General features: G+C 69.3%; 52 protein-coding genes (1 of these 52 cut by a window edge). 19 read left to right on the forward strand and 33 right to left on the reverse strand.

The annotated features are described in order from the left end of the window. Positions 1–725 precede the first annotated feature (725 nt). The 5 genes from IVW53_06220 to IVW53_06240 all read right to left on the reverse strand — a co-directional run bounded on the left by IVW53_06220 (position 726) and on the right by IVW53_06240 (position 5,585). Positions 726–1,763, reverse strand: coding sequence for a virulence RhuM family protein (locus IVW53_06220; GenBank protein ID MBF6605162.1), 1,038 nt, complete (start codon positions 1,761–1,763; stop codon positions 726–728). Positions 1,764–1,988: 225 nt separating this feature from the next. Beyond that, positions 1,989–3,290, reverse strand: coding sequence for a restriction endonuclease subunit S (locus tag IVW53_06225; GenBank protein ID MBF6605163.1), 1,302 nt, complete (start codon positions 3,288–3,290; stop codon positions 1,989–1,991). Between the two features lie 60 nt (positions 3,291–3,350). Continuing rightward, entirely contained in the window at positions 3,351–3,740 is a 390-nt protein-coding gene (locus tag IVW53_06230; protein MBF6605164.1) for a DUF86 domain-containing protein, read from the reverse strand. Continuing rightward, a complete protein-coding gene (locus IVW53_06235; protein ID MBF6605165.1) occupies positions 3,737–4,027 on the reverse strand; it encodes a nucleotidyltransferase family protein in 291 nt (96 codons plus the stop codon). The genes IVW53_06230 and IVW53_06235 overlap by 4 nt, the downstream gene beginning before the upstream one ends. Next, positions 4,017–5,585 carry an SAM-dependent DNA methyltransferase gene (locus tag IVW53_06240; GenBank protein ID MBF6605166.1) on the reverse strand — a complete coding sequence of 523 codons (1,569 nt, stop codon included), beginning with the start codon at positions 5,583–5,585 and terminating at the stop codon, positions 4,017–4,019. The genes IVW53_06235 and IVW53_06240 overlap by 11 nt, the downstream gene beginning before the upstream one ends. A 533-nt stretch (positions 5,586–6,118) precedes the next feature. On the opposite strand from IVW53_06240, the gene IVW53_06245 reads away from it, so the two are divergent. Then, positions 6,119–7,756, forward strand: coding sequence for a hypothetical protein (locus tag IVW53_06245; GenBank protein ID MBF6605167.1), 1,638 nt, complete (start codon positions 6,119–6,121; stop codon positions 7,754–7,756). Between the two features lie 381 nt (positions 7,757–8,137). On the opposite strand, the gene IVW53_06250 is transcribed toward IVW53_06245, so the two are convergent. The 5 genes from IVW53_06250 to IVW53_06270 form a co-directional block, all read right to left on the reverse strand. Beyond that, entirely contained in the window at positions 8,138–10,759 is a 2,622-nt protein-coding gene (locus IVW53_06250; protein MBF6605168.1) for an AAA family ATPase, read from the reverse strand. Continuing rightward, a complete protein-coding gene (locus IVW53_06255; GenBank protein MBF6605169.1) occupies positions 10,756–11,856 on the reverse strand; it encodes a metallophosphoesterase in 1,101 nt (366 codons plus the stop codon). The genes IVW53_06250 and IVW53_06255 overlap by 4 nt, the downstream gene beginning before the upstream one ends. A 265-nt stretch (positions 11,857–12,121) precedes the next feature. After that, positions 12,122–13,825: an NERD domain-containing protein/DEAD/DEAH box helicase gene (locus tag IVW53_06260; GenBank protein ID MBF6605170.1), complete on the reverse strand. Its 1,704-nt coding sequence runs from the start codon at positions 13,823–13,825 to the stop codon at positions 12,122–12,124. A gap of 72 nt (positions 13,826–13,897) precedes the next feature. Next, positions 13,898–14,368 carry a hypothetical protein gene (locus IVW53_06265; GenBank protein MBF6605171.1) on the reverse strand — a complete coding sequence of 157 codons (471 nt, stop codon included), beginning with the start codon at positions 14,366–14,368 and terminating at the stop codon, positions 13,898–13,900. 71 nt (positions 14,369–14,439) lie between these two features. Then, a complete protein-coding gene (locus IVW53_06270) occupies positions 14,440–14,697 on the reverse strand; it encodes a hypothetical protein (GenBank protein MBF6605172.1) in 258 nt (85 codons plus the stop codon). Between the two features lie 199 nt (positions 14,698–14,896). On the opposite strand from IVW53_06270, the gene IVW53_06275 reads away from it, so the two are divergent. After that, the gene (locus IVW53_06275; protein ID MBF6605173.1) at positions 14,897–15,169 is read left to right on the forward strand and encodes a type II toxin-antitoxin system VapB family antitoxin; all 273 of its coding nucleotides are present in this window, start codon (positions 14,897–14,899) and stop codon (positions 15,167–15,169) included. Positions 15,170–15,266: 97 nt separating this feature from the next. Beyond that, positions 15,267–15,674, forward strand: a complete 408-nt coding sequence (locus IVW53_06280; GenBank protein MBF6605174.1) for a PIN domain-containing protein — start codon at positions 15,267–15,269, stop codon at positions 15,672–15,674. Between the two features lie 98 nt (positions 15,675–15,772). On the opposite strand, the gene IVW53_06285 is transcribed toward IVW53_06280, so the two are convergent. Next, complete coding sequence (locus IVW53_06285) at positions 15,773–16,102, reverse strand: DUF2283 domain-containing protein (GenBank protein MBF6605175.1); 330 nt, start codon at positions 16,100–16,102, stop codon at positions 15,773–15,775. A gap of 324 nt (positions 16,103–16,426) precedes the next feature. On the opposite strand from IVW53_06285, the gene IVW53_06290 reads away from it, so the two are divergent. The 7 genes from IVW53_06290 (at position 16,427) to IVW53_06320 (ending at position 20,093) form a co-directional block, all read left to right on the forward strand. Beyond that, the gene (locus IVW53_06290) at positions 16,427–17,524 is read left to right on the forward strand and encodes a Fic family protein (GenBank protein ID MBF6605176.1); all 1,098 of its coding nucleotides are present in this window, start codon (positions 16,427–16,429) and stop codon (positions 17,522–17,524) included. 117 nt (positions 17,525–17,641) lie between these two features. Further along, positions 17,642–17,902 (forward strand): hypothetical protein, encoded by a 261-nt coding sequence (locus tag IVW53_06295; protein MBF6605177.1) that lies wholly within the window; start codon positions 17,642–17,644, stop codon positions 17,900–17,902. A 7-nt stretch (positions 17,903–17,909) separates the two neighbouring features. Beyond that, positions 17,910–18,386, forward strand: a complete 477-nt coding sequence (locus tag IVW53_06300) for a PIN domain-containing protein (GenBank protein ID MBF6605178.1) — start codon at positions 17,910–17,912, stop codon at positions 18,384–18,386. Between the two features lie 79 nt (positions 18,387–18,465). Next, positions 18,466–18,849, forward strand: a complete 384-nt coding sequence (locus tag IVW53_06305; GenBank protein ID MBF6605179.1) for a hypothetical protein — start codon at positions 18,466–18,468, stop codon at positions 18,847–18,849. Then, positions 18,827–19,372 (forward strand): Fic family protein, encoded by a 546-nt coding sequence (locus tag IVW53_06310; protein ID MBF6605180.1) that lies wholly within the window; start codon positions 18,827–18,829, stop codon positions 19,370–19,372. Before IVW53_06305 ends, IVW53_06310 begins: the two co-directional genes overlap by 23 nt. Positions 19,373–19,485: 113 nt before the next feature. Next, positions 19,486–19,698 (forward strand): CopG family transcriptional regulator, encoded by a 213-nt coding sequence (locus IVW53_06315; GenBank protein MBF6605181.1) that lies wholly within the window; start codon positions 19,486–19,488, stop codon positions 19,696–19,698. Further along, positions 19,695–20,093 carry a PIN domain-containing protein gene (locus IVW53_06320; GenBank protein ID MBF6605182.1) on the forward strand — a complete coding sequence of 133 codons (399 nt, stop codon included), beginning with the start codon at positions 19,695–19,697 and terminating at the stop codon, positions 20,091–20,093. Before IVW53_06315 ends, IVW53_06320 begins: the two co-directional genes overlap by 4 nt. Before the next feature lie 123 nt (positions 20,094–20,216). On the opposite strand, the gene IVW53_06325 is transcribed toward IVW53_06320, so the two are convergent. Further along, positions 20,217–20,984 (reverse strand): methyltransferase, encoded by a 768-nt coding sequence (locus tag IVW53_06325; protein ID MBF6605183.1) that lies wholly within the window; start codon positions 20,982–20,984, stop codon positions 20,217–20,219. Positions 20,985–21,540: 556 nt separating this feature from the next. Between IVW53_06325 and IVW53_06330 the strand changes: the two genes are divergently transcribed. Next, positions 21,541–22,305 carry a glucose 1-dehydrogenase gene (locus tag IVW53_06330; protein MBF6605184.1) on the forward strand — a complete coding sequence of 255 codons (765 nt, stop codon included), beginning with the start codon at positions 21,541–21,543 and terminating at the stop codon, positions 22,303–22,305. Positions 22,306–22,341: 36 nt separating this feature from the next. Here IVW53_06330 and ftsH read toward each other — a convergent pair whose 3' ends face one another. Together ftsH and IVW53_06340 are read right to left on the reverse strand one after the other, a co-directional pair. Beyond that, on the reverse strand, positions 22,342–24,444 hold the full coding sequence (gene ftsH, locus IVW53_06335) for an ATP-dependent zinc metalloprotease FtsH (GenBank protein MBF6605185.1): 2,103 nt from the start codon (positions 24,442–24,444) through the stop codon (positions 22,342–22,344). Next, complete coding sequence (locus IVW53_06340) at positions 24,441–25,385, reverse strand: hypothetical protein (GenBank protein ID MBF6605186.1); 945 nt, start codon at positions 25,383–25,385, stop codon at positions 24,441–24,443. The genes ftsH and IVW53_06340 overlap by 4 nt, the downstream gene beginning before the upstream one ends. 30 nt (positions 25,386–25,415) lie before the next feature. Here IVW53_06340 and IVW53_06345 point away from each other — a divergent pair, with 30 nt between their 5' ends. The 3 genes from IVW53_06345 (at position 25,416) to IVW53_06355 (ending at position 30,311) form a co-directional block, all read left to right on the forward strand. Then, positions 25,416–26,336, forward strand: coding sequence for a class I SAM-dependent methyltransferase (locus tag IVW53_06345; protein MBF6605187.1), 921 nt, complete (start codon positions 25,416–25,418; stop codon positions 26,334–26,336). Between the two features lie 283 nt (positions 26,337–26,619). Further along, positions 26,620–29,073, forward strand: coding sequence for a tetratricopeptide repeat protein (locus IVW53_06350; protein ID MBF6605188.1), 2,454 nt, complete (start codon positions 26,620–26,622; stop codon positions 29,071–29,073). 152 nt (positions 29,074–29,225) lie between these two features. Next, positions 29,226–30,311: a GGDEF domain-containing protein gene (locus IVW53_06355; GenBank protein ID MBF6605189.1), complete on the forward strand. Its 1,086-nt coding sequence runs from the start codon at positions 29,226–29,228 to the stop codon at positions 30,309–30,311. Here the strand turns inward: IVW53_06355 and IVW53_06360 are convergent. The 9 genes from IVW53_06360 to IVW53_06400 all read right to left on the reverse strand — a co-directional run bounded on the left by IVW53_06360 (position 30,283) and on the right by IVW53_06400 (position 41,075). Beyond that, positions 30,283–31,563: an adenylate/guanylate cyclase domain-containing protein gene (locus IVW53_06360; GenBank protein MBF6605190.1), complete on the reverse strand. Its 1,281-nt coding sequence runs from the start codon at positions 31,561–31,563 to the stop codon at positions 30,283–30,285. The two genes, IVW53_06355 and IVW53_06360, sit on opposite strands and share 29 nt — an antisense overlap. 82 nt (positions 31,564–31,645) lie before the next feature. Continuing rightward, positions 31,646–32,797 (reverse strand): ROK family transcriptional regulator, encoded by a 1,152-nt coding sequence (locus IVW53_06365; GenBank protein MBF6605191.1) that lies wholly within the window; start codon positions 32,795–32,797, stop codon positions 31,646–31,648. Between the two features lie 50 nt (positions 32,798–32,847). Next, positions 32,848–34,008: a M20/M25/M40 family metallo-hydrolase gene (locus IVW53_06370; GenBank protein MBF6605192.1), complete on the reverse strand. Its 1,161-nt coding sequence runs from the start codon at positions 34,006–34,008 to the stop codon at positions 32,848–32,850. Between the two features lie 11 nt (positions 34,009–34,019). Beyond that, a complete protein-coding gene (locus IVW53_06375) occupies positions 34,020–35,045 on the reverse strand; it encodes an ATP-binding cassette domain-containing protein (protein MBF6605193.1) in 1,026 nt (341 codons plus the stop codon). A gap of 7 nt (positions 35,046–35,052) precedes the next feature. Then, a complete protein-coding gene (locus tag IVW53_06380; protein MBF6605194.1) occupies positions 35,053–36,042 on the reverse strand; it encodes an ABC transporter ATP-binding protein in 990 nt (329 codons plus the stop codon). Next, positions 36,042–36,923: an ABC transporter permease gene (locus IVW53_06385; protein MBF6605195.1), complete on the reverse strand. Its 882-nt coding sequence runs from the start codon at positions 36,921–36,923 to the stop codon at positions 36,042–36,044. The genes IVW53_06380 and IVW53_06385 overlap by 1 nt, the downstream gene beginning before the upstream one ends. Further along, complete coding sequence (locus tag IVW53_06390; protein ID MBF6605196.1) at positions 36,923–37,897, reverse strand: ABC transporter permease; 975 nt, start codon at positions 37,895–37,897, stop codon at positions 36,923–36,925. The genes IVW53_06385 and IVW53_06390 overlap by 1 nt, the downstream gene beginning before the upstream one ends. Before the next feature lie 25 nt (positions 37,898–37,922). Continuing rightward, the gene (locus IVW53_06395) at positions 37,923–39,632 is read right to left on the reverse strand and encodes an ABC transporter substrate-binding protein (GenBank protein ID MBF6605197.1); all 1,710 of its coding nucleotides are present in this window, start codon (positions 39,630–39,632) and stop codon (positions 37,923–37,925) included. Positions 39,633–39,737: 105 nt separating this feature from the next. Beyond that, positions 39,738–41,075 carry a glutamate-1-semialdehyde 2,1-aminomutase gene (locus tag IVW53_06400; GenBank protein MBF6605198.1) on the reverse strand — a complete coding sequence of 446 codons (1,338 nt, stop codon included), beginning with the start codon at positions 41,073–41,075 and terminating at the stop codon, positions 39,738–39,740. Positions 41,076–41,272: 197 nt separating this feature from the next. Here IVW53_06400 and IVW53_06405 point away from each other — a divergent pair, with 197 nt between their 5' ends. Continuing rightward, positions 41,273–42,637 (forward strand): MBL fold metallo-hydrolase, encoded by a 1,365-nt coding sequence (locus IVW53_06405; protein MBF6605199.1) that lies wholly within the window; start codon positions 41,273–41,275, stop codon positions 42,635–42,637. Next, entirely contained in the window at positions 42,637–43,986 is a 1,350-nt protein-coding gene (locus IVW53_06410; protein MBF6605200.1) for an MFS transporter, read from the forward strand. Before IVW53_06405 ends, IVW53_06410 begins: the two co-directional genes overlap by 1 nt. On the opposite strand, the gene IVW53_06415 is transcribed toward IVW53_06410, so the two are convergent. The 9 genes from IVW53_06415 to IVW53_06455 form a co-directional block, all read right to left on the reverse strand. Then, positions 43,896–44,432 carry a sulfurtransferase gene (locus IVW53_06415; protein MBF6605201.1) on the reverse strand — a complete coding sequence of 179 codons (537 nt, stop codon included), beginning with the start codon at positions 44,430–44,432 and terminating at the stop codon, positions 43,896–43,898. The genes IVW53_06410 and IVW53_06415 overlap by 91 nt on opposite strands. A 304-nt stretch (positions 44,433–44,736) precedes the next feature. Beyond that, positions 44,737–45,255 (reverse strand): NADH-quinone oxidoreductase subunit B family protein, encoded by a 519-nt coding sequence (locus tag IVW53_06420; GenBank protein ID MBF6605202.1) that lies wholly within the window; start codon positions 45,253–45,255, stop codon positions 44,737–44,739. After that, a complete protein-coding gene (locus tag IVW53_06425; GenBank protein MBF6605203.1) occupies positions 45,237–45,581 on the reverse strand; it encodes a 4Fe-4S binding protein in 345 nt (114 codons plus the stop codon). Before IVW53_06425 ends, IVW53_06420 begins: the two co-directional genes overlap by 19 nt. A gap of 1 nt (position 45,582) precedes the next feature. Then, complete coding sequence (locus IVW53_06430; protein ID MBF6605204.1) at positions 45,583–47,094, reverse strand: NADH-quinone oxidoreductase subunit C; 1,512 nt, start codon at positions 47,092–47,094, stop codon at positions 45,583–45,585. A 10-nt stretch (positions 47,095–47,104) separates the two neighbouring features. Further along, positions 47,105–48,592 (reverse strand): hypothetical protein, encoded by a 1,488-nt coding sequence (locus IVW53_06435; GenBank protein ID MBF6605205.1) that lies wholly within the window; start codon positions 48,590–48,592, stop codon positions 47,105–47,107. After that, the gene (locus IVW53_06440) at positions 48,589–49,254 is read right to left on the reverse strand and encodes a hypothetical protein (protein ID MBF6605206.1); all 666 of its coding nucleotides are present in this window, start codon (positions 49,252–49,254) and stop codon (positions 48,589–48,591) included. The genes IVW53_06435 and IVW53_06440 overlap by 4 nt, the downstream gene beginning before the upstream one ends. Beyond that, positions 49,251–50,213: an NADH-quinone oxidoreductase subunit H gene (locus IVW53_06445; GenBank protein MBF6605207.1), complete on the reverse strand. Its 963-nt coding sequence runs from the start codon at positions 50,211–50,213 to the stop codon at positions 49,251–49,253. Before IVW53_06445 ends, IVW53_06440 begins: the two co-directional genes overlap by 4 nt. Continuing rightward, positions 50,210–52,231, reverse strand: coding sequence for a hydrogenase 4 subunit B (locus IVW53_06450; GenBank protein ID MBF6605208.1), 2,022 nt, complete (start codon positions 52,229–52,231; stop codon positions 50,210–50,212). Before IVW53_06450 ends, IVW53_06445 begins: the two co-directional genes overlap by 4 nt. A 203-nt stretch (positions 52,232–52,434) precedes the next feature. Continuing rightward, on the reverse strand, positions 52,435–52,782 hold the full coding sequence (locus IVW53_06455; protein MBF6605209.1) for a hypothetical protein: 348 nt from the start codon (positions 52,780–52,782) through the stop codon (positions 52,435–52,437). A gap of 328 nt (positions 52,783–53,110) precedes the next feature. Here IVW53_06455 and IVW53_06460 point away from each other — a divergent pair, with 328 nt between their 5' ends. After that, positions 53,111–53,485: a winged helix-turn-helix transcriptional regulator gene (locus tag IVW53_06460; protein ID MBF6605210.1), complete on the forward strand. Its 375-nt coding sequence runs from the start codon at positions 53,111–53,113 to the stop codon at positions 53,483–53,485. A gap of 124 nt (positions 53,486–53,609) precedes the next feature. Here the strand turns inward: IVW53_06460 and IVW53_06465 are convergent, their stop codons facing one another. Then, positions 53,610–53,924 carry a hypothetical protein gene (locus IVW53_06465; GenBank protein MBF6605211.1) on the reverse strand — a complete coding sequence of 105 codons (315 nt, stop codon included), beginning with the start codon at positions 53,922–53,924 and terminating at the stop codon, positions 53,610–53,612. Between the two features lie 251 nt (positions 53,925–54,175). Here IVW53_06465 and IVW53_06470 point away from each other — a divergent pair, with 251 nt between their 5' ends. Further along, positions 54,176–55,297: an extracellular solute-binding protein gene (locus tag IVW53_06470; GenBank protein ID MBF6605212.1), complete on the forward strand. Its 1,122-nt coding sequence runs from the start codon at positions 54,176–54,178 to the stop codon at positions 55,295–55,297. Next, positions 55,294–56,917, forward strand: partial view of an iron ABC transporter permease gene (locus IVW53_06475; protein MBF6605213.1) — the 5' portion only. The gene runs 197 nt beyond the window's last position; only the first 1,624 of its 1,821 coding nucleotides appear in the window; it begins with the start codon at positions 55,294–55,296; its stop codon lies beyond the right edge, outside the window. Before IVW53_06470 ends, IVW53_06475 begins: the two co-directional genes overlap by 4 nt.

Here is a 56,917-nt window from a genome sequence, read left to right on the forward strand (position 1 = left end):
AAACGACTGATCGGATTGGAGCGAAACGGGTGATCGGATTGGAGCGAAATCCGCAGCCAATGATCGCTCCCGCCTGGGAGTCCATGACTTCAGTGCCACGACGACGCCGGGTTGGAAGCCGAGCCAGCGTATGGAACGCGGCGCCTCTCGTCCCGTGCAGGCTCAGGAGCCCCTTGTGCACGAGGTCTCGGAGGATCGGGCACTCGAGGCCGGCCTCGAGTGAACCGTCCGTCATTAGCCAGTTCAGACGGGAACTGCTATAGGAAGCGCATCACTGACTGGCTAATGATGCTGCCAATCGCCGTGGGGGGGTCAAGCTGTCCGCCGACAGCTGTGTCGTCCGCCGACAGCTGTCCGCCGCGGCGCTCCAGCTTCATGTGGACCGCTCGCGGGAGTCCATCGTCGATGACACCGAGGCGAGTTGTCGTGCTTGAGCTGCCGACGAACCTGCCGTGCGCCCTCCGGCCGAATCACCGAGTAATCCTCGGTGGTTGCCTCCTCGCCTCGCCACCATCGCGAGGCGGAGGCGAACCGAACTGGTGCATTTTCTGCACGAGTTGGCCACCGTGTTCGGGCTTCCGTGGCTGTCGGGATCGACGATGCGACCTGATGATCGCGACGCGGACGGCGGCCCCTCCCGATGTTCACTACCCCGGGCATCTTCACTGCCGCAGTGAAGAACGACATTCGAGTGAAGATGCCCGGGCCTCGCCCACCAGTCCCGATCACCCCTTCCGGCTCCGCTTGCCCTGCGGCATCCGGCGGCTCTCGATCTCCTTGACCGCCTGAACCGACTCGTCGAAGTCCTGCTCGACGGGTGACGGAAGCGACGCGCGATCTACCGAGAAGCGTTCGTATTCGGACTCCGCCCGTGCCACTGCGACGTCGTGCGACACCTCGCCGGCGTGCTCGAGGATGTCCCGCTCGCCGAGGCGCAGGAAGTCGTCGAGCTTGGTGATCCAGTCGGCCATGTGCATGGGCCGCCGGCCGAGCGCCTGCAACTCTGCGAACTCGAGATAGGCGCTCACGATCCGGTTCAGCGCGTCGAGTTCATCCGCTGCGAGGTAGTTCTTGGCGACGGTGACGTCGGTCTTTCGGGGAACGGCGCCGGCCCAGGTCGACAAGCCCATGTTCGGCTTGCCGGCGTCAGCGCGGGCGGCGATGACCTCCGCGGCGGTATGGCCGTGCGCCGCCCAGTGCATCTTGTTCTGGACCGTGGCGAAGAAGCGCTGCGAGGCTTCGGCGCTGGGGTCGTAGTCGATGCTCGTGGCATAGATCTGGAGCACCTTGCGCCAGAAGACCTTCTCCGACGAGCGGATGTCGCGGATGCGCGCGAGCAGCTCGTCGAAGTAGTCCGGAACGCCCGGCCCGGGCGGGTTCTTGAGGCGCGCGTCGTCCATCGTGAAGCCCTTGACGACGTATTCATGCAGGCGCTGTGTCGCCCAAACGCGGAACTGCGTGCCGCGTTGGGACTTCACGCGATAGCCGACCGAAATGATCACGTCGAGATCGAAGTACTCGACCTGGTAGGTCTTCCCGTCGGGACCAGTTGTTGCAAAACGTGCAACAACTGCTTCACGCCTGAGTTCGCCCTCAGCGAAGACGTTCTTGATGTGCCGCGAGATCACCGACTTGTGGCGCTGGAAGAGCTCGGCTATCTGCCCGAGGGACAGCCATGCGGTCTCCCCAACGAAGCGCACCTCGACTCGCCCGCGCCCATCCTCGGTCTGGTAGAGCAGGAACTCGGATTCATGCGGGATCATTCTCCGGGAATCGCTCACCGGCGAGTTCCCGCCTGCGCGCGTTGACGAGCACGGAATCGCCGCGAGGTCATGGCTCCCTCCTCCTCAACCATGTCCACACTCAGCGGGGTCCACGAGCTTGGCGATCCTCGCAGTCCGGTTCCGGACACTCGCGTCCGGTGAAGGCATCGCTGTCGGCCGGGATCGGGATCGAAATGCTGTTGCCGAGGCGCCGGAAGGTGTCCACTAGGCGACCTCGGTGATCCGTTCGGCGTCCTTCACCCGCAGCGCGCCGGATATGAGTCTGGGCAGGAGCGCGTCACGAAGGGCGGCGAGTGCGCGTGACTGCGCCTTGCTCGCAACGATCCTGTCGTTCATGACCTGGCAAGTTCGGTTGAACGCGCCAACGACCGCGTGGGTAGGAACGACGACTGCGAAGCGATCGATGTCGTACTTCCCAAGGTGGATGACGGTGGTCGCAGTCTCGGTCGCCTCTACCCGGCGCAGGGGCTCGGTAAGGCTGGAGTGGACGAAGGCGGCCGAGTATCCGGGCTTGGGGACGGCAACGCAGACACGCTGATTGAGCCACGCCTGAGCTCCTCCCCAAAGGTGAGCGCGAAATTCCCCGTCCATTCCGACCACGATGTCTCCCGGCCGCACCAGATGACCCTTCGGGTGAACCTCTTGGGTCCACACCGCGGGAGTCTCAGTAGTCAAGTCGCGAATTCGAATTAGCGGAACCCCGATGTGCTCAGTGTTGAACTTCGCCGAAGCGAATGGCGCACCGTAAACAAAGTCGGCGATGTCGTAGATGGGGCCTGCTCTCCACTCAGCTGGAATTTCGCCCAGCTCCGAGTCCTCGAACGAATCCGGGAACAGATCGGCGAGGTGGGGCGGCAGGCCAGGGTCGCGGCCTTCGGACTTGGCGCGGACGGGGTCGAAGTCGACGAACCAGGACTTGAAGAGGGCTCGCGCGATCGCCTCCAGGGTCTCGGTCATCCGGCGGTTCAGCTCGATCTTGTCGTCCAGGGTGCCGAGGATGTGGGCGATTGCACGCTGCTCGGCGATGGGCGGAAGCGGAACGGGCGTCGCGCGCAGGATGCCGAGGTTGGTGTGCGGCACGCCAGTCTGGATCGAGTTTCGACGAATGTAATCCTGCTGCTCGATGTCGCGGAACACGTAGTAGAAGAAGAGCGGGTCGGCAAGCTCACGGTTGACCGTGAGCTTCATCTGGCTTTGAGACACGAGGTAGCGGTCGAAAGGGGCATCCGGAACGAGGCAGACTTGGCCAAGTGTGCCGCGCTGGGTGAACACGATGTCTCCGGCCCGAGCGGTGTTCGCCGCAAGCGACGCGGCCTTCTCCGGGGTGACGAACGCGCAGTCGCCGGCCACCCAGCGACCCCCCATGTTCTGGCCCCGGATTACAGGGACGCCATGGTCCACGTAATCGCGTGAGACGAGGTCCGATCCGAACGGACCGCCCACCAAAGCGTTTCGCCCGGCAGACGCGATGTCGGCGACGGTCACTTCCTGCCAGTCAGCCGCCATACCCGAGCTCCCTCAGGTTGGCGGTGATGGCGTCGTCCGGACGCCGCACCTTGGCCGCTCTCATCGATCCTGCTCTGGCGCGTCCTCTTCGCCGGCGAGCTCGCGTTCCAGCTGATCGAGCGGCGGCAGGAGGGCGGCGATCGCTTCGCAGAGATTCGGCAACTCCCGTTCCACGATCGTCCAGACACGCTCGGGATCAACTCCCTCGTACTGGTGGATGAGGACGTCGCGTAATCCGGCAAGGGCTCGCCAGGGTATCTCCGGATGGGCGGTTCGGTAGCTGTCATCAAGGCGCTTGGCCGCTTCGCCGATGATCTCGAAGTTCCGCATCACGGCGTCCTGGACCATCCCGTCACGCATGAAGCGGCCCTTCCCGTCCGCCGTGAACAGCTCGATCTTCTGGACGCACTCAAGGATGTGAGCGAGGTAGACGCGTGGGTCCTTCGTCACAGCGGGCGCGCCTCCTTCAGGATCCGGCGGCGCAGTAGCCAGTAGATGCCGCCATCCGTCACGACGTCCACCTTGCGTCCGAGGAGTGCTTCGAGGTCGAGGATGAGCCCGGCCTGCTCCAGCCCGCTCCGACCAGGCTCCATATCGACGAGCAGGTCGATGTCACTTTCCTCGCCAGCTTCGCCGCGCGCCACGGAGCCGAACACGCGAACGTTGTGCGCGCCGTGTTCAGCGGCAACACGGAGGATTTCCTCGCGCTTGCTCTTCACGAGTTGCTCAGTCGTCATATCCCAGCGCCTTCAGGTTTCGCCGTATCGTATCGTCCAGCCGGGCGGCCTCCGCCCGCTGCTCCCCCAGCGTCGCGGTCAGGCGGCTCATCTTCTCGTCGAAGGGCTCGGCGTCCTCCTCGACATCCGCCGCACCGACATAGCGGCCGGGCGTGAGCACATGGCCGTGCTTGCGAATCTCGTCGATCGTCGTCGCCCGACAGAAGCCGGGCACGTCGGCATACTCGCCCGCGCCCTCATCGCCGCGCCAGGCGTGATAGGTGCCGGCGATGGTCGCGACGTCGGCGTCGGTGAGCTCGCGGTGCGTCCGATCGACCAGGGTGCCCATCTTGCGGGCGTCGATGAAGAGGGTCTCGCCGCGGCGGTCGCGGAAACGGCCGTTGCGCCGATCGCGGGCGAGGAACCACAGGCAGACCGGGATCTGGGTCGAGTAGAAGAGCTGGCCCGGCAGGGCCACCATGGCGTCGACGAGGTCCGCCTCGATGATCGCTCGGCGGATCTCGCCCTCGCCCGACTGGTTCGTCGACATCGAGCCGTTGGCGAGGACGAAGCCGGCGATCCCGGTCGGCGCCAGATGGCTGATGAACTGCTGGACCCAGGCGAAGTTGGCGTTGCCCGCCGGTGGGGTGCCATAGGCCCAGCGCCGATCGTCGCGGAGGAGCTCGCCCCGCCAGTCGCTGTCGTTGAACGGCGGATTGGCCAGGACCCAGTCAGCCTTGAGGTCGGGGTGGCGATCGTTGTGGAACGTGTCGCCGTGGGCGATCTGGGCGTCGATGCCGCGGATCGCGAGGTTCATCTTGGCGAGGCGCCAGGTCGTGTAGTTCGACTCCTGGCCATAAATGCTGATGTCGCCGAGCTGGCCCTGGTGGGCCTCGATGAACTTCTCGGAACTGACGAACATCCCGCCCGAGCCGCAGCACGGGTCGTAGACGCGGCCTTTGTACGGCGCGAGCATCTCGACGAGGATCCGGACGACGTGGGAGGGCGTGTAGAACTGGCCGCCCTTCTTGCCCTCGGCGCTCGCGAACTGGGCGAGGAAGTACTCGTAGACCCGACCGAGCGTGTCCTTCGCCCGATCCGCGGGAGCACCGAGGGCGATGTCGCTGACGAGGTTGATGAGCTGGCCGAGGCGTGCCTTGTCGAGGCCGGGCCGGGCGTAGTCCTTGGGTAGCACGCCCTTGAGCGTCGGGTTGTCCCGCTCGATCGCGGTCATCGCGTCGTCGACGAGCGTGCCGATCGTGGGCTGCGGGGCGCTGGCCCGCAGGTGCGACCAGCGGGCTTCCTTGGGCACCCAGAAGATGCTCGCGGCACGGTACTCGTCGGCGTCTTCTGGGTCGGCGCCCGCAGCTCGGTCGGCCTCGAGCTCGGCGACGAGCTCGGCGTGCTTGGCCTCGAATGCGTCGCTGATGTACTTGAGGAAGATCAGCCCCAGGACGACGTGCTTGTACTCGGCGGCGTCCATGTTGTTGCGGAGGGCGTCGGCCGTCTGCCAGAGCTTCGCCTCGAAGCCGCCGTTGGCACCGGCGTCGCTTTTCGCTCGCGCGGTTCTCGCCACGATCCCTCCCACTGCGGCTTAAGACGCCCATGCGAGTGTACCCACCACCACCACCGCTGCTCGGGTCACTCGTAACCGCGATCATCGGAGGGGGCGCGTCCGACTTGGCGAGCCCGATCCTCAGGCGGTCAGGCCGGTGTAGGACCACGATCTCGCCCTCGTACGGGCCGTAAGCGCGATCGTCGAGATCCGCGGCTCGGATGGATACGGGAGGAAGAGGACTCGGCTTGAGGACGCACTCGCGATGTTCGGGCGACTGGAGTTGCTGCTGCGAGACTCGCCGGTCGACCGCGAGGCTTCGACGAACAGGCTTGTGTGTCTCCGCGACACCATAGCTGTCATGGAGCTCGCTCTAGAGTCACACTGTAGGGCAGATAAATCATCCAAGGTCGCGATTCGGAAATCGAAGGTGGCAGCGATGGGCCCGAGGCTACGCCCGGAGGACCGCCGAGGCCAGTCGGGCGGGACTGGTGCGCACAGGCGCCGGCGCGTCTGATCCGGCGCAAGCCGTCGTTGCTCCGTAGGAGGTGGGGGCGGTGAGGGACGTCTACGCGGCGTCGTTCTTGCTTGGTGGTCCCGACGCGAAACCCAACCCTGAGGTGGTCGCGACGGCGGCGGGCGTGGTGCTCCGGTGGGTTGCCAAGAAGTACGACCAGGATCCATCAGGCGACTGGCCCGCCGGAGCGCTGGAGGTCGGCGCGGATAGCGTCGTGTGGCGTTCGGACCTGGTGCGGACGGGTGAAGGTCGGCTCTGGAGCCTCGACTGGCAGCAGAACGAACCCGGAACCGGGATCGTGTGGCAGTCCCGGTGCCAGGTTGGCGCGGATGCCTCCGGCGCTCGGTTCACTGTCCGGATTGCGATCAACTCCGTCGATGCGCGCCTCGCTCCGGTCCGATACGAGGTCGGGCGCCCGAACGTCATCCCGATGCTCGCCCAGTCGCCCGGGATCCACCTCGACGGCCGGCGGATGGGTCCCCTTCCCGCGCGAGCGAGCCTCGGCGGAATTTCCGATCTCGTCGACCTGCTCCTCGATCCCCGGCGGCGGCTTCCAGTGATCGTGCTCACTCCGGCGGGCGAGACTGGCCGCGGGCTCGTCGACCCGCGAGAGGTTGCATACCGGCTCATCGGTGTCGCCCACGTGGTGGAGATCGTCGACCGGGACGCGACGTTCGGCCTTACCGATCGGCTCGGCCCTCTGCTCTCGGTGTACGGCGGTGCCGTTCGCACCTACTGGCCGGGCTTCACGCTCGACTCGAACCCAATGGCGCATCCCCTCTGGCTTCCCGGGAGGATCGAGGTAGTCGAGAACTCCGACGCCGGCGTCGCCAAGAGGCTCGAGCGTCAGCTCGCGAGCGTCGCTGTCATGCGGGTCCAAGCCGACCCCCTCGAGGCCGAACTCCGGATCGCCAAGGACGCCGAGCTCCTCGATCGCGTGACGAACCTGCAGGCAGAGCTTGAGCGCATGCTGTCAGCCCCGGGGGAGCCTGATACGGAATGGCTTACGGAGCTCCAGGGTGCGTATGACACCGCTTTGGGCCTGCAGGGCCAAGTGGTGACACTGCAGCACGAGAATGAGGACCTGCGCCGCGACAACGAGCAGCTCCGACGTTCGTTCGTTGAGTACACGCAATCGTTCGACGTCGATGCCGCTTCTGAGTCGGCCGCGGTCCCCGAGGATGTCACCAGCAGCAGCGAAGCCATCGCACTGGCCCGGAAACACTTCGCTAACTTGGCCATCCCGGAGTCGGCAGCCGTGTCTCTGGCCGAACTCGACGCCGCGAACGAGAACTCGGGCTGGGCCCGTTCCGCCTGGCGCGCGTTTCGCGCGCTCAACGCCTATGTCGAGGAGGCCACCTCGTACAACGGGTTCTGGGACTGGTGCGAGCGGTCATCAACAGGCCTCTGGGCCGCCAGCGAGAAGAAGCTCGCCATGTCCGAGAGCGAGACGGTCATGAACTCACGCGAGCTCCGGGAAAAGCGCCGCTTCGAGGTCGATCGACGTGTCGACCCCTCGGGCCGACTCGTCATGGTTGCTCATATCAAGGTTGCCGAGGGCGGCGGACAGCAAATCCCGCGCATCTACTTCCACGACGACACCAAGGGCCCGACGGGCAAAGTGCACATCGGCTTCTTCGGACCCCACCGGTTCGTTCCGAACAAAGGTACGAATTAGGTGCAGGCAGCTCCCGCAAGCCAGACCAGGGAGGGCCTGTCACCATCCAGCGGAAGACACCGAGCATCGGCCGGAACTGGATCATCCCGCCCCGCTCGATCGTCGCCGCGAACGTCTCTGGGTGGGAGGACGAGGAACCGAACGCGCTCGGCGTCAAGCTAAATTAGGAACGGGCTGCCGGCAGCTCCCGCAGCACGTCTTCAACGCCCTCGATGAGCTCTCGGGCGTCGTCGACCGTCGGCTCGTCATCGAGGACGTGAGCGCAAAGGTTCCGGAGGTCGCCCAGGTGCTGGATCCGGCGCCAAGTCGGCTTGTCATAGCTGCGGCCCTTGAGTGCGTCGTTGTAGGCACGAGGGTCGCCGGAGGTCCTGTCCCGACCCCTCAGGACAGCCGCACGACGTGTGCCCCTCCGACGTGTTCGTACCGGTCCGGCTGGCAGGTGAGGACGATGATCTGGCTCTGGCGCCCCGCGACGGCCAGGACAGCCCCCATGGCTTCGAGGCGCTGCGGGTCTGAGTTCCCAAGCGCGTCGTCAAGGATGACGGGGACACCGCCATCAGGAGCCACGATCGTCGCGCACGCGAGCCTCGAGATCAGCGCGATCTGCTCTTGGGCGCCGACGCTCAGACTCCCGTACGGGATCGTCCGACCCTGGAGCGTTCGACTGACGACCGACAGGTTCAGGTCGTCGAGCTCCACCGCAAAGTCGGGGCCAAACACGATCTTCCCGAGGTTCTCGATCTCTCGCCGGAGCGGCGCCACATAGGATCGCCGGGCCGCTTCGCGTTCCGAGCGGAGCGTCTCGAAGAGCAGCTTCCGGGCCGCCGCGTGGGCCTGGTAGCGTCGCAGATCGGGCTCGGCCTGGTCCTTGTCCGCCTGCGCTTCCTGGAGATCCTCGGCGAGACCGTCCTCGCCGTGGTCGCGGAGCCTGGTCGTGACTTGCAGCAACTCGTCCTGGACCTGCCTGGTCTCGGCATCCACGCGCTCCAGGGCCCGCCTGGCATTGTCGAGCATCTCGCGAGCCTGGTCCGCGCCCTCTCGTGCCAGTTCGGTCTTGGCTCCATCGAGCTCCGCCCCGAGAGTTTCCTCGGCTCCCTCGGCCATCCGCAGACTCTTCGCAAGGGACTCGTCCGAGGCCGCGGCGCGCTCCGCGGCAAGCGCGGCCTCGCGTCGTTCGAATTCCTCTGTCGCCAGTCGAAGCTCAGTGTTGCGCTCGCTGCGAGCGATCTCGATCTCAGCGAGTCTCGTACGTGCCCCTTCCCACTCCTGTTCGGCGGCCCTGGCGGACGGCTCTGTCTCGCTGAGGGCCCGTTGGGCCTCTTCCGCGGAACGGCGGACGTCATCCTCGTTTCCGGCGCCGGTGTGTGACTCCTCGGCCTCTGGCATCCGCCCGCGCAGGCTTGCGATCCGCTCCTCGAGAGCTTCCAACGTGAGATCGCGAAGGTTCTCTCGCAAGCCACGCTTCTGCTCCGTCACCGTCCGGCCCGCGTCCTCACGCGACCAATGCAGGCGCTCTGCTTCTGCGAGATCCGTTGCACCTGCTGCCCGGAGTAGATCCCCCAGCTGGCCCTCGGCCGCCTCGAGCTCCGTGCTGGTCATGTCGCCCGCTGCTCCCACCTCGACCGAGACGGACGCCATGTCGGGAAGAGTGATCTCGATCGACTGATCCACGCGACGTTCCAGCCGGGTGCCCGCGGGCAGTTTCAACTCGAGTCCGTCAACGAGGCCGACTAGATCAGTGAACGCCTCCACGCGGACGAGCGGGCGGGTCGCCTCGAGCCGAGCGCGTGCAAGCTCGACGGTCCGATGCTGCTCCCGGATGGATGCCAGGAGCGCCGTGTCAACCGGGAGTGCGGCGTCCGCCGCGGCCGCCTCCAGCGCGACGAGGGCCGCCTTGACGCGCTCGCTGCGTTCCAGCAGTGATGCCAGATCGGCTGCGTCCCGCAGCTGTGAGAGACGAGCCTGGCGCTCGTCGGCCAGGGCCCTCGCCACCTCTCGCTCCAGCCGGGCTGCGGCCACCGCCGTGTCGGCGGCTGCGACACGGGCCTGGGCGACCTCGAGCTGCGGGCCGTCTTCCCGTACCGCAGCGTCGAGTCGTTCCTGGTCGGACTTGGCGGTCGCGACGGCCGAGATCGCGTCCTGGCGCGCCTTCCCGACGCGCCTGGTCTCATTGGCTGCGAGCTGCGCCGAGCCGAATTTGGCCTGGATCGTCGCGACCCCGGCCTCGAGCTTCGCAAGCGCGTCGACGCGCGCCTGGTGTTCGCCTAGTCTCGACCGTTGCTCGGCCCCTCGCTCGACCAGTCGACGCGCCTCACCCTCCAGGCGGACGCTTGCCTCGACGTCGGCCTCGATCGCCCGGATGGCGTCCTCGATCCCGGCGATCCTCTGCGCTGCACCTTCGATCGTTCGCTCCATCTCTGCGACCACTTGCTTTCGCCGACCGGTCTCCGTCCAGTACTGCAGGTACTCGGCGTGGGCAAGCCCGAACAGCGTCACCTCCTCGTCGCCGGCGGGCGACTCCCCCGCTGAGCGATCCAGGGCGGCGGACAGCGAGGTCTGGTCGGCGAGCGGAGCCTGCCCGACGACGTCTCCCTGCTGCATGCGCAGCGCTTTCCATAGGGCCATGTCCACGGTCTCCGACAGGATGGCCTGGACTCGCTCGTGCGCCTCTCGGCCGGTGTGGTTCTCCGGCCGCGGCCGAGTGATCTCCAGTTCCGTGACCCGGTCTCGGAGGAACCGCTTCTTGTAGCGAAAGGCGTACGGACCGGTTTCGGCCTCGATCGTGACCTCGGGTCCAACATCCCGGTCGACGGGCTTGACCGCCTGGATTCGCTGTTTGGACGTCGAGTCCAGGTCTTCGATGATGCGGTCGATGGCTTCGGCGATGCTCGACTTGCCGATCTCGTTCGGCCCTTCGACGATCGTGACGCCGCCGGGAGCGAACTCCACCGTGCGATCACTGACACCGCGATAGTTGCGGAGCGCGATCCTGAGGATCCTCATGCGCCCGCCCCATGTGCGTGCACGAGACGGACCAGGAGCGACAGCGCGTCACGGGCCGTCTCGGCATCGGGGCCGCCGCTAGCGGCCTCGGCCCGAAGTCGAGCGACGGCGTTCTTGGCGAAGCCACTGAGGCCAAGGTCGGCGAAGTCGTCGTCCTCGGGGCGGACGAGCAACCGGCTTGTGGGCTCCCACTCCTCAATCGATCCGAAGACCTCGCGCGCCTCCTCGATGATCTCCTGGAGCCGCGTGTACTGCGTCAGCGAGAGCACGCCCAGCAGGGTCAACCGGACGATCGACCGATCCTTGGCCGGCAGACGGTCGAGCCGGTCGAGAAGCGTTTCAGGGCCCGACGCCGCGTCGAGCTCCAGCGTTTCGCCCACGAACCGCCACGTCCCGCTCGGTCGTGAGGTCACCGTGCAGGTGCCGTCCCCCAATTCGACGAGCAGGACATTCCCCGCGTCAGTCTCGTCATGGGCGGTCGGTTCCGGTGCACCCGCGTACCAGATCCTCCCTGTCTCACCGACCTGCGTCGTCGAATGGCGGTCGCCGAGGGCGATGTATTGGACCTTGCCGTCGGCGATCGCAGCCTCGGCGGCGGCCAGGCGGATCGTCGAAGGATCGTGGAACTCGCCCCAGCAGTCCACGGCCCCGTGGCCGACGAGGATCCGCACGAGGGCTGGATCGGCGACCAGCGGATCGCACGCCGCGGCGACCAGATCGAGCAGCGGCCGTTTCGTCGTCCACGGTGCCCCGACGACCTGGACGCCATCTCGAACGTCGACCGGGTGGGAATGGTCGAGGACGACGACGTTCGGAGGCACCGAGCGGAGGAACGTGGGCGAGCGGTACACCGTCGCAGCATCAAGCGGGTCGTGGTTGCCCGGAAGGAGGAAGACCCGTACCGGGATTGAGGCCATCGCCTGCAGGGCTCGGCCGACGGTCCTCGGTCGGACCCGGTTCGTTTCAAAGACGTCCCCTGCCACCACCACGAACTCAGCCTTCTCGGCGTCCGCGATCCGGCCGATCGCGGACAGGCCATCGATCCGCGCTTGGGCATACCTCGCCTGCGCGTCGTCATCGAGAAAGCGCCGGGTCATCCCGAGCTGGAGATCAGCGGTGTGGATGAAGCGAACCGTTGTGACCTCCCCATGCTTGGCGGCGACGCGCGCTGCGATGATGCCGAACTTATGCTCGGCGAGGTGTAGCCCCTGTTGTGCGATGTCTACTTCATCCCGAGCTCGACGTACAGGTCCCGAGACCGGGCCCGGCGTAAGATCGCGTCGGGATCTTGGAAACCGATTCGTGGCGTCCAGATGGACGGCACCAACGCGGTCATATCGACGACCAGCGCCCCGACCCGGATCACCCGAGCCGCCCCGCGAGCTCCGGCGGCGCGATCACGACGAGCTCGGTCGTCGCCCGGGTGAGCCCGACGTAGAGGAGCTCGTCGAGGTGGTCGCCCTCGGTCGGGAGCTCGACGAGGATTATGACCTCACGCTCCATCCCCTTGAAACGGCGGATCGTCTCGAAGAGGACTTCGTCTGGCTCGTCCGGGACGTCCTCCGGCGGCAGCCCCTTGGAGCGCCCGTCGGCCTCGATCGCCTCGTTGACGAGCACGGCGTTCCCATACCTCCGCTGGTGCCAGACGGCGCTGGCCGTGGCTTTCTCGCCCGAGAGCACCGCGATCTTCCACGGCGGAACCTGCTCATCCACGACGAGCCGGTGGAGTGTCGTGCGGAGCGCCTCGCGGGTCGCATCGCCGGGTTCGGCGGTGATGATCGTGTGCCGTCGCCCGGTCTCCCGGAGGCCGATGACCTCCTCGCCGCCGCGGTAGAAACGCGCGGCGAGCGCCGCGATGGACTCGGGGTTGCGGTGGTTCTCGAAGAGCTCGTGGCGCTCGAGCCGCAGCTCCGCCACGACATCGGTCCGGATGAGCGCCTGGCCCGGATCGTGGAAGACCCAGAAGACATCGTCGGGATCGATGAGGAGGCGCTGGAGGAGCTCGAACCAGTGGGCCTCGAAGTCCTGACCCTCGTCGACGATCACCGCGTGGTAGCGCGCGTCCGGCAGGGCATCGATCGCCGCCGCGAGGGCACCCGGGAGCGTCTCGTCCCACCAGGTCTGCGGGATCGGCTCAGGGCGTTGTGGCAGGACCCGAGCCTCGGTTCCGAGGCGCTCGCAGAGGCGATGGAACGTCGTCACGTCGAGCCCGGCCGAGGCCGGCGCATCCGCGAGTTCATGCATGAGGCTCGTCGCGAGTCGCTGGTTGAAGCAGACGAGAAGCGTCCGATAGCCCTCGTGGGCGAGATGTCGGGCCTTCGCCGCGGCGAGCATCGACTTGCCGCTGCCGGCCGGGCCGACGACCTCGAGGCGGCGATGCCTGCGGGTCCGGCTCACGATGAGTACCTGCTCGCGGCTCATCGCGACGAGCTCGGCGCGGTCGTCCTCGATCCGTCCTCGGACGAGGCGATGGAGCGTCCAGGTCGGGGCGAGGATCTCGTCGAGGAGGCGGACCCCGACGGCGCCGAGCGGCGCTCCTTTCGACCCGTCGCCGAGCCAGTATCCGTACGCTCGCTCGACCCAGCGCCGGGTCGCCTCCGGTGTCTCGAGCGCCTCGCCATCGAGGACGAGCTCGGTCGGGGCGTCGGCTCCCAGGAGCACGTGGCCCCGCGGGAGGCTCGCGAGATCGACGTCGGGAAGGGCGATGGCGTGGCCCGCCCGTGGCTCGGTCCGCGGCGACCAGTCCGCCATCGCCTGGAGCTTGCGGACGAGCTGGTGTTTGCTGTCCCCGGCCTGGTTGAACGGATCGCGGTCGAGCGCGCGATCACCGAGCCACCAGCGACCGGCATGGTCGCGGGTGGGAGTGCCCGACTTCACTTCGAGGACGAGGAGGCCGAGATCCTCGTGGACAATGACGAGATCCGCCTCGCCGTCTCGCGCCGGGCCGCCGTCGCGCATCGGGCCGAGCCACTCCGCGTTCGGATAGAGGTGGAAGGCGTCGGCCGGCAGGGCGGTCCGCACTCGCTCGTCGACGAGGCGCTCGGCTAACTTCCCGCGGGACTCCATCTCGCCTCCCCCAGCGCCTGGGACCGCTCGTGGATCCAGGGTTATCGACGCATGATCGCGGATGGGTTCACGTCATTTCCAGCGCCAGTAGCCGCGCTTCCCGACCACCGGGGTAAAGCGATCCGGCGCACCCACCAGGGAGGCGCGGGTGGTCGAGCCCGTGCCCTTGACCTTGACTCCGGTCCGCTCGAGGGCCTCGCGGGCCCGCTCATAGTGGAACTCGTGGTCGGGATAGGTGACCCGAACGAAATCGTGCAGCGCGGCGGCGAGAGGCTTGCCGGCGAGGCCGGTCTCCGTCTTCGAGACCCCGTTTGCGGGCAGCCACATCCCGACATCGACGAGTCGCCAGATCCCCTTGACGATGCTCGCGTTGAGCGCACTCCGCAGGGCGACGACGTCGTTATCCGATTCGATCCGCACGCCCGCGATGCGGAGTTCGTACTCCAGCTCGGCGATCGTGATGCCGCTCGGATAGCGGGCCTCGGCGAGTCGATAGACCCGCAGCGCTTCGAGGGCGAGCGCCTGCCCCTTCAGTCCAGCCATCGCTCGCGAGCCCTCCGTGTGGGTCAGATGCGATCCGCGCGCAGCATAACAACGCCGAGGTCGCGTTATGGTCACTCGTCATCCCCCGCCAACGGGGACGCGTCGTCAGCACCGATCGCGCCGACCATCGCTGACGGCTGCGTCTCGTCGACGATGCGATCGAGAACGCCGATGAGCCGAGCAAGCGCATCCGGGTCGGCGAGGACGCTCAAGGGGATCCGTGGCCGACCCCGCAGTCGCTCCGCCGGGATGTCCACGCCCGGGAGCTCGTTGAGCATCGCCAGCAGTGGCTCGCGGCCCGCCTCGCTGTCGAACGGCGGGTGGCGCATGTACTGGAAGCCGACTCTCAGCTCGCCGCCGCGGTCCTGTGAGTGTGCACGACTCGAAACCCTGACGACCGCCGTTCAGAAGTCTCGCGTCTGGTGGGGGTTACCGGACGCACCATGCTTGACTACGCCCGTGCATCTGCGCAAGGTATTATATGTATATCACGCATCCACGGTGCTCCTGACCACGCGAGAGGGCCACATGAAGACCCATACCACCCTCGACCTCGACCGCGACCTCCTCGCCGAGGCCGCTGCGGCGCTCGGCACGGCCCGCACCACCGACACCGTCCACGCCGCCCTGCGCGAGGCGGTCGCGCGGCAGGCGCGTGCTCGTCTCATGGCCCGCGACTGGAGCAACCTCAAGGAACTCCTGCCCGAGATGCGCGCCCCGCGTCCGTTCCTCCCCCAAGCCACCGAGACTGCGGCGGCGCTTGCAGGGGCGGCGGCGCGGCCCGCCGAGACCGAGGCGTGAGCGGCCTTCGATCTCGAGTCGCCGACACGCCATCGGCCGGCAGCCAGGCCGGTCCCGGTCGCGCAGCCCCGGCGGAAGTCCGCGTGACGCCTCGCCGATGCTGACCCTCGAGATCGCCGACACCTCGGTCTGGGCGCACAAAGAGGAACTGCCCGAGTTCGGGCTGCGATTCCTCGCCGGTCTCGTGGGCGTGACCGACATGATCGTGATGGAGCTGCTCTACAGCGCCCGCGACGTGGCGGACTACGCCCAAATCGAGGGAGACCTGGACGGGTGCGCCTTCTACCGCGTCGAGCCGCAGGACTGGGACGAGGGGCGGCGGGTGTGGCGCGAGCTACTCCGTCGCGGCGGCGGTCCCCAGCACCGCCAGGTCGGGCACCAGGACCTCCTCACCGCCGCGGTCGCGGCGCGGCACGGCCTGACGGTCGTCCACTACGACGAGGACTTCGACCTCATCGCCTCGGTCACCGGACAGCAGGTCCGCTGGGCGGAACCCGCAGGGTAGTCTCCGGTAACGGATGCCGCCCCGCGGCGCGGGTGGTGCGTCCGGTAACCCCCACCAGACGCGAGACTTCTCTGCCCCGCTCAGCGTGGCCACCCGCCTCAGTGGGTCCGCGGACTTCGAGCCAGCGGGTGAGCGGGATTGCCCGGTCCGGCGATGTGGCGCGCAAGCCGCTCAGCGAACCGGTCCGCGAGGCTCTCACCGTCTCGTCGCTCGGCCGTCGCGAGGAGCTCGGCCGGCAGGCAGGCCGAGGCCATCTGGAACTCGAGCCCGATGACCCGGCCGTCGGCGAGCGAGAAGTCGAGCGCCACGGCACCGGAGAACTCGCGGTCGGTCTCGAGCAGGAGCGTCGGCCCGAGGAGTTCGCCCTGCGCGAGGGAGCGCAGCGAGAGGTAGGCGACATCCGTCGCCGAGTCGAAGGTGAGGCGCATTGAATCCTCCGAGGACCGCCACCTGGATGGTGGACAGGATCAGAGCCGCGGTCAGGGGGGCGCGTCCGGCGGGTCGTCACGGATCCATCATGGTCGTCCGCCGTGCCAGCTCTGCTGGCACGATCCGAACCCACCGCCAGATATGTAGGAGCCGCTCTGTCGAGACCGCCCTGCGGCAGTTCCTCGGGACCGCGGCGGTCGCGCTCGACCAACACCGAGATCTCGTTGCGAGATCGATCGTGCGAGGCCTCTTGACCGGGATCGGATAATTGCAGATAATCGGGGTCGGATAGGCACGTTGTATCCGATTATCCGAGATGAGCGATGCGCAGTTTCGTCAACCTCGACAGGACGTTCGGATCCCAGCCCGTGCGTCTCGGCGTGCGTCTTGCGCGGATCGACGTCGGCCGCGGCCGCGAGGGCCTGTACCGGGACCAACTCCCGCAACTCCTCGACGCGTTGGCCGAGACGACCCGCGTCGAGTCCATCACGGCCTCCAGCGCCATCGAGGGTGTCGTCGTCGACGCAGGCCGGATCCAGGGGCTCGTGGCGGAAGGAGCAAAACCGCGGCGGTTTCGCAACCGCAATGAGCGCGAGTTTGCAGGGTACCGGGACGCGATCGACGAGATCTCGCGGGCAACCGAACTCGAGGCACTGTCGGTGCCGTATGTGCTGCACCTCCACCGGCTGCTCTTCGGGCACACCGACAGTGGCGGCGGGCGGCTCAAGACCGAGCAGAACCTCATCGTGTCGTACCAGCGCGGCCATCGCGAGGTGCTCTTTACGCCGCCATCGCCCAGGGAGACGGAATCCCTGCTCCCGGACCTGTTCGACCGGTACCGCCAGGCAGTCGCCGCCGAGGCCGCCCACCCGATCCTTCTCATCGGCGCGCTCGTCCTCGACTTCCTTGCCATTCATCCGGTCGCCGACGGGAACGGTCGCCTCGCGCGTCTGATCACGACCCACGCGCTCCTTCAGCAGGGCTACGCAGTGTCGCGCTACGTGAGCATCGAGCAGCGAATGTTCGAGACCAAGGACGCGTACTACGACGCGATCTACGCCGCCCAGCGCCGTTGGCACGAAGGCGAGCACGACGTCTGGCCATGGATCGGCTATCTCGTCGACGTCCTCGTGGCCGCCTACGACGGCTTCGAGGCACGTGTCGTCGCGCGGCGGAACCTCGCGGCAGGATCGAAGCAGGACCAGGTCCGGCGGTACATCCTCGACCACGCCCCGGCCGTGTTCCGGTTCCGCAACGTCCGCTCGGCGCTCCCGGGGATCAGCGATCCGACGATCAAGCGGGTGCTGGCGGACCTGCGGCGCGACGGCGCGATCGAACTGGTCGATGACAAGGCGTGCGGCCGGCTATCCGCCTGGAGGCGGCGAGCACAAGGCGCAGGACGCCCCATACCCGGATGGTAGGAGATGGCTTGTCGACGCGCACTGGGCTGGAGGCGGTGCGATGAAGCGATCGGCCTTCCTACCGCGACATATCGAGTAGGACGATGTAGGCTCTTGTCCTACGCACGGAGGCCGACCATGGACGTCCTGGACCATCCCATTGAGGCGGAGGCCCGCCTCCGGCGGAAGAACCAGCTCACGATGCCCGAGCCGATCGTTCGTGCGCTCGACGCGGCCCCGAACGACATCCTCGTCTTCGACGTCGACCCGGCCGAGCCGGGCGTCGCGCACGTCCGGCTCATGCCCCGCGATTTCGCCGGCAGTCTCACCGGCGTCTTCGGGACGAGCGAGGAGGTCCTCGAGTTCGTCCGCGGCGAGCGGGCCGCCTGGGGCGAGTAGGCGGCTCATGTCCAAGTCGTCGCTGCTCGCGGCGATCCCGGAGGGCGATCGCCTGCTGCTCGATATGACCGTGCTCGCTGCCTTCCTCGACGCGACCGACGCGACGCATCCGGTGGCTCGCTTCGTCATGCGGGTGCTCGTCGAGACAGGCCGGAACCCGGCCGTCGTCTCCATGGTCACCGTGATGGAGATCCTCGTTCGTCCCATGCGGGCGGTGCCGCCGGGCCACCACACCGTGCTCGCGTTCCTGCGAACGCATCCGAACCTGACCTGCGCGCCGGTCGACCTGCAGGTCGCCCAGGAGGCCGCCCACCTGCGCGCTGACAGGAAGTTCCCGCCGCCCGATGCGTTGATCGTGGGAACAGGACTCGCGACCCAGGTCCGGCACCTCATCACGAACGACCACGACTGGTCGACGAAGCTCGCGAGCATGTCCGCGCGGATCTCCGTGGTCCGGATGTCTGCGCACCTTCCGTTCCCGTAGCCGCCATCACCCGATGACACGCTCGCGGCGCCGTCAGTCGCCAACCTGCTGAGCGGTACCATGGCTGATGACCCCAAACTTGACGTTTGACGTCATCGTGATTACCGTTCCTGACATGAGCACGGGTGAGGGCCGGCCGTCACTGAAGGTCCGCTTCGACGACAGCGAGAACTACCGACTGCTTCGTCTGATCGCTGGTCGGCTGGGTGTTTCGATGAACTCCCTTGCCGAGGACATGATCGGGCGGGAGCTGCGCGTGCTCGCGGAGGGGATGGAGATGGACCTCACCGAGACGATCGCCCTGCTGCGGCGATACCGGGCGCGCGAACCAGAGCAGCAGGCCGCGGACTTCGCGCGGGCGGAGGTCGAGTACGACGACCCCCTGAAGTCGAAGCACCTCTCCACCCGGCCGGGCGATCCGTTTGGGGTGGAGGCCGCGTTTGGCTACGCCCTGGAACGATGATCCAGTCGGCTACGAGCAGGTCATCCAGGACAATATCCGCCGACTGATCGTCGTCATCATCGCGGCCGCTCCGACCCGAGTCGCGCCCACCGTCTCGCTTGCACAGGAGTGGCATCGAGCGCTCTACCTGGGCGTGCCATCCGGGCTGGTGCCTGATGAGCTCGATCGCTTCGAGGCAGCGCTCGCGACGGCCGTCGGGAACCTCGACACAGGCATCCCGGTCGGGGCAAGCCTCGGCAACACGGAGTTGTCGGCCGTTCTGCGTCTGATGGCCATCGCGCACGGAGAGTGGGTTCGGATCCACCCGTTCGCCAACGGGAACGGTCGAACCGCTCGCGTGTGGGCGAACTGGATCGCTCTCCGGTACGGGCTGGAGGCGTTCGTTCAGCTGAAGCCACGGCCAGCCCGTCTTCTCTATGCCGGCGCCGCCGGCGCCTCGATGCGCGGCGACCACCGTCCGATGGTCGTCACGTTTCACTCGATGCTCCGTGACCATCTCGCGGCGAATTCGCCGCCTCCATAGGCTGAGATTCGGCTGCTGCGGCGACGACGTCAGGCCTGAGGATGGCGATACGGATACGCTACGATGGCGGCCCCTGTAGCTGTATACGGTGATGCCAGATGTATACTCCACGAATGAAGCGCCTGCAGATCTACATCGAGGAGGAGCTCGACGACGAGCTGGCCGTCCGGGCGCGTCGTGCGCACACGTCCAAGGCCGCCCTCATCCGCGAGGCCGTCCGCCGCTCGATCGGCGAGCCAGTGCCCACGCTGGATCCGTTCCGCGACTGGATCGGCGGCAGCGACGCTGCCCCGGCACCCGTCGACGAGGTCGTCTACGGCTCGTGAGGTTCGTCGATACCTCCTACTGGGTGGCGCTCCGACTCAGGCGTGACGCCAATCACGGTCTCGCCGTGCGCCTGTGGACGCCCGGCCAGCCGATCCTCACGACGAACCACGTCGTCGGCGAGACCTGGACGTTCCTGCGCCGTCGCGACGGGCACCCGTCGGCCGTCGCCTTCCTCGACGCGGTCGAGTCGACCGATTGGCTCACCGTCGTGCATGTCGAGGATGCGATCGAGCGCGAGGCTCGGGCCTGGCTTCGCCGCCACGATGAGCGGGTCTACTCGTTCGTCGATGCCACGAGCTTTGTCGTCATGCGCCGGGAGCGCCTCCGGGAGGCGTTGGCATTCGATGGCGACTTCAGCGCGGCAGGCTTCGTCGAGGCTCGACCAGAGACCTGACGAGACGCACGTGGGTCGGGGAGGTCTTCGGCCTGTCCGTGGCGTTCGAGAACGACGACTCGGCCGTGTTCGACTTCGGCAACACGATGACCAACCTGCTCAAGATGACAGCGGCGCGAGAGCTCATCGAGCCTGCCGCGGTGGCGGGTCGCGAGGTCGGATCCCCGCGGCGACATCTGGGAGATCGCGAAGTAGCAGTCGGCCGGGCAGCGTGAACACGCGTGCCCGAAGCACAGCCCGATCCTCGAGCTGCGTCGTCGTCTGGACGTCATACGCGGCCAGCGGGACCAGGTCGTTCGCTGGCAGGTACCGCCGGCCTGGGTCGCCGACGAGGACCCGCGTGCCGTTGGCCGCCGCTCGGCGGAGCCAGGGCAGGACACGCTGCGCCAGTGGTCCCTCGTACCACGTATCGCCGGCGAGCAGCACATCGGCTTCGGGCGGGCCCTCGTCGAGGACGTCGCGACCGTTGAACCCCACCCGCACGCCGTTCGCGCGGGCGTTGAGTGCCACCGCCGCTTCGGCGAACGGGTCGATGTCGATGCCGGTCGACCCGGCCGCGCCCAGGCGCATCGCCACGATCGCGCAGAGGCCGGATCCCGTCCCGAGGTCGACCACCTGCTTGCCGCTCACCTCGTCCGGGTGCTCCTGCAGGAAGCGCGCGATCGCCAGCCCGCCCGCCCACGCGAACGCCCAGAACGGGATGCGTGCGCCCGGGATGCCCAGCGCGGCTTCCGTCGCGCGCCAGACCGGCGTCACCTCGTCCGCCAGGTGGAGGCGGACATCTGCCACGCCGTCGACCGGCCGGAGCCGCGTGTGGCGACCGACGAGCGCCCGGCGATGCGAGAGTGGGATGCGGCGCGCGACGTCGCCGATCTCGTGGCGGGTGGTCATCGCCGCGTAGCGTGCCAGACTCGGCGGCCGGCCGGATCAGCTTGCGTCGAACCGCAGGCTGAGCGCGACATGCCGCCGGAGCGTGTCTCCGACCGACGCCGCGCCGATCGACCATGGTCGAGGTAAATTCGGGTTCGGGTTCGGGTTCGGGTTCGGGTTCGGGTTCGGGTTCGGGTTCGGGTCAGGGCCCCGGGTTCGGGTTCGGGTTCGGGTTCGGGTTCCTGCCAAACGGTCTCCAGGGCGGGCACTCGTCGCTGTTGCGTCGCTCCGATTGGCGGTCGCTGCCGAGGTTCGAGCGTGGGCGGCCGTGCGGAGATCATCGACTCATGACAGCGGACCGCCTGGTGGGCACCTGTCAAGAAGCCGGTGACGAACGCGCGGGTGAGGCACATCTGACCGTGGATCCGCACGCGCGGGCCGGGCCGGCCTCCACGCGCCGGCCTCCACGCGCCGGCCTCCACGCGCGCCCCTGACGCCGCCTTCCAGGGCCGCGGCAACGACCACGTCTCTCGCCGCACGCCGGCCATGGGTTCGGGTCGAGTACGCTCCTCTGAGCATGGACGGCATCTCGTTTTCGATCGCGGGCCAGGTCGCGCTCATCACCGGCGCGACGGGCGGCATCGGCGCGGACCTCGCCGCGGCGTTCGGCCGGGCCGGAGCCCGGGTCGGCGTCGCCGGGCGTCGGTCCCACACGGCGGAGGCGGTCGTCGAGACGATCCGCGCGGCCGGTGGCGAGGCAACGGCGATCGAGCTCGACCTGACGGACCGAACCTCGATCGACGCGGCCGTGGGTCAGGTCGTCGCCACGTTCGGGCGGCTCGACATCCTCGTCAACAACGCGGGCCTCGGGACGAACCACGACGCCATCGACGCCTCGGAAGCCGAATGGGACGAGCTGTTCGCGGTCAATGTCCGCGGGCTCTTCTTCGCCTCCCAGTCGGCCGCCCGGCAGATGCTCGCCCAGGGGTCCGGTCGGATCATCAACATGGCGTCACAGGCGGGGCTCGTCGGCATCCCGCGGCATGCCGCCTACGCGGCGAGCAAAGCGGCCGTGATCGGGTTGACCCGCGTCCTCGCCCTCGAGTGGTCGCCGCGCGGCGTGACGGTGAACGCCGTCGCCCCCACCTGGGTCTACACGCCCGGCACCGCGGAACGACTGGACGATCCGGCCTTCCTCGCCTCGGTCATCGAGCGGATCCCGGCGGGCCGCGTCGCCTCGACCGCGGATGTCGCGGCCGCCGTCCTCTATCTCGCCTCGCCGGCGGCCGCCATGGTCACGGGCACCGTCCTGACGGTCGACGGAGGCTGGACGGCGCAGTAACCGGTCGCGGGCGACGCGGGCGACCCTGGCGCCCGTCTACGGCTTCGTGACGTCGGTGGCCGCGGTGACGTCCGTGGCGGCGGAGGCCGCCTTCCCGGTCGCGGCGGCGGACGCTTTCCCGGTCGGGGCGCCGCCCGCCACATCGGCTACGACCGGCAGGGCGCCCGCCTCGACGAGGATCTCGTCCAGGCGGCGCGCGTTGAGGACCTCGTGCGCGATCAGCTCGCTGGCCACGGCGTCGAGGGCGGCACGGTGGCGCTGCAGCAGGTCACGGGCTCTCGTTCGCGCCTGCTCGAGGAGTCCCGCCACGGCGTCTTCGATGCGAGCGGCGGTCGCCTCGGCGAACTCGCGCGGTGCCGCCAGCTCGCGGCCCAGGAAGGGGTGGGTCTCGCCCACGCCGTACGAGACGGGGCCGAGATCGTCGCTCATGCCCCACAGTCCCACCATCCGCCGAGCGAGGTCCGTCGCGGCCTTGAGGTCACTCTCGGCGCCGGTCGTGGGCTGCCCGATGACGACTTCCTCGGCAGCCCGGCCGCCGAGCATCATCGTCAGCCGCCCGAGCAGGTAGTCGCGCGGATAGTTGCGGCGATCCTCGTCGGGTCGCTGCTCGGTCACACCGAGCGCCCGCCCGTGGGGCGCGATCGTCACCTTCTGCACCGGGTCCGCTCCCGGTGTGAGGCGCGCCACGACGGCATGACCGCCCTCGTGGTAGGCCACGACACGGCGTTCCTCCGGGTCCACCAGCGGAGACTGGGGCGTGCCGAGCAGGACCTTGTCGAGCGCGGCCTCGAACTGCTCGGGCCCGACCGTTTCGCGCCCGTCGCGGGCGGCATGGAGGGCGGCCTCGTTGGCCAGGTTGGCCAGATCGGCGCCGGAGAAGCCCGTCGTCGCCCGGGAAAGCGCTGCCAGGTCCACCGAGGGGGCCAGCGGCAAGCCCTTCGTGTGTATCCGGAGGATCGCCTCGCGACCCGCGCGGTCCGGATAGCTCACGGTCACCTCGCGGTCGAAACGCCCCGGGCGCAGGAGCGCCGGGTCGAGCACGTCCGGCCGGTTGGTGGCCGCGATCACGATGACGTTCGTCCTGTCGTCGAAGCCGTCCATCTCGACGAGCAGCTGGTTGAGGGTCTGCTCGCGCTCGTCATTGCCACCGCCCAGGCCGGCTCCCCGCTGGCGGCCGACCGCGTCGATCTCGTCGACGAAGATGATGGCGGGAGCGGCCGCCTTGGCCTTGGTGAAGAGGTCGCGCACGCGACTGGCGCCGACGCCCACGAACATCTCGACGAACTCGGAGGCGGAGATGTTGAAGAACGGCGTCTTTGCCTCCCCGGCCACGGCGCGCGCCAGCAATGTCTTGCCGGTTCCCGGTGGACCGATGAGCAGGACGCCGCGCGGCAACCGTGCTCCCAGGCGGCCGTAGCGCTCGGGCACCTTGAGGAAGTCGACCACCTCCGCGAGCTCGGCCTTCGCGTCATCCTCGCCCGCGACGTCCGCGAAGGTGACCGTCGGGTGCTCGACGTCATAGAGGCGAGCGCGCGAACTGCCGAACCCGAAGATTCCCTGCTGGCTGCGCTGCGCCTGGCGGCCCATGTAGACGATCACGCCGATGAGCAGGAGGACCGGGAGGATGCCGATCACGAGGCTGAGGAGGACGGATCCGCTGCTCGTGTTCCTGGCGGTGATCGTCACGTTGTGCGACTCGAGCAGTGGCAGGAGCGTCCGGGAGCCGGATGGGGGGATGACCGTCGTGAACGTCTGGTAGAGGGAAGGCGCCGTCGCGCCGGCGGCCGGGACGGACGAGCCTACCGCCGGGGAGGTTGCGGGGGAGGTCACGGGCGAAGCCCCTGGGCCGCTCGCCGGCGGCCACTGGATCGGGTGGACGAAGGTGCCCTGCAGGGCCTGTCCGTCGAACTGCACCGACGCCACCCTGTCCTGCTGGACCTGGCTCACGAAGGCCGAGTAGGGCAAGTCCACCGATGAGCTCGTCGCCGGGAGCAGCAGCGTGGCGATGTTCCACAGCAGGAGGATCCCGAAGATGAGCCACCAGACCCGGTGCGGGATGATCGGCCGCGGCTGGACCGGAGACGCGGGTCGGTTCGACCCGCCGGGGGCACGAGTCGGCGGCGGAGGCGAGCTGCTCATGACTGCTCCTGGCGATGGGACCTTGTGGCCGGGAAGAGGGAGCGAACGCGGCGCGTGGCTCGGACGAAGCTGCCGGCGGCGATGCCGAAGACGATCACCGCCACGAGCAGGAGACCGGCGTTGACGCTGTCGAGATTCGGGATCGGGAGGCCCGTCGGCAGGCCGTGCTCCAACGGCGCCGCCAGCCCGGGGGCGAGGAGGGCGAAGAGCCCCCACGCGGTGAAGAGGAGGCCGCCGTACAGGAGCGTGTTGCCGGCGACCGAGCGCCCGACATAGGTCAGTGCGGCCGCCCCCAGCCCTCGCGACCGCATCCACGCCCCGATCGCGGCACCGGCGGCCGCCTGGACCAGCATGGTGCCGAGGCCGAACAGGAGGCCGGGCAGGAAGGCCACCCCGGCATTCGGCATCGCCGGGGCGATCCGCGTGTAGATGATGAGGGCGAATGCCCCGGTGCCCCAGCCGGCCACGAAGCCATGAACGAGCGTCATCCGCAGCGGCACCGGGCTCGTGCCCATCGCCAGCTGGCCGTCGGTCTCATCCTGCTCGGCGACGCGGAGCAATCGATGGAGGAACCGCTCGAGCCATTCCGTGAGATGCAGTTCCCGGCCCCGCCAGAGGATGTACGCGCCGGATGCGGCCATGACCACGCCGACCACCAGGTCGATGGCGGCATCGAGCGATCCGTTCGCGAGGATCGGAGCCAGGGCGAGGAACGCCAGCTCCGACGCGATCGCCCGCTGGACGGTGAAGGCGGCGGAGAAGAGGAGGCCGGCCTGCATCCCGCGCCGGCCCGACGCCGCACCGATGGCGTAGCTCAGGGTGATCGGCCAGGTGTGCTCGTCGGGCGTCACCCCGTGCAGGACGCCGAGGAAAAAGGCGCTGAGCAGCAGCCCGCCGAACCCGGCGCCGGCCTGGACCGCCAGAGGATCCGTCGGGCTCATCGCGCGTCACATGCTCCCATCGCAACAACCATGGGGTCGGCGAACGCTGACGGGACGCGCGTCCCGGCCTGCGGTCGCCGCAGCGGGAGAGGTGGGACCCGCTGGAATCGTAGTGTAGGCTGCTGCTCCATGCCAGACGATCACGCCACCCCCGACCTCGCAGCGATCAAGCAGCGCCAGCAAGCGACCTGGGCGAGCGGCGACTACCACATGATCGGGACCCAGATCCTGATCGTCTCGGAGTTGCTCATCGAGGCGCTCGACCTGCGCTCCACCGAACGGGTTCTCGACGTTGCCACCGGCAGCGGCAACGCGGCTCTTGCGGCAGCCCGACGGGGCTGCACCGTCGTCGGGCTGGACTACGTGCCGGCATTGCTGGAACGGGCGCATCGGCGCGCCGGGGTCGAGGGCCTTGAGGCCGAGTTCGTGGAGGGCGACGCCGAGGCGCTGCCATTCGACGAAGGCAGCTTCGACGTCGTCAGCTCGGTCTTCGGCGCGATGTTCGCCCCGAACCAGGAACAGACGGCGCGCGAACTCGCCCGCGTGTGTCGATCGAGCGGTCGGATCGGCCTCGTGGCGCACACACCCGAGGGCTTCATCGGCCAGCTGTTCAAGACGAACGCGAAGCACGTCCCGCCGCCGGTCGGGCTCCGCTCGCCGGTCCTCTGGGGGACCGAGGTACGGCTGCGTGAGCTCTTTGGCGACGCCATCGCCGAGATCCGCTTCGAGCGACGTCACTACGTCTTCCGCTACCGCTCGCCGGAGGCCTACCTCGAGTACTGGCGACGCTTCTACGGGCCGACGATGAAGAGCTTCGAGGCCGTCGGAACGGCCGGTCGCGCCGCGCTCGAGACTGACCTGCTCGATCTCATCTCTCGCTTCAATCGCGCCGACGACGGCAGCATGGTCGTCCCGAGCGAGTACCTCGAGACGGTGATCGTCAGGCGGTAGGCGCGCGAGGCGGTGCGGTCGGCGATGACCGCCCAATCCTGACAGTGAAGGCGACATGGTGGATCCGAAGCCCGACTCGAACGGACCAGCGTGCGCATGCCCGACCGAATCTCGGATCGCGCGCCATTTCGATTCGCGTCGGCGTCCGTCCGGTAGACGTGGGTCCCGACGAAGCCCGGCACCGCCAGGTCGCCGTAGCTCGCGATCAATCGCTGGAGTGCCTCGACGCGGTCGGGCTTCACCTTGGAATCCTCCCGCTCTGGAGACATTTCTCTGGCGCATCATGACGGTTATGCGGCGCGATCTCCCATCCGGCACCGTCACGTTCCTCTTCACCGACGTGGAGGGCTCGACGAAGCTCCTGCACGAGCTCGGCGCCGAGGGGTACGCGGAAGCACTGGCCGAGCATCGCCGGGTGATCCGCGAGGTGTGTGCCGCGCACGCCGGGGTCGAGGTGGACACCCAGGGCGACGCGTTCTTTGTCGCCTTCCCGACAGCGCCCGGTGCGATCGAGGCGGCGCAGGAAGCGCAGGCGGGGCTGGCCTCCGGCCCCATCCGGGCGCGGATGGGTCTGCACACCGGCACGCCCTACCTGACCGCGGAGGGCTACGTCGGAGACGACGTCCATCTCGCCGCCCGGGTCGCGGCCTCTTCGCACGGCGGCCAGATCGTCCTGTCGCAGGCGACGCGAGCGTTTCTCGACGAGCGTTTCGCTCTCAGCGACCTCGGAGAGCACCGCCTGAAGGATTTCGCCGGGCCAGTCTCGATCTTCCAGCTTGGCGCGGATCGGTTCCCGCCGCTCAAGACGATCTCGAACACGAACCTGCCCCGCCCGGCCAGCTCGTTCGTGGGCCGGGAGCGCGAGGTCGAGGAGGTGGCCACGCTGCTCCGCGACGGCGCCCGTCTGGTCACCCTGACCGGACCCGGCGGTTCGGGCAAGACCCGCCTCGCGATCGAGGCGGCGGCAGAGCTCGTTCCGGGGTTCAGGGCGGGCGTCTTCTGGGTCGGCCTTGCTCCGCTCCGAGAACCGACGCTTGTTGCCGTGACGATCGCGCAGACGCTCGGCGCCAGGGACGGCCTGGCCGACCACATCGGGGAGCGCGAGCTCTTGCTCCTGCTGGACAATCTCGAGCAGGTGGTCGAGGCAGCCCCCGAGCTCTCCGCGCTCGTCGAGATCTGCCCCAATCTCAAGCTGCTCGTCACGAGCCGGGAGCTCCTGCGGGTCAGAGGAGAGGTCGAGTACCCGGTCCTTCCGCTCGCCGAGGCGGACGCGGTCGGGCTCTTCTGCGATCGGGCCGGAGCCGTGCCCGAGCGGACCGTCCACGAGCTGTGCCGCGCGCTCGACAACCTGCCCCTGGCGCTCGAGCTGGCCGCCGCCAGAGCGAGCGTGCTTTCGCCGAAGCAGATCCTCGAGCGGCTCTCGGATCGCCTCGATCTGCTCAAGGGCGGACGAGACGCGGACCCCCGACAGCAGACCCTTCGGGCCACGATCGAATGGTCCTACGAGCTGCTCTCCAGGAAGGAGAAGGCCCTCTTCGCGCGACTCGCCGTCTTCAGGGGCGGCTGCACGCTGGAGGCCGCCGAGGCCGTCACAGCGTCCGACCTCGACGCCCTCCAGTCGCTGGTCGACAAGTCCCTCCTCCGCCACACCGACGAGCGCTTCTGGATGCTGGCGACGATCCGGGAGTACGCGGCCGAACGACTCGAGGCCTCGGACGAGGCCGAGGAGCTGCGGCGGCGCCACGCGGAGCACTTCCTGGCGCTCGCTGAGGCGGCGTATCCGAACCTGCGTGGCAGTCCTGGAGAGTGGCTCGACCGGCTACAGGCCGACCACGACAACTTCCGTGCCGCGCTCGACCGGCTCGAGGCGTCCGGCCAGACACAGCTTGCGTTGGAGCTGGCGGGAGCCCTGTCGCGGTTCTGGTACCTGAGAGGTCATCTGGCGGAAGGCCGGCGAGTTCTCGACAGCCTGCTCCGCGCGGATGAACGTCCGACGGCCGCTCGGGCTCGGGCCCTCAACGGAGCCGCCGTGATGGCGGCCAACGGTGAAGACGTGGCGACGGGGAGACTTCGTGCCGAGGAGGCGCTCGCGCTTCATCGCACGCTCGGGGATGCGTGGGGCGCCGCGTACTCCGTATTCATGCTCGGAATGCTCGCGACCGAGGAGAGCGATTGGGCGACGGCCCTGCCGCTCTTCGAGGAGAGCCTGCGGGCATTCCGCGATCTCGGCGACGACCACTACACCCTGCTCGCGACTGACGGGCTCGCGTGGATGTACTTCCAGCTCGGTGATCCCGAGCGCAGCCGGGTCCTCCACGAGGACGTCCTCCAGCGGGCACGGGCGCAGTCTGACGAGGCCGTCGTGGCGGTCCAACTCTTTCAGCTGGCGACGTTCGCCTTCGAAGAGGGTCGGGTCCAGGATGCCCTCGCGATGCAGAAGGAGTCGCTGCGCATCAATCGTGACCAGAACAGGCCTGGCGGGATCGTGGAAAACCTTTGCCTGTTCGCCGGCTACCTCGCCGCCGACGGGACAGCAGAGATCGCCGCTCGGCTCCTGTCCAGGGCCGAGGTAATGCGCGCCGAGATCGGCGGTGTCTCCTCGTGGGTCGCGGAGTTGAACGAGAAGACGCTCGCCACCCTCCACGCCCGACTCGACGATGCCGCTCTTGCCGAAGCCTGGGACCAGGGCTCGGCCCTGACGGTCGACGAGGCGATCGCGCTCGCTCTTGACGCATAGGTTGCGCGCGGGTCGATCGCTCTGGATCTTACCTGGCGCCATGCAGGGTTTTCATCGCTGCGGTCCCATCAGCGGGGTGGTAGCGTCGCGCCGGTGCACGCAGTCAACAGTGCACCGGCGGGCACCCACGACGCCGGCCTGGAGGGGACGAGATGAAGAGCGACCATCCGAACGGAAAGGGACAAAAGGCGGTCAGCAACGCGAAGGTCGCGCCCCGGAGGGTGGCCTCGGCCGCTCATCGAGCGCTGGATGCGGACCAGACGTCGGCTGATGCGGACCAGTCGTCAGCAGACGCCGACCAGACGCTCGCCGACACCGACCAGATCGCCTCGGCGTCCGACCAGACGAGCGCCGATCGCGACCAGCACGCCTCGGACCACGACCAGGCGGCCGCAGATCGCGAACGTGCCGCGCATCACAACCTGGACACCGCGGAGCAGAGCGCCTTCGACGCCTCGCGCAACGAGCGACAGACGGGATCCTTCGAGCGTCTCGGGAACCGACTCGATCGTGCGGGCACGGCGCGCCACCGTGACGCGACCGCCAACGACCGAGATCGCATCGCGGGCGTTCGCGACCAGACTGGTCGCGCCCGCGATGCGCGAACAGCCGTCCTGACCCGGGTCGGGGCCATGCCCGAGGCCTCCCTGGCGAAACGGCTCGAAGAGCTGCGTGCACGGGCCGCTGCCGATCGGGCGCGAGCGGCCGCAGATCGCGAGCGGGCAGCCGCGGACCGTGCAGCGTTCGCGCAGGAGCGGGCCCGCCTCGAGGCGGAGCTCCGCTCAGCCCACCTCGACGAGCTGACCGGTGCGTACCGCCGTGAGATGGGTCGACTCGCGCTCTCTCACGAGATCGACCGGGCGCGACGTTCGGACGGTCGGTTCGTCCTCGCCTTCGTCGACGTCGACCGCCTCAAGGTCGTGAACGATCGCGACGGCCACGCAGCGGGCGATCGGGTCCTGCAGACCGTGGTGGACGCGATCCGCACGAGGCTGCGTTCCTTCGACCCGATCGTCCGCTACGGCGGCGACGAATTCGTCTGCGGGCTCGGTGGGACGGATCTTGCCGAAGCGAAGCGCCGGTTCACCGCGATCGGCGTCGCGATCGAGGCGAACGCTCGCGTCGGCATCAGTGTCGGGTTTGCCGCGCTCGGGGAGGGCGACACCCCGGAGCAGCTTACGGAGCGGGCGGACGCTGCCATGCTCAAGGTCAAGGCCGTGCATCACGCGGTGACGTAGCGCGCTCGGCCGTGGCGAGCACGGCATCCGGCGTCCGGCGGCCGACCAGAAGATAGGTTCGCCGTCGGCCCTTCCCCTTCACCTCGATCTCACCGCGATCCTCGAACTCGTACCGCTCGCGCAGGCGCCGCTGGGTCCCTTCGGTCACCTGGATCCGGCCCGGCAGGCCATGGGACTCCATCCGGCTCGCCGTGTTCACGGTGTCGCCCCAGAGGTCGTAGGTGAACTTGTGGCGACCGATGACCCCGGCGATGACCGGTCCGCTGTCCATGCCGATCCGGATCGCGATGTCGATCTCGAGCACCGCGGCCAGATCGCTGAGCGTCGCCTGCATGTCGAGCGCCATCTCCGCCATCGCTGTGGCATGGTCTGGCCTCGGCTCCGGCAGCCCGGAGGCGACCATGTACGCGTCTCCGATCGTCTTGATCTTCTCCAGGCCATGGCGCTCGGCGAGCCCGTCGAAGGCGCTGAAGATCTCGTCGAGCACGCCCACCACCCGCTCGGGCTCGGTCCGCTCCGTGAACGCGGTGAAGTCGACGACATCGGCGAAGAGGACCGTCACCTCCTCGTGTGCTTCGGCGATGACGCCACGCTCGCGCTTGAGCCGTTCGGCGATGACTCTCGGAAGGACGTTGAGGAGGAGGCCGTCCGACCGCGCGAATGCTTCGTCCCGGGCTCGGACCGCGTACTGGAGCAGGGCGTAGGCGGTGAGCGACACGCCCGCTACGTTGAGGACGAAGAACGCGATGCGGACGCCGTCCGGGATCCCGGCCGGATGCGCCGACAGGGCCGGGTCGAGCAGACCCGAGAGCACCGTCAGGCCAAGGAACGCGACGAACCACGGAACGGACTCGTCGGCGGTGAAGAAGAAGAGCGTCCCGATCGCCGCCACGAGGGCCCACAGGCTGACCGCGCTCGAGGCGACGTAGCCGCCGAGCGTCCATTGGAGCGCGAACGGCAGGAGGGACATCATCGTCGCCTGGCTGAAGCGGAAGAACGGATAGCTCTTCGTGCGGGCGAAGACGACGAGACTGGCCACGGAAGCGATCTGATAGGCGAACGGGATCGCGGCCGCCTGGACGAGGCCGAGGACCAGGTACGTCCCGACCCAGGCGACCGAGAGGACCGTGATGATCGCCGCGGCAAGGGTCAGGGCGGCCTTCTGGGCACGGGTGGCCTCGGTGTCGTTCTCGGCGACGCCGAGGAACGCGAGGCGGCGCGCGGGCCGAATGAGGGACGATCCGAGCCGCATGCGCCGGAGTATGCGTCGCGCTGCCAGGCTCGGAACGCGCGACGGGACACCGAGCCGGCTCCGAACTTCCGCGTGACCGCGATCAGACCAGCTCGAGCATCCCGACCCGGGCCGGCTCCGGGCGAACGGCGGACCCGCCGGCGCCGTTGGCCATCCGCTGCCGGCTCAGCGACAGGGCGAGGAGCGCCGCCCCCTGCGCCACCGCAGCTTCGTCGAGCAGCGAGGGCAGGAGCCGCGGCGGGAAGGGGACGCTCGAGCGGAGGCGGTCCGCCAGCGGCTCGACGAGCGCCGCCCCGTTCCGGGCCAGACCGCCGCCGACGATGATGACCTGCGGATCGAGGAGCGCCGCGACGTTCACCACGAGCTCGCCGAGGGCGTTGACGGCCTCCGCGACCACGGCCCTCGCAACGGCGTCGCCCGCGGCGGCCAGATGGAAGACCTCCCGGGCTCCGATCGCATCGGACGATCCGTGTGTCCGATGCGCGTACCGGCTGGCGATCGCCCGGCCGGATGCCCGCTCCTCGAGCCGTCCCGGAGCGAAATACGCGATCGCCCCGGCGGCAGACGCCGCGCCGCGGAGCGGACGGCCGCCGACGATGATGCCTGCGCCCAGGCCGTATCCGAGGGACAGGAACACGACATCCGTGGAGCCGCGTGCCGCACCGACCGAGGCCTCGCCTACGGCGGCCAGGATGTCGTCGTTGTCGATCGCGACGGGCATGTCCAGCTCAGCGCCGAGCAACTCCGCGGCGGATGCGCCCTCGAGGCCCGGGAGGTCCGGCGAGAGGAGGACGATGCCCCTGCCGGCATCGACGATCCCGGAGATCCCCGCCGCCGCCGCGAGGATCGGGCGGCCGTCGGCGCGGCGGGCGGCGCGGCGGGCGACCCGGCCGATCTCGCGGATGACGCTGGCCGGGTCGCGCGGGCGACGGACCTCGCCATGCTCCGTGACGACGAGCGTTCCCTCGAGGTCGGCGAGGCTGGCCCGGATCCGCGATCCGCCGGCGTCGATCGCGAGGAGGTACGCCGCGGACGCCTCGAGCTCGACGACCATCGGGGGACGTCCGAGCGGGACGTGCTCAAGGACTCGCTCGCGGACGAGTCCGCGCCGGCGCAGGTGGGCGACGGCCCGGCTGATCGTGGCCGGCGAGAGACCGCTCAGCTCGGCGAGCTCTGTCCGCGACGCTCGCTCGTGCTGGCGGAGGAGCTCGAGGACCGTGACCGCGTGATCCATCTCCGTCCTTTCGACCCTGGCGGCGTGGATCGATCAGCCGTCCGCTCAGGCTATCCGAGGTACGTCTCGATCGTCCGTTCGAGGATCTCGACTCCCTGGACGATCTCACTGACAGAGACCCATTCGCCGGGGGTATGGAAGTTGCCGCCGAGGGCGCCGTAGCAGAGGGTGGGGATGCCCGCGCCCTGGGTGAGGCCGGAGTCGCACCAGGCGTTGAGCCCGATCGCCTCGAGCGGCCGTCCGAGCACCCGCTCGGTCGCATTCGCCAGCGCGTCGAGGAGCCGTTCGTGGCCGGCCGCCCGGAAGGGCTCCCGATCGACCCGCGCGATCACCTCGCCACGGAAGCCAGGGAAGCTCGACCGGACATCGTCGAAGATCGCCTCGATCTCCCGGATCCGGTCCGTCAGGTGCTCGCCCGGCTGCGTCCCGATCTCGATGCCGAGGACGCAGCGGGTCGGATACGTCGCGTAGTCCGTGCCGCCGGAGATCGTTCCGGTGTGGAACACGGTTCGCCCGTTGCGGCCACCGTCCCCCTGGCCGAAGCCAGCCCCATCGAGCTCATGGAGCCGCCGCACGACCTCCGCCATGTGGACGATGGCATCGATCCCCTGCCCTGGATCGGAGCCATGGGCCGCCCGCCCGTGGACCACGATGTCGAGCCAGCCGAAGCCCTGGTGTTCGACGACGATCCTGTCGATGCCCTCCGGTTCGAGGATGAGAGTCGCATCCATCGGGTGCCCCGCGATGAGGTGTTGCGTGCCGATCGACGCGCCCTCCTCGTCGACCGTGCAGGCGAGGACCAGATCGCCGGCCAGCTTCGTCCGCCGGCCGGCCAGGGCGCGCATCGCGAGCATGCCCATGGCGCACGAGCTCTTGTCGTCTGCCACGCCGATGCCGATGAGGCGATCGCCGTCGCGGACCGGAACGAGGGCTTCCTCGCGCCAGTTCGCGTAGCCGACGGTGTCCGAATGGGCGTTGAGATAGAGGTTCGGGCCGCCGCCTGAGCCCCGCAGTCGGACGATGACGTTCGGTCGGCCGGGCTCGACCTCCTCGAGGGTCGCCTCGACAGGCTCGAGGTCCGCGAACCAGTCGGCGATGTGGCGAGCCACCGCTCCCTCCCCGGCGGCGCCGGGGATGAGCCACGGCGTGACCGAATCGATCCTCACCAGGTCCGAGAGGAGCGATTCGACGGCGGCGTCGGTGGTGGGCACGGGGGTCTCCTTCAGGCGAAGTGGCAGGCCACGGCGTGATCGCCGGGTCCTTCGAGGCGTGGGTCGTCCGTCTCGCAGCGAGACGGGTCGCCGAGCTCCCGGCGAAGCGGGCAGCGGCTCTGGAAGCGACACCCGCGCGGGATGTCGGTCGGCGAGGGAGCCTCACCGCTCAGGATCGTCCGGCCGGTCCGCTCACCCGGTTCGGGGATGGGCACGACGGACACGAGTGCCTTCGTGTACGGGTGACGCGGTCTGCCGATGACAGCATCCGTGGGTCCGATCTCGACGATCCGGCCCAGGTAGACCACCGCGATCCGGTCGGCGATGACCCAGGCAAGCGACAGGTCATGGGTGATGAACAGGTAGGTCAGCCCATGCGTCGTCCTCAACTCCAGCATGAGCCGCAGGATCTCCGCCCGGACCGACACGTCGAGCATCGAGACCGGCTCGTCCGCGACGACGAAATCCGGCTCCAGGACGAGGGTCGCCGCGATCGCGACCCGCTGCCGCTGCCCGCCCGAGAGATGGTGCGGATAGCGGCGCCCGATCTGCTCGGGTGGATGCAGGCCGGCGGCCGCGAGGGCCGCGTGGACGATCCGCCGGCGGTCCGCCTCGGCCGGAGCGAGACCGTGGATGATGAGCGGTTCGGCCACGATCTCGTACACCGTCTGCCGCGGATCGAGCGACTCGTACGGGTCCTGGAAGACGAGCTGGATCTTCTGACGGAGGCGACGCAGCGCGCGTCCCCGGACCCGGGTCAGATCCTGCCCGCGATAGATGATCTGCCCCCCTGTCGCTCGTTCCAGGTGCAGGAGGGCGCGGGCGATGGTCGTCTTGCCACACCCCGATTCGCCGACGAGGGCGAGGACCTCGCCCGGGAGGATCTCGAAGCTCACGCCGTCGACCGCCCGGACGACCCGGCCCGGGCGACCCAGGCCGCCGAACCCGCTCCGCAGGGGGAAGTGCACCTCGAGGTCCCGGATCGCGATGAGCGGTTCGGGTCGCGTCGCCGATGCGGACGCGGATGGTGCAGGCATGGATGTTTCACTCATGGATGATCTCGGCCGGGACGGTTCCGCCGGCCGTCGCGAGGTGGCAGGCGACGGTGTGTCCGGCCGCCATGGGGCGGAGCAGGGGCGCTTCGACGCGACACCGCTCGATCGCGAGCGGGCAGCGGTCCGCGAAGGGGCACCCGGACGGCGGCTCGATGAGATCGGGTGGGTGCCCCGGGATCCCGGCCACGAACGCTCGATCGGCCCGGATGTTCGGAAACGCGTGGAGCAGCGCCTGCGTGTAGGGATGCTTCGGGTTTCGGTAGACCTGCTCCGCGCTCCCCTGCTCGGCGAGACGGCCGGCGTACATGATGGCGACCCGGTCGCACGTCTCGGCGATCACGGACAGGTCGTGCGAGATGAGGATCATCGCCAGGCCCAGCTCCCGGCGGAGGTTCCGGAGAAGATCGAGGATCTGGGCCTGGATCATCACATCGAGCGCGGTCACGGGCTCGTCCGCGATCACCACCCGTGGTCGGCAGGCGAGCGCCATCGCGATCATCGCCCGCTGGCGCATCCCGCCGCTGTACTCGTGGGGATACTGGCGCGCCCGGTCGCGGGCAAGCCCGACGAGGTCGAACAGCTCGAGGACACGCGCCTCGGCGGCGGCCGAGCTCGTCGCGGGTTCGTGGTAGCGGATCGGCTCGCGGATCTGGGAGCCGACCGATTCGACCGGGTTGAGCGCGTTCATCGCGCCCTGGAAGACGACCGAGATGTCGCGCCATCGGCGGCGCTCCATGGCCCGCTCGCTGAGCGTCAGGAGATCCTCGCCGTCGAACACGATCTGACCGGTCACCGTCGCGCTCGCCGGCAGCAGGCGCGGGATCGCGAGTGCCGCGGTGGTCTTCCCGCACCCCGACTCGCCGGCCAGGCCGAGCGCCTCTCCGGGTTCGAGCCGCAGGCTCAGCCCATCGACCGCCCGGACCTCACCGTCCGAGGTGGCGTAGCCGACCCGCAGGTCGCGGAGCTCGAGCAGGCTCATCAGCGGATCCTCAGGCGCGGATTGACGATCCGATCGAGGGTGTGACCCACGAGCGTGAACCCGAGGACGACGATGACGATCCCGATCCCCGGCGGCAGCAGATACCACCACGCGCCGCGACCGGCGGCGCCGGCCTCGAAGGCGAAGTGGAGCATCGTGCCCCACGAGACGTGGACGGGATCTCCGAGGCCGAGGAAGGCGAGGGTCGCCTCGGAGAGGATCGAACCGGCGATGACGAGCACCGTGTTGGCGAAGACGAGGGGCAGGACGTTGGGCAGGATGTGGACACCGACGATCCGGAGGTCGCTCGCGCCGAGTCCCCGGACCCGCTCGATGAAGGTCCGCTCGCGAAGGCTCAGCACCTGGGAGCGGACGATCCGGGCCGTGGAGGCCCAGCTCGTCAGCCCGATCACGAGGATGATGATCGCCAGGCTCTGCCCGAAGAGGGCAGCCAGGACGATGATGAGGGGCAGGGTCGGGAGGACGAGGAAGAAGTCCGTGAACCGCATGAGGGCGGTCACCCCGACGCCCCGGAAATAGCCGCCGACGAGGCCGACGATCGTGCCGACGATCATCGAGATCGCCGTCGCGAGGAGCCCCACGACGAGGGACACCTGGGACCCCGCGATGGTCTCCCGAAAGACATCCCGACCCAGCTCGTCCGTCCCGAGCAGGTGCGCGGCACTCGGGGGCTCGAAGATGCTCGCCGCCGTGGACCCGACCTGAGCCGGATCGAAGGGCAGCACCACCGGCCCCACGATGGCAGCCAGGATGGTCGCGGCGAGGAGCACCAGGCCGGCCCGGCCGAGCGGATCGGACCAGGCCAGGCGGGCGACCCTCGCCGAGTCGCGCCAGGCCCGGGCCCAGCGTTCGCGGTCCATCAGACGTCCCGCACACGAGGGTCGAGGGAGTAGTAGAGGAGGTCGCTGGCCAGGTTCGTCAGGATGACGACCACGGCGAAGATGAAGAAGCTCGCCTCGAGGATCGGATAGTCGCGCTGGAGGACGGCGTCGTAGATCAGCCGGCCCATGCCGGGCCAGGAGAAGACGGTCTCGACCTGGATCGTGCCGCCGATCACGAGCCCCACGTACAGGGCGCTCGCGGTGGCGACCGGCAGGAGCGCGTTGCGGACTCCGTGACGCCAGAGGATCCGGCGCCGGCTCAGGCCCTTGGCCCGGGCGGTGAGCATGAAGTCCTCGGTCAGCACGTCGATGAGCGAGCTGCGGGTGATGAGGACGAACTGGCCGATGTCGACGAGGACGAGGGTCAGGGTGGGCAGGACGAGGTGGCGGGCCAGGTCGACCGCGTGCTGGAGCGGCGACTGGACGAAGAATCCGGGAGCCCCCATGCCGGAGATCGGGAAGGCCCGGAAGTAGACGCCGAGGACGATGATGAGGATGAGGCCCGTCCAGAACGTCGGCAGGCTCCAGAAGAAGAGGGAGCCGATGACCGTCCCGGCATCGAGCCTGGATCCTCGTCGCGAGGCGGCGAAGACGCCGGCGACCACCCCGACGACGATGACGATGACCGTCGCCGCGGCGAGGAGCAGCACGGTGTTTGCGATCCGCTCGGCGAGGATGCCGAACACGGGCTGCCGGTAGGTGAGCGACATGCCGAGGTCGCCCGTCATGAGGTTCTTCAGGTAGATCAGGTACTGGACCGGGAGCGGCTGGTCCAGCCCGAACAACTGGTGGAGGCGAGCGATCTCCTCCGGCGCCAGGTGCCCGGACCGGGCGAGCAGGCGGATCGGGTCACCCGGCAGGATCCGGAAGAGGATGAAGTTGAACGTCGCGACGGCGTACAGGGTGAGCGCTACCTGGACGAGCTTCCTGCCCAGGTAGCGCCAGCGTCGCATCGCGGGGTCGCGATCCGTGCCTGCTTCAGTGAGCCGGCGTGATCCTGAGGTAGTTGTCCCTCGTGAAGTTGAAGATGATGCCGCCCTTCACGTCCGTCCACCCCTGCCAGGTGTCCGTCCGGTAGGCCTGGAGCTTGTCCTGGTACCACATGACGATATACGCGGTGTCGCCGTAGTACAGCTGCTGCATCTGGTCGACGAGCTGCTTGCGGGCCAGCGGGTCCATCGTCGACGCCTGCTGGTCGTAGAGCGCGTCGTACTGCTTGTTGCAGTAGTAGACGTCGTTGTTGCCGCCGATCTGGCTGCACAGCGGGACACCGAGCATGTAGTCCGGATCCGGCACCCCCGAATCCCAGCCCCAGACGAAGATGTCCCAGTTCGGTGCGGCGGCGTTGTAGACGACATTGCTCAGGGTGTTCGAGTCGAGCGTCTGAAGGTCGAGCTTGATCCCGACCGCCTTCGCGGCATCGCGGAAGAGCTGCGCCGCCCGGACGTCGACGTCCGTGGTCGCGATCGCGATGAGTCGGAACTCGAGCAGCTTGCCGTTCGGTGCCTTGCGGATGCCCGAACTGTCGCGGGCCGTGTACCCGGCCTGATCGAGGATCTGGTTCGCCTTCGCGGGATCGGCGTTGAGCTGCTGAGCGGCCGGGATCGACAGGTGCCAGTCGCTCAGGCCGGCCGGGATGATGGTGTCGCCCGGTTGCCCGTGGCCTGCCAGAGCGAGCTGGACGAGCTGATTCCGGTCGAGCGCGTAGCTGAGGGCCTGGCGGATGTTCCTGTCGCGGAGGAGCGGGTTGCCGAGCGACTTGGGGTCGCTCGATACGTTGAAGCCGATGTGGTGGAACGAGAACGACGGCAGGGATACCGTCTTGATGCTGCTGGCGCCCGCCAGTCCGTCGTAGATCGTCGGCGGGACCTGGGCGATGATGTCGATCTCCGCGTTCTTGAGGGCCTGGGCCATGACGTCGCCGTTGCCGTAGAGCACCCAGGTGACCGTCGCCTCGCTCGGTGGCGGGCCCCAGAACGCCGGGTTCCGGCTAACCGTGATCGAGGCGCCCTTCTTCCACTCCGTGAACGTGAACGGCCCCGTGCCGATCGGCTTGTCGTTGCTGAATGCCTCGATCTGCTTGACCGTCATCGTCGACCAGATGTGCTTCGGGAGGATGGGGACGATGAGGGCCGGGTTGAAGGCCTGCGGCTTGTCGAAGGTGAGCACGACCGTCAGCGGATCCGGCGCCGCGACGGACTTCAGGTGGATGAGCCACTGCGCCCACTGGCCGAGCTGGTTGTCGTGGATCAGGTCATAGGTGTACTTGACATCGGCCGCGGTGAACGGCTGGCCGTCGTGCCAGGTCACCCCGGACCGAAGGTTGAGCGTCTCGGTCAGGCCGTCGGACGAATAGGAGTAGGCCGTCGCGAGGCCGGGTTCCGGCTTGAGGTTGAGGTCGTAGCTGAGGAGCGTGTCGTAGACGAGCTGGAGGACCTCCTGGGCCTCTGTCGTGGTGAACGTCAGCGGGTTCATCGAGTCCGGCTCGGAGAGCCAGCCGACCCGCAGCGGCAGCGTCGAGGGTGTCGCCTGCGGGGTGGGCGCGGGCGATCCGACCGCTGCCGATGCGCTCCCGGCCGCGGGCGCGGCGCTGGTCTGCGATGAGGATTGCCCGGGAGTACTCGACCCGCAGGCCGCGACGATGAGGACGGTGACAAGCCCGAAGGCGATGCGAGTGGGTCCGCGCATGATCGAGTCTCCTCCTGCCGTGGGCCGGCGGTTCGCCGGAAGGTGCGTCATCGCGGGTGGGCGCCTGGTGTCGCTCCCGGCTCGACGCTGGACGATCGCCCCCGATCAGCTTCCCAATGCGGGGCGGACGGCCGCGACGGCGCCTTCGAAGATGTCGAGCGTCTCCTCGATATCCGCGTCGGAGTGGACCGTCGAGACGAACCAGAGCTCGATGTTCGATGGATGGACGAGGACACCCCGGTCGATGAGGGCCCGGGCGAGCGCGGCGTACTTCGGCGAGTTGAGGTGCTCGGCTGCGTCGCGGTAGTCGACGATCGGCGTCTCGCTGAACCAGAACTGGAACATCGGGCCCACACCCTGCACGGAGACCGGCACGCCGGCCCGCTCGAAGATGCCGCGCATGCCGTCCATCAGCCGGTCGCCCCGCCGATGCAGGTCGTCGTGGACGCCCGGAGCGGCGAGCAGCTCGAGCGATGCGATCGTCGCGGACACGGCGACGGTGTTGGCGTTGTAGGTACCGGCGTGGAGGACCGCTCCGTCGGCGACCAGCTCCATGAGGTCGCGGCGGCCACCGAAGGCGGCGGCCGGGAATCCGCCCCCGAGCGCCTTCGCCATCGTCGTCAGGTCCGGGGTGACACCGTAGTACGCCTGAGCACCGCCGCGGGCGACCCGGAACCCGGTGATCACCTCGTCGAAGATGAGGACGATGTCATGGGCGCGGGTGATCTCGCGAAGGAACTCGAGGTAGCCGGGCTGGGGCGGGATGACGCCCGTGTTGCCCATGATCGGCTCGGTGAGGATCGCCGCGATCTCGTGCCCTCGCCGTTCCACAAGCTGCTCGACGGCAGACTGGTCGTTCCACGGCAGGACGGCCAGGCTCGCCCCGATCTCCGGCGGGATGCCCGGCGTGCCCGGGATCGCCCGCGGCGAGTGGCGGAGTCCGGCCGCCGAGAGCGGCGGATGGTGGCTCCATTCGAGCTGGTCGGCCCAGCCGTGATACTGGCCCTCGAACCGCACGACCACGTTCTTGCCGGTCGCCGCGCGGGCGATGCGGGTGGCGTGCAGGACGACCTCCGTGCCGGAATTCCCGAAGCGCACGAGCTCGACGGACGGGACGGCGTCGACGATCGCCGCCGCGGCCCTGGCTTCCATCTCGTACGGCAGGGCGAACATCGTGCCGACGCCCTGGATGGCCGCGGTCACGGCGCCGGTCATGCTCGGGTGGACATGACCGTGGATCATCGGCCCCAGAGCGAGCAGATAGTCCGTGTACCGATTGCCATCGACGTCCCAGAGGTGGCTGCCCTCACCTCGAGCGACGACCGGCGGGCACGGCAGCCAGCCTCCGACCGGACCCCGGACGCCCGAGTTCACCCCGCCCGGGATGAACATCTGGGCTGCGTCGTACGCCGCCTCGGATCGCGAGATCTGGTGGATCGCCATCTGGTGCGGCTCCTGCTGCGGCAGCGCCCGTCACGATGACATCCAGTTCCGTGCAGGCTGAACGGAAATGTAGATGGCGGCCGCCGGTTCGTCAAGGCCGGTTCGGCCGACAGGCCGGATCGTCCGACGCGCTCGGCCGCGACCGACGCGCCGCTCGGCCGCGACGGCCGCGGGCGGGGCGATAGACTCGCCCGGACATGGAGGAGGATCGCGTGACCCGGATCGAAGCGCTCGTTGACGAGGGACTCGGCAACTCGTCGTACCTGATCGACATCGGCGACCGGCGCGCGCTCATCGTCGACCCCGCCCGCGACATCGCCCCCTACCTCGCGATCGCCCGATCGTCGGGACTCCGGATCTCCCATGCCGTCGAGACCCATCTCCACGCGGACTTCGTCTCTGGAAGCCGCGAGCTGGCCGCGATCGGGGCGACGATCGTCGCGCCGCGCGAGGCGGACCTGGCCTTTCCGGCCACCGGTCTCGACGACGGCGAGACGCTCGATCTCGGCGGCCTCCGGCTCGAGGCGATCGGCACGCCGGGCCACACGCCGGAGCATCTCGGGTATCTCCTTCACGACGGGGATCGGCCGGTCGCGCTCTTCTCGGGCGGTGCACTCCTGCCGGGTGCCGTCGCGCGGACGGATCTCATCTCCCCGGCTCGCACCGAACCGCTCGCCAGGTCGCTGTACCGCGCTCTCCACGAGCGGATCCTCAGCCTGCCGGACGACCTGCCGGTGTATCCGACGCACGGCAGCGGGTCGTTCTGTTCGACGACGGCGGCCGGCGAGCGGACGACGACGATCGGCCGCGAGCGAGCCTCCAACCCGCTCCTCGCGGCGTCGGACGAGGACACTTTCGTCGCACTCCTCCTGGAGTCCTTCGGCAGCTATCCGACGTACTTCCGGCGCCTCCGCGAGGTGAACCGTCGCGGGCCGCGAGTCTACGGGCAGCTTCCGAGCCTCGATGCCCTCGACGTCGGCGGGATCGACCGGGCGCTCGCGGCAGGCGCCGAGCTGGTCGACGCCCGACCGATCACGGCGTTCGCCGCCGGCCATGTCCCGGCCTCACTCTCGATCGCGCTCCGGCCGGAGTTCGCCTCCTGGCTCGGCTGGCTCGTTCCCGCCGACCGGGCGCTCGTCTTCATCCTCGGGCCGGGCGACGACCGCCGCGAGCTCGTCCGGCAGGCCCTCGGCATCGGCCACGAGCGGCTCCTCGGCGAGCTCGCCGGCGGAATCGACGCCTGGCGCGACGCCGGGCGTCCGCTCGCCGCGACGGAGATCCTCCGCTCGCTCGATCCTGCCACCGTGCCCGTGATCGACGTCCGTCAGGCGGCCGAGTTCGCGACCGGCCACGTCCCCGGCGCCACCCCGATCGAGCTCGGCGACCTCGTCGGCCCGTCGCTCGAGGCGGTCCCCCCGAGCGCGGCGTTCATCTGCGGCCACGGCGAGCGGGCGATGAGTGCGGCGAGCCTGGCCGAGCGCTCCGGTCGCAACGCCGCGGTCTTCCTCGGTGGGCCAGAGCGCTGGGCGCGCCGGACGAGCCTGCCGCTCGCCCGCGGCTGATGGTCGACCCGTCGCGAACGACACCCCTCACCCTGGGCCTCCGGGCGAATATCGGGCAGTTCTCCCTCCTCGTCGGGGTGAATGCCTTGGTGGGTGGGATGGTGGGCCAGGAACGGACCGTCCTGCCGCTGCTCGCCCGCGATGTGTTCGGCCTCGACGCGCTCAGCGCGGTCCTCACGTACATCCTCGCCTTCGGGATCACGAAGGCGATCGCGAATCTCGCGGCCGGCGCGCTCGCCGATCGGTACGGCCGCAAGCCTGTCCTCGTCGCCGGCTGGCTCGTGGGCCTGCCCGTCCCGGTCATGCTCATCCTCGCCCCCTCGTGGAGCTGGATCGTGGCCGCAAACGTGCTGCTCGGCCTCAACCAGGGCCTCACGTGGTCGACGACGGTCATCATGAAGATCGACCTCGTCGGCCCCGCGCGGCGAGGTCTGGCGATGGGGCTCAACGAGGCGGCGGGCTACGGCGCGCTCGCGGTGACGGCCCTCCTCACCGGGCTCATCGCCGCCCAGGCGGGACTGCGGCCGGCGCCGTTCTTCCTCGGTCTCGCCTACGCCGGGCTCGGCCTGGGCGTGTCCGCGCTGTTCGTCCGAGAGACGCGCGGGCACGTCGCGCTCGAGGGCGCGGGGAGTGGGCGATCCGACGCGATCGGACCGCGGGCCCCCGCCACCCCCTGGCGGTCCGTCTTCTGGCGGACGACCATCGGGAACCGGTCGCTCTCGGCGGCCTCGCAGGCGGGTCTCGTGAACAACCTCAACGACGGCCTCGCCTGGGGACTCCTGCCGCTCTACTACGCGGCGGCTGGACGGTCGATCGCCGAGATCGGCGTCCTGTCCGCCGCCTACCCGGCGGTCTGGAGCGTCGGCCAGATCGTCACCGGCGCGCTGTCGGACCGGACCGGGCGGAAGCCCCTCATCGTGGGGGGCATGCTCGTCCAGGGCGCAGCCCTCGCGGCGATCGCGGCCACCACGTCGTTCGGGCCTTCGCTCGCCGCGGCCGCGGCCCTCGGTGTCGGTACGGCGATGGTGTATCCGACGCTGCTCGCGGCCGTCGCCGACGTCGCGGAGCCGGCGTGGCGGGGCTCGGCCGTGGGCGTCTATCGGCTCTGGCGGGACCTCGGCTTCGCCGTGGGGGCCATCGTCGCGGGAGCGATCGCCGACGCGGCAGGGATCTCGAGCGCCATCTGGGCCGTCGCCGCGCTCACCGCGCTGTCAGGCCTCGTCGTCCTCGTCCGGATGGATGAGACGCACGCTCGGCGTCAGGGCGCGGGCTCGACCGGGAGTCCGGCCGCGGCCCAGGCCTCGAAGCCGCCGATCACGTCGGTCGCCCGCGAGAACCCGAGGTCCTGAAGCGTCGCTGCCGCGATGCTCGAGCTGTACCCGTGTGCGCAGAAGAGGACGACCTGACGCTCCGGCGTCGCGAGGTCCATGTTCGCATGGCCGGAGCTCGGATCGAGTCGCCAGTAGAGGACCGAGAGCGGCACGTGGATCGATCCCGGGACGACGCCGAACTCTCGGCGCAGCTCGGCGCAGCGCGTGTCGATGAGGAGCGCACCGTCGTCCACCACGGCGCGCTGTGCATCGGCCGGCTCGAGCCGGGCGAGACGGGCTCGGGCGTTCTCGAGGAGATCGCCGACCGTCCGTCGGGCCGGCGCGGATGGTGTTCGTGCCGATGCAGATCGCCTTGGTACCGAAGCGGCAGGTACGGCGCGCGATGGCGCCGTTCGTGCTTGCGGTGATCGGGTCTGTCGCGGTGATCGGGTCGTCACGCGTCGCGTTCCATGGCTGGGCGGCATGCCTCGGGTTCGGGAGGACGTTCCCCGTTTCTCGGGTCGCGCCGATTGTCGGCCCGCTCGTCAAGTCCCGCGGGCGGGGGGCGCGGGGCGGGCGGGGCCGGGCCCAGATCGGTGCATCGGTGGACCGTTCGCGAATGAAGCATCGTGGGCCGCGCGGGGCGGGCGGGCCAAGATCAGTGGAGGACCAAGATCAGTGGAGGACAACGATGCCCGACGCAGCGCCATATTCACGCCGGTGCTCGCCTCCGCGGACGTCGCCATCGCGATCGGGCGGGTGCCGGATGGGCGATCGAGGCCGTTCTGATCACGGTTCGGCTGGGCGATCCGCGAACGGCGCCATCCGGCCGACCGCGACGAGGAGGCCGTGGATGAGCGCCTCCGGCCGGGGCGGGCAGCCGGGCACGAGCACGTCGACCGGAAGGACGTCGCCGATGCCGTCGCGGCCCGCGTAGCTGCCGGCGAAGACACCACCGCTGATCGCACACGCCCCAACGGCCACGACGAGTCGGGGCGCCGGCATCGCCTCGTACGTCCGCAGGGCGGCTTCCTCCAGGTTCCTCGTCATGATTCCGGTGACGAGCAGCAAGTCCGCGTGGCGAGGCGAGGCGACGAAGTCGATGCCGAGGCGCTGGACGTCGTGATACGGGTTGAGCAGCGCGGCGATCTCCCAGTCGCAGCCGTTGCAGGAGCCGGTGTCGAGGTGGCGGACATGGAGCGAACGACCGAGCGTCCGCTCGATCGTCCGGCGGAGCCGCCGCGCTGCGACCAGCTCGTCCTGCGGAATGGCGTCGGCCGAAAAGCCCGTCACCGCCCTGCTCTCCAGTCGCGCCGGATCGTGAGATCCGCCCGGTCACGGACGGCGAGCTCGATCAGTGGCCCGAGCCGGATCGCGCCGCGGGGGCAGGCCCGGGCACAGGCGCCGCAGACGATGCAGGCACCGGCATCGAGCGACCAGGCCGAACCATCGAGGCGGATGGCCCCGGTCGGGCAGGCGCTCACACACGAGGCCGAACCATCGCAGCGGACCGCGTCGAGCCTAGGCAAGCCTCGAGCCGCCGACGGAAGCTCGGGGGGATCATCGGGATAGCCGCTCGTGACCGGCCGCTGGCGAAGTGGACGAAGGAGGCGATCGAAGACGTCGAGGGGCACGTCAGCGATCCGTGCAGGCGTAGCAGAGCTCGAAGCTCTTGTTGATGAGCGGAAAGTCGGGCACGAGGTTACCGGGGGCAGCGGCCGCGACCAGCGGCCAGTTCGCGAACGAGGCCGACCGCAGGTGCAGCCGGTCGACGGTCCCGCCGGAGCCCGCTCGAAGCCAGACCCACGACGTGCCCCGTGGGCCCTCGGCCCCGCCGATGGCGGTGTCGCCGAGCGCCGGCATCCGGACGGGCGGCTCCGCGATCGGCCCGCCGGGCAAGCGGCGGATGGCCTGGCGCACGAGCCCGAGCGAATCGTGAGCCTCCTGGGCACGAACGTGGAACCGGGCGGCCACATCTCCCCCCGCAGCGGTGACCAGCCCGACCTCGACCTCGCCATACGCTGCGTACGGCCGATCGCGTCGCAGATCAGGCGCGAGCCCGCTGGCGCGGGCCGTGGGCCCGAGCGCCCCGAGGGCAGCGGCCGTGTCGCGGCCCACGACGCCTGTGCCATGGAAGCGGGCCATGACCCCCTCCGAGCGGACGATTGCGCGGACGGCTGCGGCGAGTTCCGTGCCGATCTCATCGAGGGCGTCCGGCAGCGCGGCGAGGCCGCCCGGATCGAGGTCCGTGCAGAGGCCCCCAGGGGCCACGATCCCGGTGAGATAGCGATGACCGGTGAGCGCATCGTTTCGCCGCAGGAGACGTTCCTTGAGCCAGCCGAGTCGCGCGACCGCCGACTGGAACCCGATTCCGGCGCAGATGTTCCCGAGATCGCCGACGTGGTTGTAGAGGCGTTCGAGTTCCGCGAGCAGGACCCGCGCCCAGCGGGCCCGTGGCGGGATCTCCGTTCCTGTCAGGTGCTCGACTGCCTGCGAGTAGGCCAGCGCGTGCGTGACCGTGCAGACGCCGCAGGCCCGCTCGACGATCGGGAGCGCCGCCCCGAACGAGCGACACTCGACGAGCTTTTCGAGGCCCCGATGGACGAAGAACAGCCGGGCGTCCAGGTGCAGGACACGCTCGCCGATCGCCGAGAACCGGAAGTGTCCGGGCTCGATGACGCCGGCGTGGATGGGTCCGACCGGGAGCTGGTAGACACCCTCGCCGTGGACTTCGAACGGCACGAAACGACGCTCGGCGACAGGCGGCCGAGCGTCGGCCGGGACATCCTTGCGGAGCGGGTGGTAGCCGCGCGGCCAGCGCTCGTGAAGGACGAGCCGGCGCGGGTCCGGGTGGCCGAGCGGAACGATCCCGAAGAGGTCTTTCGCCTCGCGCTCGTCCCAGTGGGCGGCTGGAACGAGTGGGCTGATGGACGGGTAGGCGGGCTCGTCGTGCGGCAGCGCGGCACGCAGCCTGGCGAGTTCACCGTCCGGGCGAGCGACCACCGCCTCGATTGCCAGGCTGTCACCGCCGACCGACCGCTCATCGAGCCCGACGAGCATGACGAACCGGCCGCCCACGTCGACGAGAGACCTGACGCGTTTCCCGAGGTCGTCGGGCGCGACCCACTCGAAGGTCGCGCTCGTCATCGGGAGAGGCTCAGCCACGTCCCCCTCCGAGCACCAATGCGACCTGCTCGAGCACAGCGGCGAGCGGCGAGGGTGTCCAGAGCCCCGCGACGACGACGGCGGTCAGGGGAACCCCGAGAAGGAACGCCCACCGACCCGCGGCAGGGCCGGGTTCCGGAATCGGCCCGGGCCGTCCGGCCGGCCCGACCGACACCCGCATGACGTGGAACAGGAGGCCGGCGACTGCGAGGGCGAGGATCGCCGCCGCCGCTCCCGCGGCCAGGCCCCAGCCTGCCTGCACGCCACCCAGCAGGATCGCAACCTCGGCCGCGAAGACGCCGGACGGCGGCAGCCCGGCGAGCACGAGCGCCGCGACGACGAGCGCCCGTCCGTCCGCCGGCGAGCGGGCGAGACTGCCAGCCAGACGGCCGATCCGGCGGCTCCCCCGCTCGGCGACGAGGCGCCCCGCGGCGAGGAAGGCGGTCGACTTGGCCAGACCGTGGCTGATCAGATGGAGGCTCAGCCCGAGCAGCGCCAGATGGCCCCCGAAGCCGAGCGCCAGCGTCGCCAGTCCCAGGTGCTCGATCGACGAGTACGCGAGGAGGCGCTTGATATCACCCTGGGCGACGATGAACGGGAGCGCCACAGCGAGGCTGAGGAGGCCGAAGACGACGAGGAGCGTCGAGGAGAACGCCGACCCGAGGGCGGCCGCCGTGACGAGGTGGAACCGGGCGAGCGCGTAGAGCGCGACCGCCAGCGCCGCGCCCGACAGGAGGGCCGAGATCGGGCTCGGGGCCTGGCTGTGGGCGTCCGGCAACCAGGTGTGGAAGGGCACGAGGCCGGCTTTCGTCCCATACCCGGCAAGCGCGAAGAGGAACGCCAGGCGGACGAGGCCCGGATCGAGCCGCGGCGCGATCTCCATCAGACGGGTCCAGTCAAGCGCGTCGCTCGTCTCGCCGAGCGCGCCGACCGACGAGGCGTAGAGGAGGAGGGTCCCGAGCAGGGCGAACCCGATCCCGATCGAGCCGAGGATGAGGTATTTCCAGGCGGCCTCGATCGCTGCGGGCGTGCGGGCGAAACCGACGAGGAGCGCCGACACGATCGTCGTCGCCTCGATCCCGATCCACACGAGCCCGAGGTTGTCGAGGAGCGGGACCGCGGCGAGACCGGCGGCGAACAGGAGGAGAAGTGCGTAGTAGCGGCCGGTGTCGTGCGGACGGAGGAGCCCGGCCGCACGCTCGTGAGCCAGGTGACCAGGTGAACCGGCCACCGCGATCGCGGCGACGGCCAGGACGAGGACCACCACGTACGCGCCCAGCGCGTCGACGACGACCTGGCCGCCGAACGCCCGGAGCGGGCCCTCGACGAAGACCCGCGCCGCGAGGAGGAGTCCCGCCGCGAGCGCCGTCACGAGACCGCCGCCCGCCAGGCGACTCGCCCGCCGATCGTCGGCGAACCAGGCAACGAGGCCGGCGATCGTGGGAGCGGCGACGATGAGCGCAACGAGCAGCTCCGTCATCCGCGCAGGTTCCGCAGGCGATCGGTCGAGGTGCTGCCGAGGACGTCGAGCATGCGGCGCGCATAGACCCACGCGACGACGACCGCGATGAGCAGGTCGAAGAGCACGCCGAGTTCCACGACGAGGGGCATCCCATAGGTCAGCGAGAAGGCTGTCAGGGCGATCCCGTTCTCAAAGACGAGCAGGCCGACGATGAGGGACAGCGCCTTGCGGCGGGTCATGACGATGAGCAGGCCGGTGAGCACCTCGGCGATGGCAGCGGGCAGGCCCCGGCTCGCTGCGACGCTCGCCCCGACGAACGCCCCATCCGCGGCCACACTCGCGGCGAAGACGATCGCGACCGCCGCGACGAGGGAGGTGCGCGGACCGATCAGCGGGTGTCGCTCGCGCCGCACCGCCGAGCGCCGCAGGATCGAGCCGAGGACAAGCGGAACGACGAGACCCTTGACGACGATCGCGAGCAGCCCGCCGATCAGGAGGTGGCCGGCGCCAGTCGCCAGGCCGACGCCGAGGGCTGCGACGCCGGTGAGCGCCGATTGGATCGCCACGAGCCAGATCGACCGTCCGATCGAGCGGGTGGCGGCGAGCCCGATACCGAGCACGACGATCGCCGCCGCGCACGCGTCGACGATCTGGCTCGCCGTCCGTGGATCGAGGCTCATGCCGGCAACCACAGGCGGGTCGCGAGACCGATCGCGGCGATGATCGAGGCAGTCGCGAGGAGGCCCGGCAGGGCGAGGAGGCGCAGCTTCGCGAGGGCGGCATCGAGCACGCCAAGAACGATCGCGGCCCCGACCAGCTTCGCGAGTGCGGCGCCGATCGCGATGACCAGTGCCAGCGGTGTCAGGTCGACCGCGGCGCCGAGCGGCAGGAATGCGGCGGCGAACAGACCCACCACGAGGACCAGTTTGAGCTCGGCCGCATACATGAGGATCGCCAGGCGCGGGCCTGACGCCTCGAGGAGCATCCCCTCGTGGATCATCGTCAGCTCGAGGTGGGTGTCGGGATTGTCCACCGGCTCGTGGCCGGTCTCGGCGACGGCGACGATGGCGTAGGCGGCGGCCGCGAGCAGGAGCGCCGGGGTGTACCAGGAGATCCCCGAGGCGGCTCCGCGCGCCGCGATCGTGCCGAGATCGGTCGACCCCGCCGCCAGCGCGGCGCCGGTCAGCGCGAGGAGGAGCGCCGGCTCGACGAGGGTCGCGATCGCGACCTCGCGGCTGCTCCCCATCCCGCCGAAGGCACTGCCGGCGTCAAGCGCCGAGAGGGCGAGGACGAACCGTCCGAGGGCCATGAGACCGACGACCACGAGCAGGTCGCCCCAGCCGTCGAGGGGCGCACGGACCGCGACCATCGGCACGAGGAGCGTGGCCACGACAACCGTGGCGAGAACGATCGCCGGCGCCGCCGCGGTCAGTGGACTCGCCGCGTCGCTCTCGACCGACTCCTTCGCCCACCATTTCGCGAGGTCCCGATACGGCTGGAGGAGGGAGGGTCCTCGGCGGTACTGGAGGCGCGCCTTGACCCGCTTCGTGATCCCCAGCAGGAGCGGCGCCACGAGGAGCGTGAGCGCCGCCTGGATCACGGCCGGGACGAGCGTCTGCACGACCGTCGGAGTGATCATGCGTGGGCGAGCAGGAGGAGCGCGATGAGCGCCGTGACAGCGTACGCGAGATACAGCTGGAGGCTGCCGGACTGGAGGCGGCGGACGAGCTGCGCGGCATCGATCGCCGCACGATGGAGCGGCCGGTAGAGGCGCTCGTCGATCAGGTGGCTGACCTCGCCCCGGTAGCGGACCGTGCGCGCGAACGGCGTGCCGGGGTGGAACTCGACCGAGATCTCGCGCACCGGTCGCAGGACCGGCCCGAAGTACAGCCGGATGAGCTTCGCGTAGCTCGTCGCGGTGTATTCGAACGCGGGCTCGGGCACGATGCCGCACGTCCACGTCGCGGTCCGGCGGGTCTGCCGTCGGCGCACGCCGACGAGCCACGTGACGCCGGCGATGGCGACCAGGAGGACGGTGAGCGGCGCGGCAGCGTACACGGCGCCGATCCCGCCGACTGCCCCGGTCGCCGCGGCATGGGATCCCGACCCGACAAGCTCACCCGCTACCTCGAGGATGACGCTCGACACCGGCCCTGCGGCGATCCCGACGCCGATGCAGGCGATGGCGAGGCTCGCCATGGCGGCACCCATCGTTCGACCGGTCTCTCGAGCGCCCGCCGCTCCGGGACTGCGCGGCAGAGCGAGGAATGACATCCCGGTCGCCTTGACGAAGCAGGCGACCGCGAGGGCGGCGGTCAGTGCGAGACCCGCGACCGTGAGGAGCACCGCCGACCGCGCAACGAGCGACAGCGCGGGATCGCCGCCCGCACCGATCAGGCCCTGGAACGTCAGCCACTCACTGGCGAAGCCATTGAGTGGCGGGAGCCCGCTGATGGCCGCGGCGCCGATCCCAAACGCGAGAGCGGTGACGGGCATCGCCCTGGCGAGTCCGCCGAGGACGTTGAGGTCCCGAGACCCGACAGCCGACTGGATCGAGCCGGCGGCAAGGAAGAGGACGGATTTGAAGAGCGCGTGATTGAGGGTGTGGAAGAGTGCTGCGGTGAGCGCGACCGCAGCGAGGGCGGTCGCGCCGTCACCGAGAGCCAGGATCGCGACCCCGACGCCGATCAGGATGATCCCGATGTTCTCGATGCTGTGGAAGGCGAGGAGGCGCTTGAGGTCGTGCTCCATCAACGCGTAGAGGACGCCCAGTACCGCTGACGCGACGCCGATCGCGAGGACGAGGAGGCCCCACCACTCCGGACCCGGGCCGAGCAGGTCGAGCCCGAAGCGGACGATCCCGTAGACACCGGCCTTGATCATCACCCCGGACATGAGTGCCGAGACGTGCGATGGCGCGACCGGATGAGCCCTCGGCAGCCAGACATGCAACGGGATGGCACCGGCCTTTGTGCCGAAGCCGAGGAGCAGGAGCAGGAAGACGATGTCACGTGCCCCCGGCGGGAGGCGCGCCGCGGCCTGGCCGAAGGCACCGAAGCTCGTCGAGCCCGCGGTCGCTGCAAGGATCGCGAACGCGATGATGAGGGCGGCCGTCGCGAGATGGGTCAGCGCGAGGTACAGGTAACCGGCGCGCGCGACATCCGCGCTGGGACGCGATCCGACGACGAGGATTGCCGAGCTCAACGCCATGATCTCCCAGGCGAACAGGAACGCGAAGACGTCGTCTGCGCCGAATACGAGCGCCAGGCTGGCGATGAACACCGGGTAGGCAGCGGCGGTCCGATCGCCCGAAGCGCCATGGGCCGTGTAGCCGATGCCGAACACCGAGCTCGCGGCGCCCGCGACACCGAGGACGACGAGGAACAGCCCGCCGAGCGGGTCGTACCGGACGTGGATCAGGGCGAACCCGAGGACGTCGCCGGCGCTGGCGAGGAGCGGCGTCCCGGAGGCGATGACGCTCACCCCGAGACCGAAGATGCCGACGCACGCCAGGGCCGAGAGCGACAGAGACAGGGCCTGCGGGTTCGCCCTCGAGCGCGGAGCGATCGCCGCGACGGTCGACAGCACGAGCAGCACCGCGACGGCGGCAAGGAGCGACGCATCAGCCGCTCCCCCGAGCGCGCTCGCGATCGACACTCGGGTCCTCTACCTCTGTCTCGCCGTGATCACCCGCGAGACAGAGATCGCGCGGTATCGGCCTTCTTAATTATATATTCCAAGTCTTGAAGTCTGCAGAACAAGTAGTGGACGAGGCGATCCCACGCGCCGGTGACCCGGCGACGGAGCGTCGGGCGCGGGCGGGGGCTCGATGGCGACGCCCTCGACAGGGCGCGAGCCGTTCAGCGCACGCGCCGGCGGGCGACAGTCGAGAGGTGAGGGCGCTCGCGATGAACCTGCCTTGTCGGGGTCGCTGGAGTCGGCGAGGGTACGGTCGCCGGTGCCGGTTTGCTTCGAAGCCGCAGCTGGTGAAGGGACCAGTCGATGTCGCCCTTTTCGGCCGGGGGCACGGTCGACCGGGCCGATCGAAGAACCTCGATCGCCAGCGGAGTTTCCCCGTTCGTGCCGGCCCGCTCGATGACGCGGATCGCAAAAGCAGCCAGGGTCGGCTTGACGAGCCACGGCCGGACGCCCTCGATGGCCCGTGCTCCGTGGGCGGCGATCCGGTCGCGCCACTCGATGCGATGCATGGGCGACGCCGTTTCCGCTTCCTGCAGCAACGCCGACAGTTCCATCACGCCTCCGCGATCGAGTCGCCCCGCCGGGCTCTGCGGCCGGACGCACTCCCGTTCGAGATACTGAACATAAACTCCCAGGGTCCGGGCAACGCCTCCCGGACGACCCCTCCGGCGCGGTAGGCGCCACCGTCTGTCGCCCTCATTCTATCACGTTGGCGATTATCCTGCAAGATAACAGATAGACAATACATGGGCACGGTAGGATACTGCGCCCGAAGGCCCGGAAACCAGCCTCAGATTTGCGATCGGTGGGCCCAACCACAGAGGGACCTACGCGACCATGGCACGCCAGGACTCCCGCGGCGATGACGCCGAGCGCCTCCGCCAGTTCAAAGCGGAGTTCTTCAAGGCGCTCGCACATCCGCTCCGCATCCGGATCCTCGAGCTTCTTCGGGGTGGTCCGCTGAGCGTGACGCAGATCCAGGAGGCGACCGGCGCGCCGGGATCGTCCGTGTCGCAGCAGCTCGCCGTCCTCCGCGGAAGGAATATCCTCGCCACCGAGCGCCGGGGCACCACGATCATCTATCGCGTCCCCGACCCCGAGTTGTTCGAGCTGCTCGACGTGGCACGGACGATCTTCAACACTCACCTGAGCGACACGATCGATATGCTGCGCCTGGTCGACAGCGAAGCGGCATCTGCCGGCGAGCGATGACCGCCCGCCCCGCGTCGGTCGTGAGGATCGCGCGGACGGTGGGACGAGAAGCTCTTGAACGTGCCGACGCCCGCCGAACTGCTCGGCGGGCGTCGGGCTGGGATGGTGCGAGTGTCGCGCCGGGTCACATCGCCGGGAACGTCTCGCAGACCTCGATCGTCGCCCCCGCCTCGAGGACCGGGCACCCCTTCGCAAGCGCGATCGCCTGATCCAGGCTGTCCGCCGTGATGACGCTGTAGCCGCTGAGGGAGCTCCGGCCGTCGCCGCTCACGGAGCCGTTCGAGGCGATCGTCTTCGCGGCGCCGATCGGGTTGCCCGGGTCCGTGACGGCATCGCCGAGCCTCCCGAACCAGGCGCCCCAGGCTTCCATGACCCTCGCCTGCTCGGCGGGTGTCGCCGGCATGCCGCCGCCGCGATAGGCGAGCAGATAGGTGGCCATCGTCGAGTCCTCCTGTGTGGATGGGTCCAACACCGTAACGACGAACGACTCGGCCGAAATCGACATAGCGGTCGTCCGGGCCGATCGATCTCCCTGGCGACCTGTCGATGGGCACTGACGATCGTCGCCAGCATGCATGAAACGGCAATCCCGAGGTAACACACCGTTCATCGGACTACGGTCGACTTATGGGGTCCCCGTCACGCTTCGCCAGGGAGGATCCCCCGTTGCCTCAGGCACCTCGGCGTTCCATGCCGACCCTCATCGCCGTGTTCGCAATCGTCGCCGGCGCATGCAGCGCCTCCGCGACGCCCAGCCCCGTCCCGACCGCGACCGCCGCGCCGCCGACGGCGCCACCGCCGGCCACCGCCGCACACGCCGCGACCGCCCCGTCGACGCCGTCGGCGGCGCCGAGCGCAGCTCCGAGCTACGCCAACGTCCCGCTCATCGTCTACTCGGCCCAGGGCTATGACTCGGCGGTCGTCAAGGCATTCCAGGCGGCGACCGGCATCCCCACCCAGCTCGTCGACGACAGCACTGGACCCCTCCTCGTCAGGATCCAGGCAGAGGCGAACAACCCGAAGTGGGGCGTCCTCTGGGTGGACGGCGCCGAGGCGTTCGCCGCGCTCGACAAGCAGGGCATGCTGCTGCGGGGGTACGAACCGAACGTGCCCTTCAACGCCGTCGGGCGATCGCTCATCCCGGCCGACACGAGCTACATCCCGACCGGCGTCACGATGGCCGGCACGCTCGTCTACGACTCGAAGGTCGTGACGGCACCGCCGACGAGCTGGAACGATCTGCTCACCGCTCCGTGGAAGAACGCGGTCGGGATGAACAATCCGTCTGTGTCCGGACCGACGTATCCATTCGTCGCCGGTCTCATGAACTACGCGGGCGGCGTCAGCCAGGGTGAGGCGTTCTTCACCAAGCTCAAGGCGAACGGCCTCAAGGTCAACAACACCAACCCGGACACGCTCCACGAGCTCGAGACGAAGCAGATCAGGATCGCCCTGATCCAGAGCTCGGCCGGCATCGGCGCCGGGATCGCGAACCCATCCATCAAGACCGCTTTCATCGATCCGTCGACGCCCATCCCGGGCGTCATCGGCATCGACGCGAAGGCCTCCCCCGCGGTCATCGCCGAGGCGAAGGCGTTCGCCGCCTACGTCCTCTCGCCGGCCGGCCAGAAGGTCATGCAGGGCGGCGACCCGACCGGTGACTCGCTGTACTGGCCGATCGTCGACGGCGTCAGCGCCCTGCCACAGCTGCCTGTGCTGTCCACCGTCCCCGCCAAGGCGATCGATCCGTACACCTGGGGTCCCCTGGAGTCGACGATCAACAGGTGGTTCAGCGACACGATCGTCCCATGACCATGGGGTCCGGACGGACCGACGCGGCGCCTGCCGGCCCGAGTGGCCGGCGGGCGTTCGTCGACCCGGACCTCGGGCCCATCGCGCGCATCTCCCGAAGTCGGGTCCTCGGTCGCATCGGGCGGCTCGGCCTGCCGATCGCGCTCTGGTTCGCCATCGGGGCGCTCCTCGTCGTCCCGATGGCGGCATTCCTCGTGCAGGCGTTCTCGCCCCGCCTCTTCGGGACCGGTCCTGAGTGGTTCACCCTGGCCAACATCGAGCACGCGTTCGGGGCGACCACCGTCGTCGGCCTCGTCGACTCGCTCGTCGTCAGCGTCGCGACGTCGCTGATCGCCGTCGTTGTCGGCGGTCTCCTCGCCTGGGGGGTCCACCGCACGGACCTGCCGGGCCGACGCCTCTGGCCGGTCCTCGTCTGGGTCCTCCTCCTCATCCCCTCCTTCCTCGTCGCCCAAGGCTGGGAGTACCTCCTTCAGCCGGGTGGCGTCCTCTCCCAGTTCGGACTCGATACATCCGCCCTGTTCACCGCCTTCTACGGGCCACTCGGCGTCGTCTTCGTCCTGTCCATGACCGCCCTCCCGTTCGCCTACATCACGATCTCGGCTGCGCTCCTCAACCTCGGCTCGGAGTTCGAGGAGGCGGCCCGGGTCCACGGCGCGGGACCCGTCGGGACGGCCCGGATCATGATTCCGATCCTCGCCCCAGGCCTCCTCTCCGCGGCGGCGATCGTGTTCGCCGAGACGATGAGCGACTTCGGCGTGGCGTCCACACTGGCGGCCAGCGCCCACTTCCCGGTCGCCACGTACGTCCTCTTCGAGGCGATCAACAACAATCCCGCGGATTTCGGGCTCGCCGCCGCGATCGGCTGGCTCCTCGTCGCGAGCGCGGCAATCCCGATCCTCGTCCAGGCATGGGCACTGCGAGGCCGGACGTTCGCCGTGGTCTCGGGTCGGACACGGATCCCGGCCCGGACCCGCCTCCGGCCCACCACCAGAACCATCGCCACGATCGCAACGGCGGTCCTCTTCGTCATCGCCCTCGGCGCTCCCGTCCTGGGGGCCGTCGTCGCGTCATTGCTCAAGGACTTCGGCACGAGCTTCTCGTTCCAGGCGCTGACCTTCGAAAGCTATCGCCAGGTCCTGGCCGGCGATCTCGGTCTCGCCGACCCGCTCATCTTCTCGACGAGCCTCGCGGTGATCGCGGCGGTCGTCACGGTGGTGCTCGGTCTCGCCGTGGCGCGCCTGCTCACGTCGCGCGGCGGCGGGCGGGTGGGCCGGATCACCGACCTCGTGCTGCTCGGGTCCGTCGCCCTGCCGGGGATCGTCCTCGCCGCCGGGTACATCTTCGCCTACAACCTGCCGGGCCTGACGAACCTTGGCCTCGATCTGTACGAGACGACGCCGCTCCTCATCATGGGCTACGTCGCGACCGCGCTCCCGCAACAGGCACGCCTCATGGTCGGGCCGGTCTCCCAGCTCCAGGAGTCGCTCGTTCTCGCAGCACGAGTCCACGGCAGCTCCGCGCTCGCGGCATGGGGTCGGACCGTCGTCCCGGTCCTCTCGCGGGTCCTCCTCTGGGGCGCCCTGCTGACCTTCGCCAAGACCCTCCTCGAGCTGCCGGTCT

Source organism: Chloroflexota bacterium (assembly GCA_015478725.1).
Lineage (GTDB): Bacteria > Chloroflexota > Limnocylindria > Limnocylindrales > CSP1-4 > C-114.

Excerpts from the sequence above, each read along its gene's own strand:
- IVW53_06220 (MBF6605162.1), bottom strand. The coding sequence starts at position 1,763 with ATGATCCCGCATGAATCCGAGTTCCTGCTCTACCAGACCGAGGATGGG.
- IVW53_06225 (MBF6605163.1), bottom strand. The coding sequence starts at position 3,290 with ATGGCGGCTGACTGGCAGGAAGTGACCGTCGCCGACATCGCGTCTGCC.
- IVW53_06235 (MBF6605165.1), bottom strand. The coding sequence starts at position 4,027 with ATGACGACTGAGCAACTCGTGAAGAGCAAGCGCGAGGAAATCCTCCGT.
- IVW53_06250 (MBF6605168.1), bottom strand. The coding sequence starts at position 10,759 with ATGAGGATCCTCAGGATCGCGCTCCGCAACTATCGCGGTGTCAGTGAT.
- IVW53_06255 (MBF6605169.1), bottom strand. The coding sequence starts at position 11,856 with ATGACCCGGCGCTTTCTCGATGACGACGCGCAGGCGAGGTATGCCCAA.
- IVW53_06260 (MBF6605170.1), bottom strand. The coding sequence starts at position 13,825 with ATGGAGTCCCGCGGGAAGTTAGCCGAGCGCCTCGTCGACGAGCGAGTG.
- IVW53_06265 (MBF6605171.1), bottom strand. The coding sequence starts at position 14,368 with ATGGCTGGACTGAAGGGGCAGGCGCTCGCCCTCGAAGCGCTGCGGGTC.
- IVW53_06270 (MBF6605172.1), bottom strand. The coding sequence starts at position 14,697 with ATGCGCCACCCGCCGTTCGACAGCGAGGCGGGCCGCGAGCCACTGCTG.
- IVW53_06275 (MBF6605173.1), top strand. The coding sequence starts at position 14,897 with ATGAAGACCCATACCACCCTCGACCTCGACCGCGACCTCCTCGCCGAG.
- IVW53_06280 (MBF6605174.1), top strand. The coding sequence starts at position 15,267 with ATGCTGACCCTCGAGATCGCCGACACCTCGGTCTGGGCGCACAAAGAG.
- IVW53_06285 (MBF6605175.1), bottom strand. The coding sequence starts at position 16,102 with ATGCGCCTCACCTTCGACTCGGCGACGGATGTCGCCTACCTCTCGCTG.
- IVW53_06290 (MBF6605176.1), top strand. The coding sequence starts at position 16,427 with ATGCGCAGTTTCGTCAACCTCGACAGGACGTTCGGATCCCAGCCCGTG.
- IVW53_06295 (MBF6605177.1), top strand. The coding sequence starts at position 17,642 with ATGGACGTCCTGGACCATCCCATTGAGGCGGAGGCCCGCCTCCGGCGG.
- IVW53_06300 (MBF6605178.1), top strand. The coding sequence starts at position 17,910 with ATGTCCAAGTCGTCGCTGCTCGCGGCGATCCCGGAGGGCGATCGCCTG.
- IVW53_06315 (MBF6605181.1), top strand. The coding sequence starts at position 19,486 with ATGAAGCGCCTGCAGATCTACATCGAGGAGGAGCTCGACGACGAGCTG.
- IVW53_06325 (MBF6605183.1), bottom strand. The coding sequence starts at position 20,984 with ATGACCACCCGCCACGAGATCGGCGACGTCGCGCGCCGCATCCCACTC.
- IVW53_06330 (MBF6605184.1), top strand. The coding sequence starts at position 21,541 with ATGGACGGCATCTCGTTTTCGATCGCGGGCCAGGTCGCGCTCATCACC.
- ftsH (MBF6605185.1), bottom strand. The coding sequence starts at position 24,444 with ATGAGCAGCTCGCCTCCGCCGCCGACTCGTGCCCCCGGCGGGTCGAAC.
- IVW53_06340 (MBF6605186.1), bottom strand. The coding sequence starts at position 25,385 with ATGAGCCCGACGGATCCTCTGGCGGTCCAGGCCGGCGCCGGGTTCGGC.
- IVW53_06345 (MBF6605187.1), top strand. The coding sequence starts at position 25,416 with ATGGGGTCGGCGAACGCTGACGGGACGCGCGTCCCGGCCTGCGGTCGC.
- IVW53_06350 (MBF6605188.1), top strand. The coding sequence starts at position 26,620 with ATGACGGTTATGCGGCGCGATCTCCCATCCGGCACCGTCACGTTCCTC.
- IVW53_06355 (MBF6605189.1), top strand. The coding sequence starts at position 29,226 with ATGAAGAGCGACCATCCGAACGGAAAGGGACAAAAGGCGGTCAGCAAC.
- IVW53_06360 (MBF6605190.1), bottom strand. The coding sequence starts at position 31,563 with ATGCGGCTCGGATCGTCCCTCATTCGGCCCGCGCGCCGCCTCGCGTTC.
- IVW53_06365 (MBF6605191.1), bottom strand. The coding sequence starts at position 32,797 with ATGGATCACGCGGTCACGGTCCTCGAGCTCCTCCGCCAGCACGAGCGA.
- IVW53_06375 (MBF6605193.1), bottom strand. The coding sequence starts at position 35,045 with ATGCCTGCACCATCCGCGTCCGCATCGGCGACGCGACCCGAACCGCTC.
- IVW53_06380 (MBF6605194.1), bottom strand. The coding sequence starts at position 36,042 with ATGAGCCTGCTCGAGCTCCGCGACCTGCGGGTCGGCTACGCCACCTCG.
- IVW53_06385 (MBF6605195.1), bottom strand. The coding sequence starts at position 36,923 with ATGGACCGCGAACGCTGGGCCCGGGCCTGGCGCGACTCGGCGAGGGTC.
- IVW53_06390 (MBF6605196.1), bottom strand. The coding sequence starts at position 37,897 with ATGCGACGCTGGCGCTACCTGGGCAGGAAGCTCGTCCAGGTAGCGCTC.
- IVW53_06395 (MBF6605197.1), bottom strand. The coding sequence starts at position 39,632 with ATGCGCGGACCCACTCGCATCGCCTTCGGGCTTGTCACCGTCCTCATC.
- IVW53_06400 (MBF6605198.1), bottom strand. The coding sequence starts at position 41,075 with ATGGCGATCCACCAGATCTCGCGATCCGAGGCGGCGTACGACGCAGCC.
- IVW53_06405 (MBF6605199.1), top strand. The coding sequence starts at position 41,273 with ATGGAGGAGGATCGCGTGACCCGGATCGAAGCGCTCGTTGACGAGGGA.
- IVW53_06410 (MBF6605200.1), top strand. The coding sequence starts at position 42,637 with ATGGTCGACCCGTCGCGAACGACACCCCTCACCCTGGGCCTCCGGGCG.
- IVW53_06415 (MBF6605201.1), bottom strand. The coding sequence starts at position 44,432 with ATGCCGCCCAGCCATGGAACGCGACGCGTGACGACCCGATCACCGCGA.
- IVW53_06430 (MBF6605204.1), bottom strand. The coding sequence starts at position 47,094 with ATGACGAGCGCGACCTTCGAGTGGGTCGCGCCCGACGACCTCGGGAAA.
- IVW53_06435 (MBF6605205.1), bottom strand. The coding sequence starts at position 48,592 with ATGACGGAGCTGCTCGTTGCGCTCATCGTCGCCGCTCCCACGATCGCC.
- IVW53_06440 (MBF6605206.1), bottom strand. The coding sequence starts at position 49,254 with ATGAGCCTCGATCCACGGACGGCGAGCCAGATCGTCGACGCGTGCGCG.
- IVW53_06445 (MBF6605207.1), bottom strand. The coding sequence starts at position 50,213 with ATGATCACTCCGACGGTCGTGCAGACGCTCGTCCCGGCCGTGATCCAG.
- IVW53_06455 (MBF6605209.1), bottom strand. The coding sequence starts at position 52,782 with ATGCATCGCATCGAGTGGCGCGACCGGATCGCCGCCCACGGAGCACGG.
- IVW53_06460 (MBF6605210.1), top strand. The coding sequence starts at position 53,111 with ATGGCACGCCAGGACTCCCGCGGCGATGACGCCGAGCGCCTCCGCCAG.
- IVW53_06465 (MBF6605211.1), bottom strand. The coding sequence starts at position 53,924 with ATGGCCACCTATCTGCTCGCCTATCGCGGCGGCGGCATGCCGGCGACA.
- IVW53_06470 (MBF6605212.1), top strand. The coding sequence starts at position 54,176 with ATGCCGACCCTCATCGCCGTGTTCGCAATCGTCGCCGGCGCATGCAGC.